Source organism: Neorhizobium sp. SHOUNA12A (genome assembly GCF_023006505.1).
Classification (GTDB): domain Bacteria; phylum Pseudomonadota; class Alphaproteobacteria; order Rhizobiales; family Rhizobiaceae; genus Neorhizobium.
The window spans coordinates 1-56,656 of the sequence record NZ_JALBGV010000019.1 but is presented as its reverse complement, the minus strand read 5'-3'; the positions used below and the strand labels follow the sequence as shown (position 1 = coordinate 56,656).

The window sequence follows — 56,656 nt, the reverse complement described above, 5'->3', positions numbered from 1 at the left end:
GCGCGCTCCGGCGTCGCCTCGCCGATGAACGGCACGCTGACGGTGGCGACCAAGCGACTTGCTGAATCGAATATGGGAGCGGCGAAAGCTCGCAGGCCTAGATTGGATTCCTGATTGTCTTCCGCACTTCCGCTGCGGCGAATTTCAGCGAGCGCTTCCTTCAACGTCTCAGGATCGGTGATCGTATACGGCGTCCGGGCCTCCAGCCCGCCGGCGCAGTAGACCTCGATCTCGTTGTAGTCGGAATAGGCCAGAGCAAGCTTGCCGGCTGCACCGACATGCTTGCGCGAACGCCCGCCGACCTTGATGAACAGGGCGTAGTCGCCAGGGCTGGAAGCCGCAAATATCGTCATCATTTCATTACCTTCGGGTGCCGCCAGCCTGAAGGATTCGTAGATCCCGTCGGCCGCGGCCGCCAGGATCGGCCTCGCCGCCTCGATCAGCGTCACCCTATCCGCGCCGGGCGAAATACGCCGCGCGAGCTGCACGAATTTCGGCCCCAGCTCGTAGGAAGCTCCGCCATTCACCCGAGCCACAAGCCCATGTGCGGTCAGTGAATTGAGGATGCGGTATACGGTCGAACGAGGCACTCCGAGCTGATCGACCAATGCGCCGAGCGAAATCCCGGTCCTCGCATCGGCGACCGCCTCCAGTAGATGCGCCGTCTTTTCCACCACCGGAGACCCATGCTTTGGTTCAATCATGAACTTCAAATTCCATATGCGGATTGCTTGCCTTGACTTCTTGAGATCGAACGAGCATGTTGGGGTCGCAAGTGTCATATTTGACACTACGCACTTGCAGGAGGAAGTAAAGCCATTTGAGCGCGGCTGTCCCCGCGGACCCGGATGACTTTGAGGAAGAGATCACCGAAGCGCCGTATGCGGTTCGATTGGATTTGGAGGAGGGCTTTTATGAAGAAGATCATGGGTATCCATGCGTTGAGCATGGGGCTTGCAATGTCGTTGGCGGCAAGCGTCGCAATTCCCGCTCGCGCGGCCCCGGACAAACTGACGGTCGTGGTGACGGACGAGCCGAAATCGCTCGATCCCTGCGATACGGACCTCTCGGGCAATTCACGCATTCTGCACAACAACATCACCGAAGCGCTCGTCAATCTCAGCCCCAAGGATGGTTCTGTCGTCCCGAGCCTCGCCACCAGCTGGCGGCAGGTCGATAGCCTGACCTGGGAGTTCAAGCTGCGCCAAGGCGTGACCTTCCACGACGGCAAGGCGTTCGATGCCAATGCGGTTATCGCGGCTCTGAAGCGGGCTCAGGATCCGGCGCTCGCCTGCGAAGTGGGACAAGCCACGCTAAAGGGCATCAAACTCAATGCAGAAGCCGTGAACCCAACGACCATCCTCATAAAGACGGACATTGTCGAGCCAATCCTCCCGAACAAGCTGTCCGCCCTGGACATCGGTTCGCCGGCAACCCCGAGCGACGCCAAGACGCGCAACCCAGCTGGAACCGGACCTTACAAGCTGGTCGCGTGGACGCCCGGCCAGTCCGTCGGTCTCGTGGCCTATGAAGGCTATTGGGGCGACAAGCCTGCAATTCCCAAAGCGACGATCATCTGGCGCTCCGAGTCCGCGGTGCGGGCGGCGATGGTCGACACCGGCGAAGCGCAGATCGCCTATGAAATCGCACCCCAGGACGGCACCACCGGACAGGATCACGCCTTCCCAAACGCCGAAACCTCGCTGTTGAGGATCGACGCGCAGATCGCGCCCCTCAACGACAAGCGCGTTCGCGAAGCACTCAACCTTGCGATCGACAGGGATGGCCTCATCGGAACGATCTTCCACAAGGACGCTCAAAAGGCGATGCAGGTCGTGCCACCATCGGTCTTCGGCTTCAATCCTGACATTCCCGTTTGGAACTACGATCCGGAAAAGGCGAAGTCCTTGCTTGCGGCCGCCAAGGCGGATGGCGTGCCGGTCGACAAGGAGATCGTCATCTACGGCCGTATCGGCATCTATCCGAACTCGTCCGAAAGCCTGGAGGCTATTCAAGCCATGTTGGCGGATGCCGGTTTCAACGCTCGGCTTGAAATGCTCGAGACAAGCCCGTGGCTAAAGCGGCTGCTGAAGCCGTGGAACAAGGATCGCCCGCCCTCGATCCTGCAGACGCAGATCGACAATGCCGAGGGCGATGCCGTGTTCACGCTGCCGAACCGCTTTACCACGGATGGCAACCAGTCGACCATCACGGACGCCGGTCTCGACAAGCTGATCGCCGATGCTTCGAAGGCGACCGGTGAGGAGCGCAAGAAGCTGTTCCAGCAAGCCTTCAAGTACATCGCCGTCGATACGGTCAACATCGCACCGCTCTTTCACATGGTCACGATCGCCCGTGTCGCCAAGAACGTGAACTATACGCCTGATGTGCAGGCCGGCAACGAGATCAAGCTGAAGTCGATCAGCTACCGCTGATCTGCCCGGCCGACGGCTTGTATGTCGCTTGAGGAGAGCGGATGTCCTTCACCTATTTCCTGAAACGTGCGGCCTTCGCGGCGCTCGCGCTCGCGGCGCTGATGACATCCGCCTTCTTCCTGGTGCGGTTGACGGGCGATCCCGTCAATCTCTACCTGCCCGTCGACGCTTCGGATGCGGCGCGCGAAGCCATGCGCATCCGTCTTGGGCTCGATCGCTCGCTCCTGGCCCAGTTCTTCGATTGGGCTTGGGATATCCTCAGCCTCGATTTCGGAATGTCCCTCTGGCACAATCGCCCGGCCATGGACGTGGTGCTGGAGGCGCTGCCGAACACGCTGGCACTTGGCGCCATCGCCTTGGCTCTGGCCTTCACCGCCGCGATCGTCATGGGATCCATTGCTGCCGTGAATGCCGGTGGCTGGATCGACCGGGGCGTCAATGTCCTGTCGCAGGCAGCCGCAAGCGTGCCGGATTTCTGGCTCGGCCTGATGGGCGTGCTTCTTTTTGCGGTTACCTTCCGCATTCTGCCGACGTCAGGCTTCGGCGGCCCGATTTACTGGGTGCTGCCCGTCGCGTGTCTGTTTGCCCGACCTTTCGGAACTCTGGTGCAGATCGTCCGCGGCTCGATGATTGAAGCGCTGAATGCGACATTCGTCCGGACGGCGCGGGCCAAGGGCGCGCGTGACGGACGGGTCACCTTCGTGCACGCGCTCCGCAATGCTCTCCTGCCGGCGGTCACGGTGACCGGCGACCTTGCCGCCCAGTTCGCCGGCGGCGGCGGCGTCGTCGAGGTGGTCTTCGGGTTTCCCGGCATCGGCAAACTCCTGATCGACGGCATTCTGAAACGCGACTTCGCGATCGTCCAGGCATCGATCTTTGCCGTCGCGGTCGTGATCTTCGTCATCAATATCCTGGTCGACATGCTTTATGCCTCGATCGATCCGCGCGTGAGGGTCGAATGACAGACACGTCTGCCGAATTCCTCCCGGCCCGCGAGCGCCGCAGCCGCCGCATCCTCTGGCTCCTGCGTGCGCTCGCGGGTGACCCGATGGCCGTCGCCGCGGCGATCTGGCTGCTGATCGTCGTGCTCGCCATCCTCACCGATTCTCTGTCGCTCCTGGGCGACAACCGCATTTCGCTGAAGGCTCGCAACCTGCCGCCGTTCGACTTCGGCCAGTCCTGGACCTTGTGGCTGGGTGCCGACGCACTCGGACGGCCGCTCCTCGTCCGCCTCATCCAGGCGGCTTCGACGACCATCGGCATCGCCGTGGTGACCGTGCTGACAAGCCTGATTGGCGGAACGCTTCTGGGCGTGATCGCGGGGTATTTCGGCGGCATCGTCGGAAACGTCATCATGCGGATCTGCGATATCATCCTCGGTTTCCCGACCCTGCTGGTGGCACTCTTCGGTCTCTACCTGTTCGGTCCGAGCGTCAGCAACCTCGTGATCGTGCTCGCCATCACCCGCATGCCGGCCTATATCCGCGTCGCAAGAGCCGAAACGCTAGAGGTCCGCGAACGACTTTTCGTCGATGCGGCGCGCGTCTTCGGTGGCGGACCGACCTGGATCCTGCGCACCCACATCCTCCCCAGCGTCGCACCCACCATGCTGACGCTCGCCTCGGTCAATCTCGCCATGGTTATGTTGTTCGAATCCGGCCTGAGCTATCTCGGCCTCGGCATCCAGCCGCCTTCAGTGAGTTGGGGCCTGATGGTCGCCCAGGGCCAGGGCTATCTGTCGTCCGCCTGGTGGCTCGGCTTTTTCCCCGGCCTCGCCGTCATGCTCACCACCATGTCCTTCAACCTGCTCGCCAACTGGTTCCGGATCGTCAACGATCCGTCGCAGCACTGGCGCCTTGTAAGCCGGAGGCGCTGATGGCCCTTCTCGAAGTCGAGGATCTGCAAGTCAGTTTTGATACGGCGTCCGGCCGCATATTCGCACTCAATGGCGTCTCCTTCTCGCTGGAACGCGGTGAAGTCCTGGCCCTTCTTGGCGAAAGCGGCTCCGGCAAGTCTGTGACGGCATCTGCCATCATGGACCTCGTTCCCAATCCTCCGGGCGCGATCGACCGGGGGTCGATCCGCTTCGACGGGGCGGAACTGTTGAAGCTTTCGCGCAACGAGCGGCGAGATCTGTGCGGCAACCGCATCGCCCTCATCTTTCAGGATGCGCTTGCGGCACTCAATCCCGTCTATCCCGTCGGCTGGCAGATCGCGGAGATGTACCGTATCCACGGCCGCAATCCCGAAGGCGGCGTCGAGAAGGCCGTGATCGACCTCCTGACGGCAATCGGCATTCCCGATCCTGAACGTCGGGCGCGCCAATATCCGCACGAATTTTCCGGTGGCATGCGCCAGCGCATCATGATCGCCATGGCCGTAGCACTCGAACCGGATGTCATCATCGCCGACGAGCCAACGACGGCGCTCGACGTCACGATCCAGGCGCAGGTGGTTGATCTTCTGGCCACAATCCGTAAACGCAGCGATGCCGGAATGATCTTCATCACCCACGATCTGGGTGTGGTAGCCGAACTCGCGGACCGCGTGGCCGTCATGTATGCCGGCCGGATCGTCGAGACCGCAAATGTCTTCGAACTTTTCGAGGATGCACGACATCCCTACAGCGTCGGCCTGCTCGCCTCGCAGCCGCGCGTGGATACCGATGAGGACGAACTGGTGCCGATCCCCGGCTCGGCGCCCAATCCCGTCGCCCTTCCTTCAGGCTGTGCGTTCAGGACACGCTGTCCGCGCGCCGAAAGGCTCTGCGCCGAGGTCATCCCTCCTCTTGAAACCGTGGGGCCCGGCCGGCAGGCCGCCTGCCATTTCCCGGTGTTGACAGCATGAACCAGCCTCTTCTCAAAGTCGAAAACCTTTCCCGGCACTTCGGCAGCGGCGCGACGCCCGTGCGCGCAGTCGATGACGTCAGCTTCGAGATCGCCCGCGGAGAGACGCTCGGCCTTGTCGGCGAAAGCGGTTGCGGCAAGACTTCCCTGGTCAGGACGCTCCTGAAGCTCGGGCCGGCGACCAGCGGCAGCGCCGTTCTCGATGGCGTGGAAATCACCAAAGCGAGCGGAAGGGAGCTGCATGAATTGCGCCGCAAGATGCAGGTCGTGTTCCAGGACCCATACCAGTCACTTAATCCGCGCATGCGGGTCGACCGGCTGATCTCCGAACCGTGGGCGTTGCATCCGGGCGCCGTACCAAAAGCCCGCTGGCAGGAAGAAACGGTCAAGTTGCTTGAATCCGTGGGGCTGCGTGCGGAACATGCGGACCGCTATCCTTCGGAATTTTCAGGCGGACAGCGGCAGCGGCTTGGAATCGCGCGCGCCCTGACACTCAACCCGACGCTCCTCGTCTGCGACGAACCGGTCTCCGCCCTCGACGTCTCGGTTCAGGCACAGGTCGTCAATCTGCTCGCCAGGCTGAGGCGCGAGCGCAATCTGGCGATGCTTTTCGTCGCGCACGACCTTGCCGTCGTGCGGCACGTCGCGGACCGTGTGATGGTCATGTATCTCGGCAAGATCATCGAGACCGGGCCGAAACAATCGATCTTCAGCGCGCCGGCACATCCCTATACGCAGGCGCTGATGTCGGCCGTTCCGACGCCGGACCCAAGGCTTCGCGGGCATCGCAAGCGCATCGTGCTGCAAGGTGATCTTCCAAGCCCTGCCAATCCCCCGAGCGGATGCCGATTTCGGACGCGCTGCTGGAAGGCCACTTCGATCTGCGCGGAACAGGAGCCCGGACTGACGGCAAGGACGGCTGCCCCGGGATTGCTGACCGCCTGCCACCATGCAGAGGCCGCCTCGAATGCCATGCCGGCGTCTTCGAAGGGATAGGTTCCGGTGAGCAGCGGCTTCAGGTCGACCCTCTTGTTTCCAATCAGGTCGACCGCCAGGCCGAATTCATCGTGGAAGCGGAAAGTGCCCTTCGCCTGGCCGCCTAACCAGCCATCCCAGCGGTGCACACTCGCGCTCTCTGGCCCGGAACGTCCAGGCCAGGTTACCCGTTTAACCTGAGACGGGGCTGCCGGCGGGATTCATATTGCCGCAGCCCAAGGAGGTGGTAAGCTTACCGCCAGGGAGGACGTATCATCCGCGGCGAAACCGATCACGTGAACAGGGTTGCAAAGGTTATCGCGTCCGCATCGGACGCGGCGCGGAGTCCGCTTGCTGCTTCCTGGCGACGATCAATGGAACATCACCGGCTGGATCCGGCGGCGCGCCGACCGAACGATCGGGTCGAGGAGGCGGAACTCGACCACCGACGAGCTTGCCTGGATCGCTTCATGAGGGTTGCAACAGCAAGGCTTGACCATCTCTTTGGCCTGGTGGGTGCCTCAGGGTGCGGTGTTCTTCTGACCGATTGCGACGGTGTGATCCTGGATCAGCGCTGCAAGGATTCCGATCTGACAGTCTTCCGGGAATGGGGCCTGTGGCCCGGCGCGGACTGGAGCGAGGCCAGCGAAGGCACCAACGGAATAGGCACCTGCCTGACTGAGAAAAGAAGCGTCACTATCCACCGCGACGAACACTTCTTCGCCCGCAACACTGGGATGAGTTGCATGGATGCTCCGGTCTTCGGGGCCGATGGCGGCATCATCGCCGCGCTCGATGTGTCTTCTGCCCGGGTCGACCAGACGGAAGGATTCAATCGGCTCATTTCGGCGATGGTGGCGCAGACCGCGCGGTCCATCGAGGCCGATTACTTCCGCGCTACATTTCCAAATTCCCGCATCGTGGTGGCACATACGGACGACAGCGAGATGTCGGTGCTTTTGGCTGTGGATGCCGACGACCTTGTCGTCGGGGCAACACGGGGCGCACGTCGGGTATTCAGATTGGAGCCCACGGGTTTGCTTAAACCCCGCCCTGCGTCGGACCTCTTCGGCGGGGGAGACGAGTGCCTGGGGTTCGACGCTGCGGAACGAGCCGCCGTGATGCGTGCCCTTGCTCGCGCCGAGGGCAACGTGTCGGAGGCCGCTCGGCGGTTGGGGATCGGCCGCGCGACCCTTTACCGGCGCATGAGACGGCTGCATATCGGCGAATAGCGCGCCCACCTGTCTCAGATTTGGGACGTTTTGGACCCCTGACCCTCTCCCCCAGGCTGACCAGCCGACCTTTCTGGCGCATCTAGATGTGATCGGGTGGAGGATCCGATCACACGGAGGAGTATTTCCATGAACATCATGACCAAGCCGGCGAGCATCTATGTCTCGCCCTTCAAGGACCGCTATGACAATTTCATCGGCGGCAAGTTCGTTCCCCCAGTCCACGGCCGATATTTCGACAACATCACCCCGATCACCGGCGCAAAGGTCTGCGAAGTTGCTCGATCGGACGGGGCCGACGTTGAGCTGGCGCTGGATGCGGCCCACGATGCCAAGGAGGCCTGGGGCCGGACCTCAGCAGGCGAACGCGCCAACATCCTCTTGAAGATCGCCGACCGGTTGGAAGACAATCTCCAGCTTCTGGCGCAGGCTGAGACGTGGGACAACGGCAAGCCGATCCGCGAAACCACCGCGGCAGATATCCCGCTTTCAGTCGACCACTTCCGCTATTTCGCTTCTGTGTTGCGTGCCCAGGAAGGCACCATGTCCGAAATCGACGCCGACACGGTCGCCTATCACTATCACGAGCCGCTGGGCGTCGTCGGGCAGATCATCCCGTGGAACTTTTCAATCCTGATGGCCGCCTGGAAGCTGGCCCCCGCACTTGCCGCCGGCAACTGCGTTGTACTGAAGCCTGCCGAACAGACACCAGCGGCCATCATGGTGCTGATGGAACTGATCGCCGACCTCCTGCCGGACGGCGTCCTGAACATCGTCAACGGGATGGGACCCGAGGTGGGAGGCCCGCTGGCCAGATCCCCCCGCATTGCAAAGATCGCCTTCACCGGCTCCACCGAGACCGGGCGCATCATCATGCAGGCGGCAACCGAAAACCTGATCCCGGTAACCCTGGAATTGGGCGGCAAGTCCCCGAACATCTTCTTCTCCGATGTGATGGCAGAGGATGACGCGTTCCTTGACAAGGCCGTCGAAGGGTTCGTCCTATTTGCCTTCAACCAGGGCGAAGTCTGCACTTGCCCCAGTCGTGCGCTTATCCAGGAAGACATCTACGAGGCGTTCATCGCACGCTGCATCGAGCGGGTGCGCGCGATCAAACAAGGTGACCCTCGCGACATGCAGACGATGGTGGGAGCACAGGCGAGCCAGGAACAGCAGAACAAGATCCTGTCCTATCTGACGATCGGCGTGGAAGAAGGGGCAGAAGTACTGATCGGAGGGGATGCCGCGCGCCTTGACGGGGACCTTTCCAGCGGCTTTTACGTTCAACCAACGATCCTGAAGGGCCACAACAAGATGCGGGTCTTCCAGGAAGAGATCTTCGGTCCAGTGGTTTCTGTCACGACGTTCAAGAATGAGGCGGAGGCGCTGCAAATCGCTAATGACACCATATACGGCCTTGGGGCCGGCGTGTGGAGCCGTGACGCCAACCGCTGCTACCGCTTCGGTCGCTCAATCCAGGCCGGCCGCGTCTGGATCAACAATTATCACGCCTACCCGGCCCACGCCGCGTTCGGTGGATACAAGCAGTCGGGCTTTGGGCGCGAGACGCACAAGATGATGCTCGACCACTATCAGCAGACCAAGAACATGCTGGTCAGCTACAACCCAAACAAACTTGGGTTCTTCTGAGCTGAGGATTGTCAAGGGGTGGGTCTTTACGAGCCCACCCCTGACGTTTTCATCCGCTCTTTTCGCCCATATGCCGAGCTAGCTGGATGCAGTATGCCATGCTCAGCCAATTTGCGATCAACGAGTGGGCCATAGACGTGCTGGAGGTAATCCATACCGCCTCCATCGGCACCGGCTCGGCCAACGTTGCCATCCGCCGCCCCGGCCGGCAGGTCTGGCCGACGTCATCGATCGCAAAGACGATGGCCAACTCAGCCTGGGTCGCCCCGGTTGCTATCACCTCGGTCACGAGTGTCCGGTCGACTGGGTCGAGTACGGCGACGACGTCTTCCGAAGTCATTGTGATGATCTCTCCTTTCCATGCTTTCGCCCATTTATGTGGGGCGAGAAGGCAAAATTCCATTTTTGCCTGAGGGATTCGCGGAATCTTGAAACCTCACCCCACTGAATTGAGAAAACCTTTTCTCACTTGACAATTTCCCTGGTAAAAGGTTTTCTCACCACAACAGGAGGACAAGAGGCTGGATACGGGGAGGAATAAGAAACGCATTACGATTCATGACGTTGCAGCCGCAGCGGCGGTCAGCATTTCGACTGCGTCGAAAGCTCTGAACAACACCGGCCGCATGGGAGACGAGACACGGGAACGGGTCAAACGGGTGGCCACCGATATCGGTTTTCGTCCGAACGCCCTTGCGCGCGGCCTGCTCAGCAAGCGCAGCTTCACGATCGGGCTTCTCACCAACGACACCTACGGACGATTCACCTTGCCGGTAATGGCTGGCGTATCGGAGGCACTGGTCGATCACGGCGTTTCGGTTTTCCTCTGCGCCATCGAAGACGACCCGGCGCTTGGGCAGATCCATGTCGAGGCAATGCTCGACAAGCAGGTGGACGGCATCATCGCCACCGGCAAGCGGATGGACAGGAGTTTGCCGGTCGATCTCTCGAACCTGTCGGTTCCGGTCGTCTATGCCTTCACCGAAGGGACGCCGAACAGCGTCATCTTCCGGTCGGACGATGCACATGGCGCAACCCTTGCGGTCGAGTGGCTGCAGTCGATCGGGCGGCGCCGGATCGTCCATGTCACCGGCCCGAAGGACTTTTTCTCGGTGCGCGAACGCGCCGATGCCTACAGCATCGCAGCGGGCGAATGCCAACAGGTTCTTTATGGCGTCTGGTCGGAAAGCTGGGGCCATGAGGCGGTCGGCCTGCTCTGGGAGCGCGCCGGCGACAAGCCGGATGCCTTGTTCTGCGGCAACGACCAGATCGCCCGCGGCACGGTGGATGCCCTGCGCGAACGCGGCATCAAGGTGCCGGAAGATGTTTCGGTGATCGGCTTCGACAATTGGGAGATTGTCGCGGCCCAGACCCGGCCACCGCTGACGACGGTGGACATGGAACTGAAGGAACTGGGGCGGCAGGCGGGATTAACCGTCCTGGCGCTCGCCGAAGGACGGTCCGTCGAGCCGGGCGTGCGGAAACTGCCATGCCGGCTGGTCGTCCGGCAATCGTGCGGGGGTGAAACCCCAAGGGAATGAACAAAGCGCCAGGGAGAATGGCGTCAAATTGGGAGGAGTATCATGATTAAGCGTTTATTGGCTGCGACCAGCGTCGCAACCCTATGCCTGGTAGCCAGCGCATCGGCGGCCGAAAAGGTCGAAATGTGGGTTCGCACCGGTGTCGGCGATGCCTTCAAGAAAACCGTAGAAGCCTATAATTCCAGCCACGAGAGCCAGGTCGCGATGACCGAGGTGCCGTTCTCGGAACTGGTACAGAAATATGCGACGGCGATTGCAGGCGGACAGGCGCCTGACGCGCTGTCGATGGACCTGATCTACAATCCCGCCTTTGCGGCGGCAGGCCAGCTCGAAGACCTGACGGACTGGGCGAAGTCCCTGCCCTATTTCAACTCGCTGTCGCCGTCCCATGTCAAGCTCGGCAGCTACCATGGTCGCATCTACGGGCTGCCATTGTCGGTCGAGACCTCGGTCTTCGCCTGGAACAAGGACCTCTACAAGAAGGCCGGTCTCAATCCGGAAAAGGCGCCGGCAAGCTGGGACGAAATCACCGCCAATGCCGAAAAAATCCGCGCCTTGGGTGACGATACCTATGGCTTCTACTTTTCCGGCGGCGGTTGCGGCGGCTGCATGATCTTCACCTTCACCCCGCTTGTCTGGGGCTCGGGGGCCGACATCCTGTCAGCCGATGGCAAGGCGGCGACACTCGATACGCCGGAAATGCGCCAGGCCATCAATATCTACCGCAACATGGTCAAGAAGGATCTCGTGCCGGCGGGCGCTGCCAGCGACAATGGGGTGAACTTCCTCTCCTTCACCAACGGCAAGATCGGCCAGCAGAGCCTTGGTGCCTTTGCCATCGGCTCGCTGGTGACCGAGCATCCGGACATCAATTTCGGCGTAACGCTGATCCCCGGCGCGACAGGCGGTACGTCGTCCTTTGCCGGCGGCGACAATTTTGTCGTCACCAAGGGGACGCCGAAGATCGCCGCCGTCAAGAAATTTCTCGAATACATCTATTCCGAGGACGGCCAGAAGATCATGGCCAAATACGGAAGCCTGCCGACACGGGGCGATATTGCCGAAAAGGTCCTGCAAGGTCTCGATCCACGCCTGCAGGTTGGCATAGACGCGATCGCGGTCGCAAAGACCCCCTACACGCTGCAATTCAACGACCTGATCAACAGCGCGAACGGCCCCTGGGCGAGCTTCACCAACGCCGCCATTTTCGGTGACGACGTCGATGGCGCCTTTGCCAATGCGCAAAGCGAAATGCAGTCGATCATCGACAGCGGCCAGTAACCTCCCCAAGGATGCCGCGACCGGAAGGCGAAAGCCCACCTTCCGGTCACCTTTCCACCGTCTCTGCGGAGCACCTGGATGACTGTTTCCGGCTCAAAGACCCTGTTGCCCAGACGCCGGCGCGCCCGCAGAACCGGCTTGCGCGGGCTGGTCTACATCGCGCCGGCGATGGCACTCGTCATCGCCTTCTTCATCATCCCGGTGATCTTCACCGGCTGGATGAGCCTGCACAACTGGCCGCTGATGGGTGGCACGCGCTGGATCGGGTTCAGGAACTACGTCCGCATGTTCCACGACGCCCGCTTCATGTCTGCGCTGCAGTTCACCGCCTACTATACCGTCATCGTCACCATCGCGATCTTCGCCGTCGCCTTTCCGCTGGCGATCTTCGTCGAGAAGCAGCGGCGCTTCGTCAGCGCCTACCGCACCATCATCTTCCTGCCGGTTGTCGTTGGTCTTGCCACGGCTTCGCTGCTCTGGGTGTGGCTTGCCAATGTCGACAGCGGCTTCATCGGTCCGGCGCTGAAAGCACTCGGATGGGTGGACAAGAGCCCGAACCTGCTCGCCACCTTCGACAGCGCCTTCCTCACTATTATCGTCATGGTCGTCTGGAAGATCGCCGGCTTTACGATGATCATTCTGCTCACGGGTCTTCAGGCCATTCCGGCCGAACTGACGGAGGCGGCCCGGATCGATGGCGCAAGCCGCTGGCAGCGTTTCCGGCACCTGACGCTGCCCTTGATGCGCAAAACCATCGCCCTGGCGCTGATCATCTCGGTGACCGGCTCGATCCTCGCCTTCGACCAGTTCTACATCATGACGTCGGGTGGGCCGCAGAACCGGATGATCTCGGTGGTCTACTACATCTTCAACCAATCCTTCGTGTCCTTCAATCTCGGCTATGGCGCAGCTTTGTCGATAGCACTTCTCGCCATTCTGGTTGCCATCAGCATCATCCAACTCTGGCTGCTTCGCGTCCGGGAGGAAAAACCGTGACACCTGTAAATACGACACCCGCCAAGCAGCGCCGTGCGCGCAAGGCCGTCCGATCAAACGGCGCCTATCATGCCACCGGGATCGCCATTTCGCTGTTCTTCTTGGCGCCCTTCGCCATTGCGTTTCTGGCCTCGTTTCGCCATGGCGCGGAAGCCCGCCTGCCGCCTCTGCCGCCATGGCCGACCAATGGTTTCAGCCTCGATGCCTATGGATCGCTGGACGGTTTCGGCGCCGGAATCTGGCAGCACACGATCAATTCGCTGCTGGTGTCGCTCGCAACCGTTGTGCTGACCGTAGCGGTCAGCCTACTTGCTGGTTACGGCTTCTCCCGCTACCGGTTTCCGCTAAAGAACGTGCTGTTCGTTTTGATCATTGCCACGCTGATGATCCCGTTCCAATCGATCCTGACCCCGCTGTTCATCATTCTTGCTAAGCTCGGGCTGAACAATTCGCTGTTCGGGCTGACGCTTATCTACGTCACGCTGCAGCTGCCCTTCTCGGTCTTCATGATGCGAAACGCCTTCGACGCCGTGCCGAAGGAGATCGAGGAGGCGGCGCGCATCGACGGCGCGCGGGACCTGCGATTGCTGGTGCGCGTCCTGCTGCCACTGGTGCTGCCGGGCGTCGCAACGGTGGCGATCTTCGCCTTCCTCAATGCCTGGAACGAATTTCTCGCAGCGCTGATCCTCCTCGCCAGCAACGAGAAATACACCCTGCCCGTCCTGATGATGGCAGTGCGCGCCGGCCGTCTCGGCGCGGTCAACTGGGGCGCGGTACAGGCCGGCGTCGCGGTCATGACGATCCCCTGCCTGATCGTCTTCCTGCTTTTGCAACGCTATTACATGCGCGGGCTGATGGCCGGTGCGGTGAAATGATCTGAAGAAACGGATGACGCGATGAACACCATGAAAAGAGACCGCCAGTTCCGCCCGCTGCCCGTACCCAGCGTCGATATCCACGGCCTATTCGGCGATCGCCAGGAAGCGATCTGCGACACCACGGCCGAAATGCTGCTCGACCGCTGCGTCGAGGCTGGCATGCTTGATGCCATCGACACCAGCAAGCCGAGCCCCGGCATCGTCATCCCGATCCAACCCTGGGGCGGCACCACGCAGATGTTCTGGGACTCGGATCTCGGCAAGTCGATCGAGACGGTGGCCTATTCGCTCTATCGGCGGAAGAACCCGAAGCTCGAAGCCCGTGTCGACGAGATCATCGACATGTACGGAAAGATGCAGGACAAGGACGGTTACCTGAACGCCTGGTTCCAGCGCATCCAGCCGGATCGCCGATGGACCAACCTGCGCGACCATCATGAACTCTATTGCGCCGGGCATTTGATTGAAGGAGCGGTCGCTTATTTTCAGGCAACCGGCAAGCGCAAGCTTCTCGATATCATGTGCCGTTATGCCGATTACCTGATCAAGACCTTCGGCCGTGGCGAGGGCCAACTGCGCGGCTATTGCGGCCATGAGGAAATCGAGCTGGCACTAGTGAAGCTGGCGCGTGTGACGGGACAAAAGAAATATCTCCACCTCTGCAAATTCTTCATCGACGAGCGCGGCACCGAACCGCATTATTTCACAGAGGAAGCGATCCGCGACGGGCGCGATCCCGCCAATTTCATCCAGAAAACCTATGAATACAGCCAGTCGCATCAGCCGGTGCGCGAACAGACAAAGGTCGTCGGTCATGCCGTGCGCGCCATGTATCTTTATTGCGGCATGGCCGATATCGCCACCGAATACAATGATGACAGCCTGACGGCGGCGCTCGATACGCTTTGGGACGATCTGATCACCAAGCAGATGTATCTCACCGGCGGCATCGGGCCTGCCGTCTCCAATGAAGGGTTCACCGACTATTACGACCTGCCGAACGAAAGCGCCTATGCCGAAACCTGCGCTTCAGTCGGTCTCGTCTTCTGGGCGAGCCGCATGCTTGGGCGCGGTCCGAACCGGCGCTATGCCGACATCATGGAACAGGCGCTCTACAATGGCGCCATGTCCGGCCTGTCGCTCGACGGCAAAACCTTCTTCTATGAAAACCCTCTGGAAAGCGCCGGGAAGCATCACCGCTGGATCTGGCATCCCTGCCCCTGCTGCCCACCCAATATCGCCCGTCTGCTCGCGTCAATCGGCTCGTATATGTATGCGGTGTCGGACGACGAGATCGCCGTCCATCTTTACGGCGAAAGCCAGGCCCGATTCGATATCGGTGGGGCCAAGGTGCGGCTGGCCGAAAAGACGCATTATCCCTGGGACGGCGCGATCGGATTCGATGTGACGACGGACAGGACGACACGCTTTGCGATCTCACTGCGCATCCCCGAATGGGCGGATGGCGTAACGCTGAAGGTCAATGGCGAAACGATCGATCTTGCCTCGGTCACGATCGACGGCTATGCCCGCATCGATCGGGACTGGACGAGCGGCGATCATATCGATCTCGATATTCCCTTGGCGCCGCGCGCGCTGTTTGCCAATCCGCTGGTGCGGCACGATGCCGGCCGCACGGCGCTGATGCGCGGGCCGATGGTCTATTGCGTCGAGGCGACCGACAATGGCGACGGCTTGAACGGCATCAGGCTGACAAGCGGCGTTTCGCAGGCAACGACGGCTGACTTAAAAGATCTCGGCGGCGCCGTGGCGCTCGATGTTCCCGCAAGCCGCGACAAGGCTGATTGGGGTGACGCGCTCTATCGCACCCGGCCGCCTGAGACGGAGGAAACGATGGTACGGTTCGTACCCTATCCTTTCTGGGACAACAGGTCGCCAGGTGAAATGCTGGTCTGGGTCAGAGCGGGCGAACGCAACGATGCGTGATGAGATAGCCAGAACCGGGGTCGTGCTTACCGATATCCGCAAGAGTTTCGGCAACCTGGAGGTCATTCATGGCATCAACCTCCAGATCACCGAAGGATCCTTTGTCGTCTTCGTCGGTCCGTCCGGCTGCGGAAAATCGACGCTGCTGCGGATGATTGCCGGGCTCGAGGAGGTCACTGACGGCGAAATCGAGATCAAGGGGCGCGATGTCACCGATCTCGATCCGTCCGAGCGCGGCATCGCCATGGTGTTCCAGTCCTATGCGCTGTACCCGCATATGAGCGTGCGCGACAATCTGGCGTTTGGTCTGAAAATGGCGCGGACGCCAGAGGCGGAAATCGAAGCGCGGGTCAGGGCCGCCTCTGCGATCCTGAAAATCGATCCGCTGCTGGATCGCCGCCCCGGCCAGTTGTCCGGCGGCCAACGCCAGCGGGTGGCGATCGGCCGCGCAATCGTGCGCAAACCCGAGGTGTTTCTCTTCGACGAGCCGTTGTCCAATCTCGATGCCGAATTGCGGGTATCGATGCGCATCGAGATCGCAAGGCTGCACCGCGAACTGCGCAATACGATGATCTACGTCACCCACGACCAGACGGAAGCGATGACGCTGGCCGACATGATAGTGGTCCTTCGCGACGGGCGGATAGAGCAGACCGGCAGCCCGCGCGAGGTCTACGAAAAACCGGCCAACATTTTCGTTGCCGGATTCATCGGCTCGCCGCGCATGAACTTTCTGGAAGCGAAATGGTCGGAAGATGGATCGGTATTGCTCGGCAGCAGCCGAATTCCGGTATCACTGGACGCACAGGTATTGTCGCCGGGCGAAAAGATCACGCTGGGCATTCGCCCCGAACATCTGTTCGTGTCGACCGCCGGCGAAGCGATGCTGCAGGCCAGGGTGGATTTCTCGGAATATCTAGGCGGGACCCAATTTCTATACTGCCAGACGGACGAAGGGCAGGCCATCATCGCAGAACACCGGTCACCGGTTCCTGTTGACGCCGGCGATACCGTCCATTTTTCGTGGGACGGCCCGCACCTGCGCTTTTTCGATAGCGCTGGGATGCGAATCGAACAAACCGCACTGACGGATACGCTGGCTCCTAATGACAATTTAACGGTTTAAGGATGCCAAAGTAAGGATTGAGGGCTGATTTTGAAGATCTGCGGTGGCGTCGCGATGCTTCGGGACAATCAATGAAAACGGATGAATAGCTTTGACCCGCGAAATGTCTGCCGGCAAGGCACCAAAAGTCTCTCGCAGGCCTCGAGAAGATTAAGAGAAAAGAAGGCCCGGCAGCGAAATCACCGGAAAGCCGACATACATCATGTCCACCCAGAAAACTGTCCACGCCGACCATATCCGGCGAGGCAGTGTCTTATGCCGATTTCCGAATGGTCACGTTCCTTCCCTTCAACGACGTCGCTCTCCTCCCGCTGTCGTGGCAACATATCGCCCTCGTCAGGGATCGCGTTGCGCGTCGGTAATCCGTTCGCGGGCGCGCACCAGATGGTAGCGCATATAGAGCGCCGCGTGCTCCCCGTTTCTCGCCCGGATCGCTTCGACGATCTGCTGGTGCTCGCGCAGCACGGCGATGCGTCGCTCGTCCGAGCCTAGTTTCGTCAGGTTGAGCGCCACGCCCATGGAGCCGCTGATCTCTCCGCGCAGGTGCTCGAAGAGCGATACGAACAGGTCGTTGCCGCTCGCGACGGCGACCTCGCGATGAAAATTGAAATCCGCCTCGCTGGGAGACTGGCCGTTCATGATTTTTTCGCGCAGCAGCTCGTTGGCTTCGTCGAGATTGTGAAGGTTCTGGCTGGAGCGGCGCTCCGCCGCCAGCGACGCTGCCGCAGCCTCCAGCGCGAAACGAACCTCGAAGGACTTCAGATAACCCGCGACATTGGACGGCAGCACGAAGCGGGTAATGGCCGAGGGCGGCACGGCGCGCACGAATGTGCCGGAACCGCGCCGCGAATAGACAAGTCCATCAGCCTGCAACCGGATCAAGGCCTGGCGAACCACCGGGCGCGATACGGAGAAAGCAGAGCAGATATCGTTCTCCGCCGGCAGCCGATCGCCTTCCTTGAAGGCGCCGTTCAGAATCTGCTCCAGGATCTGGCCGTATAGTTTGTCCGCCAGCCTCTCCTTGCGCGGCGGCGTCAATTGCAGTTCCGCCATTCAACATCTCCCCCTAGCTCCCAAAACTCTCGTCCCGGCGGCCCTCCCGGCGCGCGATATGGCAGTCCCGACCATGGCGCGGGCCTGCCTATCTATCGATAGGCGCAATTTCAAAGATGTCATCAAAAATTACTTCTTTTGCGGCTTTTTTTACAAAATTTGAAATGAGAGTTGACAACTTAGGTGACCGTGTTAGCGTATTCGAAATTGTCGAAGTGCATTCGGCGTCTCAGGGAGGAGATATTCAGATGCAGCACACGGCGCGAATCGGCCATCATCGCTGCCGCGAGAAACGCAGCTGAGGTCGCAAAGCCAAACTTCAACGTCATTTCTGTCGCACCCTGGGCCGTAAGCCACGAAGCTTCGGCAACAGGGAGTTTTTGCCCGCTTCAGGCATCGGTCGACAGTACATTTCTTCAAGCCCGGCACGCCAGCGCGTCGGCTCGCTCATTCATGCCTTTTCCGACAGAGGAACATTGCCGCACATCCTCGAATATTTCTACGAACAGATCAAAGGCGAGGACCCGCGACGGATCGAATTCCTGATGCTGAACACGACAAGCAGAACGAACTGAAGAGCTCGAAGATTTCAATTGGGAGGTTGAACATGATGAAACATCTTATGGCGGCGACATTTCTGGTCGCTGCAGCGCTGACGGTCCCGCAGGGCGCAGCGCTCGCCGCATCGCCGCCGAACATGCTGGTGATCGGCACGAACCTGACCGGCATCCGTACTCTGGACCCGGCAGACAACAATGCCCGCACGGTTTCGGAGCTGATTTCCAATATCTACGACAACCTCGTCCAGCTGCCGCAGAACGACCTGCAGAAGCTGCAGCCGATGCTCGCGACCAAGTGGAGCGCCTCGGCCGACGGCAAGCTGATCACCATCACGCTGCGCAGCGACGCCACGTTCCAGAGCGGCAATCCGGTGACCGCCGAAGATGCCGCCTGGTCGATCCAGCGCGTCATCAAGCGTGGTCAGGTCGGCTCGACCGATATCGCGCTCTGGGGCTTTACAGCCGACAATGTCGAAAAGCTGGTGCGCGCCAAGGATGCGCAGACGCTGGAAATCGAGCTGCCGATCCAGGTCAGCACCGATCTCGTGCTTTATTCGCTCGCCAGCTCCTCGCTTGGCATCGTCGACAAGAAGACCGCCATGTCGCATGAGGCGAACGGCGATTTCGGCGCCGCCTGGCTTGCCGCCAACTCCGCCGGCAGCGGTCCTTTCACGCTTTCGCAATGGCGTCCGAACGACATCGCCGTCTTCGAAGCCAACAAGAAATACTGGGGCGGTGTCCCGGCCATGGTCCGCGTCATCACCCGGCATATCCCCGAATCCGGTAACCTGCGCCTTCAGCTGCAGGCCGGCGACGTGGATGTCGGCCAGTATCTCGCAAGCGGCGACCTGGATGCGCTGGCGAACGACAAGAAGATGGTGATCGACAATGTTCCGGGTCTCGGCTTCTATTATATCGCGCTGAACCAGAAAGACCCCGATCTGCAGAAGCCTCTGGTCCGCGAAGCATTCCAGCATGCTTTCGACTGGAAGGCGATCTCCGGCAATATCATGCGCTATACCGGCTTCCCGTGGCAGTCCGTCGTGCCGAAGGGCATGATCGGCGCACCGACCGACACTACATCCCGTTACGACTACGACCCGGCCAAGGCCAAGGCCTTGCTGGCGCAGGCCGGTTATCCGAATGGCCTCAAGAAGGTGCTGAACCCGTCGGGTGCCGCAACATTGCCGTTCACCGAAGCCCTGCAGGCAAGCGCCCGTGCTGCCGGCTTCGACCTTAACCTCGTGCCCGGCGAATACACACCAGCCTTCCGCGAGCGCAAATACGAAATCCTGCTCGGCAATTCCGGTGCCCGCCTGCCCGATCCGTTCGCGGTCGCCACCCAATATGCCTACAACCCGGACAATCGCGACGAGGCACGTCTCGGCAGCTATTACCTGTGGCGCACCGCCATGCAGGTTCCAGAGCTGAACACCCTTGTCGATCAGTCGATGAAGGAACACGATACGACCAAGCGCACGGAAATATTCAAGAAGATCGATGCGATCTACAAGGGCATGAACCCGCCGCTGATCGTCTTCTTCCAGCGCACCGACCCCTATGTCATTCGCGCCAATGTCAAGGGTTATCAGGGGCATACGACCTGGTCGACCCGTTGGCACGACGTGACGAAAACCAAGGAGTAGGATTGACGTGGCCAGCGTGGACATGACGACACGAGACAACTCGCCCGTACCGACCACGACTGGTCCCACCACCAATGGCCCGGTCGATGACATGCCGGATGATGGCATCAAGCTTGCCGTCCGTCACTTCATCGGTCGCGTCGTCGCTGTGGTGACGACGCTGCTGGGGCTGCTCTTCCTGACCTTCTCGATGGGACGCCTGCTGCCGGCCGATCCGGTTCTGGCGATCACCGGACCCGAGGTCAGCAAGGAAGTCTACGACCGGGTTTTCAAGCAACTCGGGCTCGACCAGCCCGTCTACATCCAGTTCCTCAGCTATGTGAAAAGAGTGCTGACCGGCGATCTCGGCGTCTCCGCGATCACCGGCCAGCCCATCGTCACCGATCTGCTGTCGATCTTTCCGGCGACGATCGAACTGACCCTGGTGGCGATGATCGTCGGCACTATCGTTGGCGTGCCACTCGGCATCACGGCTGCGGTTCATCGCGGCAAGCCGATCGACCATGTCGCCCGTATCGTCGGTCTTGCAGGCCATTCGATCCCGACCTTCTGGATGGGTCTGATGGCGCTCTTCATCTTCTATGCCAAGCTGCAATGGGTCGGCGCATCGGGGCGCGTCGATGTCTATTACGAAGGCATCGTCACGCCGGTGACCGGCTTCCTGCTGCTCGACTCCGCCATGGAAGGCAATTGGGACGTCTTCCAGAATGCGCTCGGCCACATCATCCTGCCCGGCTCGATCCTCGGTTATTATTCCGTCGCCTATATCAGCCGCATGTCGCGCAGCTTCATGCTGGAGCAGCTCAGCCAGGAATACATCATCACGGCGCGCGCCAAGGGGCTGGCCTCCCGCCAGGTGATCTGGCGCCATGCCTTCCGCAACATCCGCGTCCAACTCCTGACCATCATAGCGCTGACGCTCGGCGGCCTGCTTGAGGGCGCGGTGCTGATCGAGACCGTCTTCGCCTGGCCGGGGCTCGGCCAGTATCTCACCCGCGGCCTGCAGATGAACGACATGAATGTCGTCATGGGCGCGGTTCTCACCATCGGGATCGTCTTCCTGATCATCAACATCACGTCGGATGTGCTCTACCGCATCCTCGACCCGAGAACACGGTGACAGATATGGCGATACCCGTTTCCCAATCTCGCCCCACGCCTCCGGGCATTCGCGGCTGGCTTCTCGCCCCTGAACCCAAGGGCACGCTGCATGCGTCTCTGCAGCAATTCTACCAGGGCTGGCTGAAATTCCGTGAACATCCGCTCGGCGTCGTCGGCCTGGTGGTTATCCTGATCCTGATCTTCACCGCCGCCGGCGCACCGCTTCTGACGCAATACGATCCGATCGCCCAGAACATGGCGATCCGCCTGTCGCCCCCCTCCTGGGACCACATTCTCGGAACCGACAATTTCGGTCGCGACGTCTTCGCCCGCATCATTTACGGCGCACGCACGACGCTCGACATCATCATCCTCGTGACGATCATCGTCGCACCGATCGGGCTCTTGATCGGCACCTGCTCCGGTTATTTCGGCGGCATTGTCGATGAGGTGCTGATGCGCATCACGGATATCTTCCTCTCCTTCCCCGGTCTCGTATTGGCGCTCGGCTTTGCGGCAGCTCTCGGTCCCGGCATCACCAATGCGATCATCGCGATCTCGCTGACCGCCTGGCCGCCGATCGCCCGCCTCGCCCGCGCCGAAACGCTGAGCCTCAGGCAAATGGACTATATCGCCGCGGTGCGGCTGCAAGGCGCATCCTCGGCCGCCGTGATCACGCGCCATATCCTGCCGATGTGCGTACCCTCGGTCATCGTCCGCGTGACGCTCAACATGGCCGGCATCATCCTGACCGCCGCCGGCCTCGGCTTCCTCGGCCTTGGCGCCCAGCCGCCATGGCCGGAATGGGGCGCGATGGCCGCCACCGGCCGCGAGTTCATGCTCGACAGCCCCTGGGTTATCGCCGCACCCGGCATTGCAATCGCGGTCGTCAGCCTTGCCTTCAATCTCGTCGGCGATGCCCTGCGCGACGTACTCGACCCCAGAGGTGGCGAATGACCGAACCGCTCATCGATGTCAGAAATATGGAAATCTCCTTCGCCCACGGCTTCGTGAAAGCCGTGCGCGGCGTGAGCTTCCAACTCGGCCGCGAAAAGCTCGGCATCGTCGGCGAATCCGGCTCCGGCAAATCGACCGTCGGCCGGGCCATCATGCGGCTCCTGCCGCCGACCGCAACGGTCACCGCCGACCGGATGACGTTCAAAGGCACCGATATTCTGGCCGCCAGTGAAAAGCAGATGATGGATATCCGCGGCAAGCAGATCGGCCTCATCCTGCAGGACCCGAAATATTCGCTAAACCCGGTCATGCGCGTCGGCGAGCAGATCGCCGAGACCTATCGGCTGCATTATCCGAAAGCCGGCAGGAAGGCCGCTGAGAAGAAGGTGCTGGAAATGCTGGAAGCGGTAAAGATCCGCGATCCGCAACGCGTCTTCCGGCTCTATCCGCACGAAGTTTCCGGCGGCATGGGCCAGCGCATCATGATCGCCATGATGCTGATCGCCGAGCCGGAAGTGCTGATCGCCGACGAACCCACGTCGGCGCTCGACGTGACCGTGCGGCTCGACGTTCTGGCGCTGCTCGACGAACTGATCGCCCGGCGCAACCTCGGCCTGATCTTCATCAGCCACGATTTGAACCTGATCCGTAAATTCTGCGACCGGGTGCTGATCATGTATGCGGGACGCGTCGTCGAAGTGCTGAAGGCGTCCGAACTCGACAATGCCCAGCACCCCTATACCCAAGGGCTGCTCGCCTCGCTGCCGTCCATCGAAAACCCGCCGGCACGCCTGCCGACGCTGACGCGCGATCCGTCCTGGCTGACGCAACCCACGATCGGAGTGCCGTCATGATCGACGTCGAAAACCTCACTGTCCGGTTTGGCCCGCGCACGCCGCTCGTTGTGAAGGGCATCAGCTTCACCGTCGAACGCGGGAAATCCTTCGGCCTCGTCGGCGAATCCGGCTGCGGCAAATCCACCGTGCTCCGGGCGATTTCCGGCCTCAACCGCAATTACGGCGGACGGATTTCGCTGGATGGCAAGCCGCTGGAGCCGGAACGGAGCAAAGCCTTCTTCCGCGACGTCCAGATGGTCTTCCAGGACCCCTACGGCTCGCTGCATCCGCGCAAGACAGTTCGCTCGCAGTTGATCGAACCACTGCGCAATCAGAACCTGCCGATCAAGGAAAACGCTGTTTCCGACGTGCTGAAAGCAGTCGGTCTCGATCCCGGCCTCGGCTATCGGTTCCCGCATCAGCTTTCCGGCGGCCAGCGCCAGCGCGTCGCGATCGCCCGCGCATTGATCCTCGACCCGCCTGTTCTGCTGCTCGACGAGCCGACCTCGGCACTCGACGTTTCCGTGCAGGCGGAAATCCTCAACCTGCTCGCCGACCTGCAGAAGGAACGCGGGTTGACCTACCTGCTGGTGAGCCACGACATGGCCGTCATCGCGCATCTCTGCAGCCGCGTCGCGATCATGAACGGCGGCGAGATCGTCGAGGAAACCGGCATCGAGCAGATCCGCTCGGGCCATGTCCAGCACCCCTATTCCCAACGGCTTCTTTCCGCCAGCCGCGCTTACGGCAAGCAGGAAATGCGCCCGGTCGAGGTCATGAGCTCGGCCTGATTCCAGCGAGCGCCCAGCGCCTGGACGCTGGGCAAGACCGTTCCTCAATGCTTTTCCACTCACCCCTGAACCGGGAGCCTGAAGCCATGCCCAATTTTTCCGTGACACCAGAAATGCTTGCGAAATCGGTCCTCTCCGTGCCGCCCCTGGCACGCAAGGCCGACTACACGCTCGACCGCGAAGGCAACCGCCAGATTCTGGCGCATCTGGCGCAAGGCGGCGTGACGACAGCGCTTTATGGCGGCAACGCCAACCTCTACAACATCTCCGTCCGCGAATTCGCGGAGATGGTCGACATGCTGAAGGAGATCGCCCCCTCCGGCACCTGGCTTATCCCTTCGGTCGGTCCGGACTACGGCAAGTCGCTGGACCAGATCGCAATTCTCAAGGGCCACGACCTGCCGACAGCGATGGTCCTGCCCCTGAATTTCCCGGTGACTTCGGCTGGCGTCGCAACCGGCCTTCGCCGTATCGCCGACGCCTACGGGCGGCCGATCATCGCCTATGTGAAATCGCTCGACTATATTTCGGCGGCCGATCTCGCGGCCGTCGTTGCGGATGGGGCGATCTGCACGATCAAATACGCAGTCGTCCGGCAGAACCCGAAGGAAGATACCTACCTCTCCGAACTCGTCCAGAAGGTCGATCGCAAGATCATCATCTCCGGCATCGGCGAACGGCCGGCGATCAGCCACCTGATGGATTTCGGTCTGCAGGGCTTCACGTCCGGCTCCGTCTGCGTCGCACCCGCCATGTCCACCGGTATCCTGAAAGCACTGAAGGCCGGCAACGTCGCCGAGGCGGAACGGCTGCGGGCCTTCTTCATGGGGCTGGAAGACCTGCGCGACGGCGTATCGCCGCTCCGCGTCCTGCATGAAGCGGTCGCGACCGCCGGCATTGCGGATACCGGCCCGATGCTGCCGTTCCTGGAGAATATCACCGACGCCAAGGTGCTCTCCGCCATAACGGCAGCTTCGCAGAAACTGCTGGCGGCGGACCGGGCATATCAATCCGGTCAGGTCGAGAAGCAGGTTGAGCGGGCCTAGGAAGTGCATCCCTGCCCATTAAATAAACCGCCTGAGCACGCCGCCACCGACCTGGAACCGATCATCATAGCTTGGCGGAACGGTTTCAAAGTGCCTTATCAGGCCTGACCTTATGCGACCTGTACGAAGTGGCCTTCGCCGGCCTGGCTGTAGGACCGCTTCGGCGGCACGTAATCCGCAGCACGGAACGGGCTCTTGATCTCGTCGTTCGATATCCGGCGCGTCTGACGACGCGACGGATCTGCGATCGGGACCGCCGCCATCAGCCGTTTCGTATATTCATGCTGCGGGTTTTCGAACACGGCCTGGCGCGGGCCGATCTCGACGATCTCGCCCAGATACATGACCGCGACGCGGTGACTGATCCGCTCCACCACCGCCATGTCGTGGCTGATGAACAGGTAGCCGAGACCGTATTTCTCCTGCAGGTCGAGCATCAGGTTGATCACCTGCGCCTTGACTGAAACGTCGAGTGCAGAAACGGATTCGTCCGCGATGATCAGCTTCGGCTCCAGAGCAAGGGCGCGGGCGATGCAGACGCGCTGACGCTGGCCGCCGGAGAATTCATGCGGGAAGCGGTCTGCCATCGATGCTGAAAGGCCGACGCGTTCAAGCAGCTCGGCCACCCGTTCCTTCGCTTCAGCCGCACCGGCCAGCCCATGGGTGACGATCGGCTCGGCGATCGCATTGCCGATGCGGATGCGCGGATTGAGGCTTTCGAACGGATCCTGGAAGATCATCTGCGCTTCCCGGCGGATGTCCGCCAGTTGGGATTTTCCGGCTCCCAGGACGTTCTGGCCGTCGATCTCTATTGTGCCGGACTTCGCATCCGTCAGCCGGATGATCGAACGGCCGGTTGTGGACTTGCCGCAGCCGGATTCGCCGACGAGCGAAAGCGTCTCGCCCTGCTGCAACTGCAGTGAAACACCTTCGACGGCGTGAATGCGGCCGACTGTCTTGCGCAGGAAGCCCTTCTTGATGTCGAACCGGGTCACCAGGTCGTTGACCTTCAGGATCGGCGTGGCATCGCGCCTCACCGTATCCGCTGTGGGTTCGGGGGGCTGGATATCGCCGGTCACCATATCGACCTGGGGAAAACGCAGCGGCCGGTCAATCCCGGTCATGGAACCGAGCTGCGGCACGGCGGAGAGAAGCGCCCGCGTATAAGGATGCTTTGCCCCGGCGAAAATCTCGCGCGTCGTGCCGGTCTCGACAGCATCGCCGCGATACATGACCACGGTGCGGTCGGAGATTTCCGCCACCACGCCCATGTCATGGGTGATGAAGAGGACGGACATGCCTTCCTCTTCCTGTAGGGCCTTGAGGAATTCCAGGATCTGCGCCTGGATGGTGACGTCCAGCGCCGTCGTCGGCTCGTCGGCGATCAGGAGTTTCGGATCGCAGGCAAGAGCAATGGCGATGACGACGCGCTGCCGCATGCCACCGGAGAAGTTCATGGGATATTCGTTGAGGCGTGACCTCGCCGACGGGATACGCACCTTATCCAGGAGCCTGACGGCCTCCGCCTCGGCCTGCGCATGCGACATGCCGCGATGATGGACGAGGACTTCGGTGATCTGCTGACCGATTTTCAGCACCGGATTGAGGCTGGTCATCGGCTCCTGAAAGATCATGCCGATGCGGTTGCCGCGGATGGACTGCATTTCGTCGAGTGGCAGGTCGAGCAGGTTCCTGCCCTCGAAATCGATGCGACCGGTGACGCGCGAATTGCCGGGCGACAGAAGCCGCATGATCGACATGGCCGTGACGCTCTTGCCGGAGCCGGATTCGCCGACCACGGCGACGGTCTCCTTCGCGCCTATGTCGAAGCTGACGTCGTTCACGACATTGCGCCATTCGCCGCCGACACGGAATGCAGTGTTGAGGTTTGAAATCGAAAGGATCGGATGGGTCATGTCTCAGCCTTCCCGCCGGGGATTGAGAATGTCGCGCAGGCTGTCGCCGATCAGGTTGATGCCGACGATGAGCAACAGAAGGACCAGACCGGGGAAGAAGCTGATCCAGTAGTCGCCTGAGAGCAGGTATTCGAACCCGTTCGAGATCAGCAGGCCAAGCGACGGCTCGGTCACCGGCAGGCCGATGCCAAGGAAGGAAAGCGTCGCCTCCAGCATGATCGCATAAGCGACGCGCATGGTCGCGACGACGATCAGTGGCGGCAGGCAGTTCGGCAGGATGTGCCTGAAGAGGATGTGCCTGCCGGGAAGTGCCATGGACCGGGCCGCATCCACGTAGGCGCGTTTGCGCTCCACCAGTGCCGAGCCTCGAATCGTGCGGGCGTAATAGGCCCATTGGGTGACGATCAGCGCCAGGATGATTTTGTCGACCCCCTGCCCCAGGACCGCGAGAAAGATCAGCGCGATCAGGATCGCCGGGAAGCTGAGCTGGATGTCGACGACGCGCATCAGGAACGAATCCAGCCGGCCCCCGGCATAGGCGCTGACGAGACCGAGGGAGGCGCCGATCACCAATGCGATCGCCGCACTCGATATGCCGACGAGGATACTGGTCCTCAGCCCGTAAAGAACGGCGCTCAGGAGATCACGGCCCTGGTCGTCGGTGCCGATCAGGTACACCATCCCGTTCATGCTCTGCGAGCCCGGAGGCAGCCGACCGTCGAGGATATCAAGCTGCGACAGATCATACGGGTTCTGCGGCGCGATCAGGGGCGCAAGAACGGCAGCCAGAATGAAGACCAGCACCAGAAAGATCCCGACAAGCGCCAGCTTGTCGTGCAGGAGGGCGACAATCATCTGACGGAACGGCGAGCGCGAGCGGCGTGCCTGACCGTCGGCGTTGCCGACATGGACCGAACCGGCAGTATTGGTGTCCCGGCTCATCACGAATTCCCTTCAAGACGAACGCGCGGGTCGACGATCGAATAGAGGATGTCGACGAGGAGGTTGATGATGCTGAACATCACGACGGTGATCATCAGGTAGGCGAGGATCACCGGACGATCGAGAACGGCGATGGCGTCGATGATGAGCTTGCCCATGCCCGGCCAGGCGAAGATCGTTTCGGTGACGACCGCGAACGCGATCAGCGAACCGAGTTCGAGCCCGATGACCGTGATCAGCGGAATGAGCGTGTTCTTCAGCACATGCACGGTGACGATCCGGCGTTCCGGCAGGCCCTTGGCGCGCGCGAAACGAACGAAATCGAGCTGCATTGTTTCGAGCACGCCGGCGCGCGTGAGACGGATGATGAGGGAAATCTTGAACAGCGCCAGGTTCAGCGCCGGCAGAAGAAGATGAGACAGGCCATCCAGCGTGAAGAGGCTGATGGGAACGCCGAACACCGGCACCGTCTCGCCTCGCCCGGATGCCGGCAGCCACCCCAGCTGGACGCTGAACAGCATGACCATCACCAGGCCGATCCAGAAGGTCGGCAGGCTGAAGCCGAGGATCGAGAAGGTCATCACCGATTTGGAGATCAGGCTCTTCGGCTTCAGGCCCGCGTAGACGCCGAGCGGAATTCCGAAGACGAGACCGAGGACGAGCGCCACGAACGCGAGTTCAAGCGTCGCCGGCATGCGTTTGAGGATCAGCGTCAGCGCCGGCTGGTTGAAGACGAAGGAATTGCCCAGGTCACCGGACAACGCACGTGTGAGGAACAACCAATATTGCTCCCATACCGGCTTATCGAGCCCGAAGGCCTGGATGACCTGCAGGCGTTCCGTCGGCGTCGCCGTGGAACTCAGGAGCACGTCAACCGGATTGCCGACGAGATAAAGGCCCACGAAAACCAGAACCGACATCACAAATAGCGTCAGAACCGTCTGGATCGACCGGCTTAAGAGATAACCGCTCATAGATTTCAGCCTCCCGGCGTTTTGGGACCGGGCGCGGCGCTTCCATAAAGCGAGATGCGCTCGATCAATAGATTGATGAACCCCGCCTCGTCCACGTCGGTCACCACGGTGGCGTTTGGGGTGCGGTCCATCTTGTGGTAGAAGTCGGCATAGGTATAACCCATCGTGAGCCCGGTGACCTGCGTGCCGACGGTTGCTTTGCGGCTGGTGAAAAGCTCCGGCCTGATCAGCCACGCGATCGTCGTCGCGTCGTGGATCGGCCCGCCCGGCCGTCCGAAGCGCGCTATGTCACTGCGGTCGAAGGTCGAGAAGAGATTGTAGAGCGCGCACCCCGCGGCCCCGCCGCGAGCGCTAAAGCTCTTGAAGTGTTCCGCCGTGAACAGCGCCTGGAAGGTCATGTCGAGCGGCATCACCACGATCGGGACGCCGGAACGATAGACGATCTCTGCCGCGTGCGGGTCCGCAAGCACGTTGAACTCGGCCCAGGGGGTGCGATGGCCGAGCGCGGTGAAGGCGCCGCCCATCGACACGATCTGCCGGATGCCGAGCGCCACATCAGGGTGCTGGATGAGGGCAAGCGCAAGATTGGTCATCGGCCCGATGGCGCAGATGGTGATTGGCTCACCGGCCCTGGCCGCTTCGCGCGCCGACCTGACGATGAACCGTACCGCATGTTCTTCCGACGGCGTGATGTCGCTGCGTGCAACGAGGTCATCGCTGAAAGCGCCGATCCTCGCATATTTTCCAAACACCTGCTCCCGGACCAGCGGACCGGCCGCGCCAGCGTAAACGGGCACATCGGTGCGGCCGGAAACGCCGACGATCTTGCAGGCGTTCGCTACCGTATCCTGCAAAGGGACATTGCCAGCGACGATCGACAGGCCGAGCACGTCGATCTCCGGCGATGCCAGCGCCATGAGGATGGCCGCCGCGTCATCCAGGCCAGGGTCCGCGTCGATGATGACCGGTTGGCGGCTCATGCGACGGCCTTTTCGGCGTAACGCGAAAGGCGATCGAGGAACAAGGCGATGATGCCCTCCGCATCCACCTTGGTCACGATATCCGCATTGGGTTCGAGGCCGCTCTTGCCGTACCAATCGGCGATGGTCTGGCCCATGCAAAGCTCACTCTCGTGCTCGACGAACACCCGGGCGCGCTCGGTCGTAAAGAGATGCGGCGCCAGAAGGTAAGCGATCACCAGCGGATCATGGAGGGGCCCGCCGCGCGAGCCGTAGCGGCGCACGTCGTTACGGTCCCAGAAGGCCATGAGTTCGGCAAGCGTCTGTGAAATGCGGCCGCTGACATTCGAAAACTCTGCGACGTGCTCCGGCTTCAGCATGACCTGATGCGTCGCATCGAGTGCCAGCGCGACGATCGGGATGCCGCTCGAAAACACGACATGCGCGGCATGTGGATCGGCCAGCACGTTGAATTCCGCGGTCATCGTCCGGTTGCCGGGCTCGCGATAGGCACCGCCCATCATCACGATACGCTCGATGCCCTCGGCGACCTGCGGGTTCATCCGCAGCGCCACGGCGAGATTGGTCATCGGACCGAGGCAACAGATGGTGATCCGCTTTTTTAGAGCTGCGGCGGTCAGGATGTCGATCAGGAAATCGACTGCTGACTTGGGCTCGACCGTCTTCACCGGTTCCGGCAGCACCGTATTGCCTAGCCCGGTCTTGCCATGGAACTGGCCGAAGATCGGCTCGCGCAGCATCGGCCGGAAACAGCCGGCATAGACCGGAATATCCGTTCTCCGGCCCAGTTCGCAGACCTGCAGGGCATTGCGCACCGTGCGTTCGAGCGGCTGGTTACCGCAGACGGGCGTGATGCCGAGGATTTCGAGTTCCGGCGAAACGAAAGCCGTCAGAAGCGCGATCGTGTCGTCTATCCCCGGATCGCAATCCACGATGATCGGAATTGGAGTCATTTCGAATTTGCCCTTGAATTGTCGGTTGAATGCCGGCGCTCAGAGCGCGCCGACATCACGCAGAACCGCACCGATCTCGGCACGAGCCGCGTCTGCGAGCGGCGCCTGCGGCGCCATCGACGCGCCGACCGGAAAGCCCTGAAGCTCGAGCGCCGTCTTGATGCAGGCGGCGATCGAATATTTCGCGAAGATCTCGTTGACGCGCCAAAGCGGACGCTGCAGTTCCATCGCCTTTGCCCAGTCGCCCGCCTTCGCCGCTTCGTAAAGGGCAATGCTCTGGCGCGGCACGATGCAGGCCGGGCCTGCCATCCAGCCAACCCCGCCGATCATCATCACGCAGACCGGAATATGCGCGGAGGCGGCAAACACCTCCATCCGGCCACGGGTCCGCTCGATGATGGAGAGCAGGCGCCCGGTATTGGTCGAGGCATCCTTGATGTAGCGGATGTTCTCGACATGGCTCAGACGCTCGATCGCGGGGAGAGTGAGATCGGAACGCTGGAACTGCGGATTGGTGTAGAGAACGACCGGTCGCCCCCTGGCCGCCCTGGCGATCGCCGTGAAATAGGCTTCGACGCCCTCATCGCTGACCGGGAAATAGGCTTCAAGAATAGCCAATATGCCGTCGGCTCCCGCCTCGACCATGTATTCCGTCTGAGCAACGGCATCGCTGGTCGACGTAGACGCCACGCCGGCGACAACGGGCACCCGGCCGCGATTGGCCGAGATTACGGTGTCGACGACGTGACGCCGCTGCTCTGGGGAGAGATAGGCAAATTCACCGGTGCTGCCGAGCGGCGTCAATCCATGGACGCCAGCGTCGATCAGATGATCCACGAGATCCGTCAGCACGCCTTCCATGACCGCGCCCGACTGGTCGATCGGCGAAACAAGGTAGGGAAAAACACCGCTGAAAGACATGACGGATCACCGCTTTCCGGATCAGTTCGGCTTCACATAATAGGGAAGCGTGTAGGCATCCGACCGGCCTTCATAGGAAAGGCCGTTCTTCAGAGCCCAGGTGTTGGCGAGGTAAAAGACCGGGATGACACCGAGATCGGTCATGGCGATCTCGGTCGCCTTCTTCAGGAGCGCCTCACGCTTGGCGTCATCGAGCGTACCACGGGCTTCGCTCAGCGCCTTGTCGAACTCCGGATTGGAGTAGCGGCCGCGATTGCCCTGCCCTGCCTTCTCGCCATAGGTCTCGAGGATGGGGCCGAGCACGCCGGAGGCTTCGCCGGTTTCGACAGCGGCACCGCCCATGATGAAGCTGAACTCCAGATTGGAAGCGCGGGTGAAGTAGACGCTGCCCGGCAGCGTCACGACCTCCGTTTTGATGCCGATGCGGCTGAAGAACTGGCCAATCGCCTGCGCCACCTTGGAGTCGTTCGGATAACGGTCGTTCGATGCGTGGAAGGTCAACGAGAAACCGTCTGAATAACCCGCCTTGGCCAGCATTTCCTTAGCCTTGTTCGGGTCGTAGGCATCGACCTTGATGGCCGGGTCATAACCGAAATAACCTTCCGGAACGACCTGCCCGGCCGGCACGCCCTGGCCGTCCATGATGCGGTCGACGAGCGCCTCACGGTTGATCGAGAGAGAAAGCGCGCGACGTACTTCCGGCTTCAGCAGCGGGTTCTTGCCGTCCGGACCCTTGGCGAAGGGCGATTCCTCGCGGCCCTGATCCATGTGCAGATACATGATGCGGTTGCCCGCAACGTTGACGACCTTCAGCTTGTCGGACGCCTGGAGCTTGCGCGTGTCGGCAGTCGGAATGCTCTCGATCATGTCGACATCGCCGGAAAGCATGGCGGCGACACGGGCGCTGCTGTTCTTGAACACCCGGAACGTCACCTTGTCTCAGGCAGCCTTCTCGCCCCAGTAGCCGTCGTTGCGCGCGACGACAACGTTGTCGTCCGGCGTCCAGGAGACGAACTTGAACGGACCGGTGCCGATGACGCCCTTGCCCGAGTTCATGTCTTCGGTGGTCGTCTTTTCCATCTCAGCCGGCAGGATGGCAATGCGGCTGAGGTTGTTCAGAAGGAGCGGCGTCGGACCGTCCGTCTTGATGCGCACCGTGAGCGGATCGACGGCGGTGACATCGGTGATCGCCTTCACATAGGCTGCGAACGAGCTTGGACTGTTCTTCGAGGCGAGCGGCACGCGTTTGATGCTGGCGACGACGTCGTCAGCCGTGAAGTCGCTGCCGTCGTGAAACTTGACGTTCGGTCGCAGCTTGAACTCCCAGGTCGTATCGTCGATCGTCTTCCAAGATGCGGCGAGTGCCGGCTGGATCTGCTGCTTGGCATCCTGATTGACGAGACCGTCGAAGATGTTGCGCGCCATGGCGCTGTTCGGGCCGACGACATAGAACTGCGGATCCATGGATGTGGTCGAGGCGGCCAGACCAACGGTGAGATCCTTCGCATGGGCTGCGAGCGGTGCGGCAAAAACTGACGCTGCCAGTGCGGCTGCGATCGTAAGGAATTTCATGATGGAGCTCCTCCGGGGTTTCCGAAATCCGCGCTCTCCCAGCGGATTAGAGATGGCATTAAAGCCTCGGGCCAGAAAAGAAAAATTGCATTTGGTATTCCGTTCATGTCCTAATGTTATGGGAGAGCCAAGCGCATGCGATTGAAACCACGGCAGGTCGAAGCCTTCAGAAGCGTGATGATGACGGGCGGCATTACCGCCGCCGCCGAGGCGATGAACGTCACTCAGCCTGCCGTCAGCCGCCTCATCCGCGACTTGGAGGAAATCGTCGAGATCAGGCTGTTCGAACGGGTCGGAACCCGGTTGATGCCGACAGCCGAGGCGACGCAGCTCTTCCGGGAGGTCGAGCGGCTTTATCTCGGCCTCGACCAGATCGCCCAGGCCGCCGACGATATCCGCCGGCACAAGAACATCGTGCTGAGGATAGCCAGCGTCACCTCACTGGTCCGGCCCTACCTGCATCAGGCGATCATCGATGTTGTCGGCAAACGTTTGGACATCCCACTGGTGATCGATGTCGAAAACAGCCGCCATATCTGGGACATGGTCGAGAAAAACCGCTATGATCTCGGCTTCGTCTTCAGCTCGCCGCGCATGGCCGACAAGAATGCCGTCCTGCTGCACGGTTCGCATGCGGTCGCCGCCATGGCGCCCGGCCACCGGCTGGCGTCTCGCAAGGTTATCACGCCCGCCGACCTTCTGGACGAGCGCGTCCTGATCCCGGGCCGCAATTCGCCGCTCAGGCTGGCGCTGGACCGCGCCTTTTCGAATGAAGACCATCAACCGATCAGCACGATGGAAACCTCGATGCTGAACTGCTGCTATTTCGCGGCATCGGGAATGGGTGTCGGCATCGTCGATCACACCAGCCTTCGGTCCGCCAGCGCCGACATCATCGCCATTCCGTTCGAGCCGAAGATCGAAGTCTCCTATTTCGCCATCCGTCCGTCAGGCGGGCAGCGCATTGCAGTGCTGGACGACATCGTAAGGCGGATGCAGGATATGATGTGTGCTATCAACAATACCAGATGAAGTATGCTTGGGGCGGTCGATCAGTGGAAGTCGGTGCTATTGAGTGGACATGAACTCTCGACACCATATTTGTCTTCGCCACTTTCGAATTAAATCAACTGCTTGGCTTTCGAGGTGGAAGACAGCCTACTCTCCCAACGGAAGTTCAATTTCTTCGCGGTTCTTTTTCGCGCCCTCGATCAGGACGGTGCGGAGCCGCTCGGCATCTTGTGGAGGCAGCATTCCCGCCCCGGTTCGAATACCTTCTTGCCACGCAGGCCCGCGCTCCCATGCTTCGTTGTAGACGAGCGCCAAGTCGGCAGATCGCCTTGTCTGCTGCAGGGCCTCAAGGAGCAGCGCAGCTTGACGAACGTCCTTCTCTCGCTTCGCCGGGCCCTGCCCATCAGTGTGTCGGCGACTAGCGACTATGAGCTTGTGGACCGCATACCGGGACGGATCGGGGACGACGACTGGGACGCCGCTTCGGTGGAGCAGCATTGTCCTGACGGGTTCCCTTATGAGGAAGTCGAGAAAGCGTAATGGATCCGCGCTGGCGCCACCAAGGGCGGGCATCTTCGCCGGCTGGTCGACGTAGTCATCCGAACCACGGTTCGACGTCAGGAATTCAACCCTGTAGCCGTCGGCATTCTGAAACGCCGACGAGGCCGCGGATCCCGATCGATGTGGAATTGGCCGGAAGCTGGCGTCGACGCCCTGCAACAGCTCAACGATCGGAGGCAGACTGTCTTCAAGCTCCTGACTGATGGCATAGTCCTGGGCGATGTCCGCATCGCCGGTCAGAATCGCAGCCATAGGAAGGCGGACGCCCAGCAGTCCTGAATAGCACTGAAAGGCCACCGTGCCGATGAGAATACCCCGGAGCCGGAAGAGACCGCCATCGGCAAGAGCCTCGACTATGTCGCCCGACATGGCGTCAGGGGCGACCATCCCGCCTTCGCGGGTCAGGGTATTTACCAAGCGCCTGCGAGCACGTAGATCGTCCTTGTCCCGCTTATGATCAGCTACGCGCTGCGCGATATCCGGATCATCAGCAGAACCGACGTAACGACGTTTCGTACCACCATGTCCATCTGGAATGTCGAAGTACCAGTATTTGCGCCCCTTGATGTTCGCCGGGGTGAACCGACCCTCCGGAGGGAAATCGGCCGTCCAAGCGGCGTCGAGCGAGCGCTGACCTAGCTCGGCGAGCATCGTCTGATACACGAGGTCGATAGACTTCATAAGCTCGACTCCGATGTTATACTGTTTTTCAAAAGCAGTATAACGGTCGAGAGGATAGGTCGCAAGATAGGATGCCACGAACGGTAAGATCTTCCGAGACCGTCGCAGAACCGGGATAGCACGATCGCGATTCTGAACGTCGGCCGGTTGAGGATCAAGCACGAGAGCACGTCCGTCCATATCGGCCGCCCCGGGACATCATCGAGAAGAGGCATCAACTGGCCTTGGCTTGGGATGCGTCACGTCGCCCGAAGAGAGTTCAAAACCTTCTGGAGCCGTGCCGCGAAAAAGAACAGCAACTCCGCTACACGCAGCGCAATTCTGAAAGGTCATGGGTTTTCCCAATTGGGTAGAACCTCTCTCGTGGATGCATCAAACACGGAGAAAATCATGATCGGAAACTCTTTCCCAGACTCATCGAATACAAGCGAACATCTTCTCGCGCCACCGCAAGCGTTCCGGCGCAACGTGCTGATTGCCGGTCTTTCCGCTTCGGTTCTGGCGGCAATGCCCGCCAGCGCCGCAGCCAAGAGCACCGCCTCCAAAAGCCGTCAGACCAACAAGGAAAGCAGTGACGTGAACTACGTAACCACTCCCGATGGCGCCGAGATCTTCTACAAGGACTGGGGGCCAAAGACCGCTCAGCCGCTCGTCTTTCATCATGGCTGGCCGCTTTCCGCCGACGACTGGGACACCCAGATGCTTTTTTTCCTCGGCAAGGGATATCGTGTGATCGCCCACGACCGGCGGGGCCACGGCCGCTCGAGCCAGGTCAGCGACGGCCACGATATGGATCATTATGCGGCCGATTTTGCTGCAGTCGCCAAGCACCTCGATCTTCGCAACGCCATTCATATCGGGCACTCGACCGGCGGCGGTGAGGCCACGCACTATGTCGCCAGGCACGGCCAGCCTGACGGACGCGTCGCAAAACTGGTACTGATCGGCGCCGTGCCGCCGATCATGGTCAAGACCAAGGCAAATCCCGGCGGATTGCCGATCGAAGTCTTCGACGGCCTGCGTTCACAGCTTGCCGCAAATCGCGGACAATTTTACCATGATCTCGCAAGCGGTCCCTTCTATGGCTTCAATCGGGAAGGCACCAAAAAGATCGAAACGATCGTCCAGAACTGGTGGCGCCAGTCGATGATGGGTGGTGCCAACGCGCAATATCTCGGCATCAGGGCGTTTTCGGAAACGGATTTCACCGAAGATCTCAAAAAGATCACCGTGCCGACGCTTGTGATGCATGGCGATGACGACCAGATCGTGCCGATCGCCGACTCCGCGCTGCTCTCGGCCAAGCTTCTAAAGGACTCCACCCTTAAGATCTATCACAACCTGCCGCACGGGATGTGCACGACGCATGCCGAAATCATCAACGCCGACCTGCTCGCCTTTATCGAGCGGTAGTCGGCTGGGAAGCGGCGCTATCCGCCGCCAGCGCCGCTTCCCGTTCTTTCTATGAAATTTTCAAAAGTAGCGGTCAGCCACTCCATTCGAAAGAATGGCATTACGACTTCCAAGCTAAAGCGAGGGGCCAATGCCGAGGTTGGTGCCAGCAAGTGCTTTGGTTGCCAAAGCTATCCCTAAGCACAGGATGTTTCCTCAGATAGTCGGCGTTGAACACGGCATTTGCTAAGAACGCTCCATTCGCCGGAACAGATCGGCATACTCGAGCGGGCAATATCGTCAGTGGTCACAGCATCCTATCGTCCTTTCACGTTCTCGACGACGAGTTCGCTGGAGGGATTGAAGCATGGCTCCTCTCAAATTTCAGTCGCTTCCTCCTGATGTGATGGCAAATGCCAGACCGCAGGAGGGACATGTGTCACCGGACCGCGAAATGGAGCGTGTCCTGCGCACTGCCCCGGTGGAATCCTTTCGTATCGACGATCCCTTTGATACCCGGCTCGCCCGATGGAAACACAACCCGTTCCACGACGTCGTGCACCCCATGTCGGATCACGTGATCATGACCTATCTCGGCGCTATGCAGCGGCTGGAGCGCCGGTCCGGGAAGGCATATGCGACAGGTATGGGACGCCAAGGCAGCATAACCTTCATCCCGGCAGGATCGACGTCACGTTGGGATATTCACGGCCCGATGGACATCGTGCAGCTCTATCTCTCCCCGGATCTCCTGGACCGGGTTGCCCGGGAATGCCCCGGGGAAGGTCGATCGTTGGTCGAGAGTACTGCGCAGCAGGACAACGTGATGGCGACCCTGCTTACGATGGCGCATCAGTCGTCCAATGGTATCAGCAGCTTGGACGGGCTCTATCGCCAGCAGCTTGCAAGCCTGATCGCCATCCATCTCGTGAAAACCCATGCCGGCGTCTGTGAGGCGTTAGAAAAAGCCTCGGGCGGCCTGGCGCCGGGGATTTTGCGGATGTCCCTCGAGCGGCTGTCGTCTGAAAAGGAGGAGGATCTTTCGCTCGGCGCGCTCGCCGAAGCGGCCAACCTTTCCCGCTTTCACTTCTGCCGCGCGTTTAAGAAAAGCACCGGCATGACACCCTACGAATGGTTGCGCCAGAGGCGGATGGAACAGGCCATGGCCATGCTGCGGGACCCCATGATGCAGATCACGGATATCGCAGGCGTGCTGGGCTATGGGACCCTCACCGCCTTCTGTGTGGCCTTCAAGCGCCATACGGGCCTGACCCCCGGCGAATGGCGGCGGGCGGCCCTATAGACCGCAATCCCTCAACATTCCGAGCAACTCTGAAATGTCTTCAGCGTCTCCTTTGCGATATTCTTTGAAAATCGACAGTCAAAGTTAAGGAGAAGCAATGATCAAGAAACGTTAGTGACCCAGTAGCGATTGTTTAAGTCAATGACATACCTTTCGTGAAGGCGTCTATGCTATTTATTTCAGAAAGTGATCAGACGTTACTTCTATTAATGTAACATCATGATCAGGAATGGACCCCGTCACTGGAATACGAATGTAAACCCATAAGGAGAATGACATGCTGAGAGAAGCCACTCTCTACGCTCTGTCCGGACTGCTTGTTTCGTCGGCTCTCGTCGGAACGCCGGTCGATTTCGGAAAGGAGCATCGTGAACCTTCTGGACGGTCGGCGCTCACGACCGCTGCAGTAGCTTATAACTCTGGAAAACCGGACGTAATTCGTCCTCGCACGTCTCGCGACAACCGAAAACCGGGCGACGAAGACATCAACTAACTCCGTCCCGCAGTTCATGCAATCCACCGAAACATTCCGCAGGTGAGGTCGCAACCCAGCACCTCGGACAACTCTGAAGGAGATCAACCATGACAAACATCAAGACCGCTTTCGCTCTCGTACTGATTGCCGCAGCAGGCTCTGCCAGCGTTACCTATGCAGAGGGAGATTATTACGAAGGTGCCCAGAAGAATACCGTCAGGCAACAGTCCCGCCCGCCGGTTAGCCGGGACTATACCGGTTCGGTGTCGCACACAGCTCCCGCGTACGGCCGTCTCCTGGATGAGAAGGCCATCGATAGCGGCGATTATTATGAAGGAATCCAGCGTCCAAACTGACGAAGCATATTCGTCCGAAGCAGCCAACCCGTGGGGGTTGGCTGCTTCGATCCTTTAGGCCAGCGTCATGCCGCCATCGACATGCAATTCGACACCGTTGACGAAGCTTCCCGCTGCCGAAGCAAGAAACAGGGCCGCGCGGGCGACTTCCTCCGGACGTCCCATCCGCCCAGCAGGGATAAGGGATGCCATGTAGTCCTCGAACGCCGGGCGATCGGCCTCCGAAACGCCCAGCTTGCCGAGGATGGCGGTTTCCACCGGTCCGGGGCTGAGGATATTGACGCGGATCTTCCGCGGCTTGAACTCGATCGCCCAGTTCTTCGCGAACGCGGCAACAGCCGCTTTGGAGCCGGCATAAACGATGTGATTTGGCAGGACCTTGGTGGCGGCGAGCGAGCTCGTAACGATGATGTTGCCGCCGACCCGGATCAGCGGGGCGATCGCCTGCACGCCAAGGAAAACACCGCGGGTATTGGTGGCAAAGTGCCGGTCGTAGTCCTCCAGTGTAACGGTGTCAGAGGCGGTAAGGTTGATGACGCCGGCATTAGCCACATAGATGTCCAGCCCGCCAAAGCGCGTCTTCACCACGTCCGCAAGCTTTTGATGATGCTCCGGATCGGCGACGTCGCCGACGAGGCCAAGTGCGCCATGGCCGATCTCGCCAACCGCCCGATCAACGATGTCCTGACGCCGGCCGGTGATAACGACTTGAGCGCCTTCCTCTGCGAACAGTCGGGCGGTTGCCTTGCCGATACCGCTATTGCCGCCTGTGATTACGGCGACCTTGTCTGCAAGATGCTGCATTTTGTTTATCTCCTTTTCTTTCGAGGATGAGATAAATGCTAGCGGTGCGAGCTATTAGCCCCCTATCGGGCACATGATCTGTGCCACGGAGATGTAAATGCCGAACCTGCTGGATGAGACGTCAGGTTTGACGGCGTTCGTGAGGACCGTGGAAGCGGGATCGTTCACGGCGGCGGCGCGCGATCTCAGCACGACACCATCGGCGGTTTCGAAAAGCGTGGCACGGCTGGAGAAGAAGATCGGTACGCGGCTTTTCCTGCGCTCGACTCGAGCGCTGACCCTGACGCAGGATGGGCAGGCATTTTTCGAGCGCGTCGCTCCGCTGCTGCGCGAACTCGATGCGAGCGATGAAGCCATCCGGCCACAAGCGGCTCCCTCCGGCAGGCTGCGGATCAGCATGCCCGGCGAGCTTGCACCGCTGCTACTCCCCCGCCTGTTCGGTACGTTTGCGAAGGATTATCCGGACCTCCAGCTCGATATCGGGCTGACCGATCGTTTCGTCAATCTAGTTCGTGAGGACTATGACGTCGTGCTGCGCGCCGGCTCGCTAATGCAGGAGGACCTGATCGTCCGCCGCCTGGCGGATCTACCGATGGCGATCGTCGCCTCCCCGGCTCTTCTTGAATTAACCGGACGTCTAAGATCGGTGGATGACCTCCCAGGTTTACCTTTTGCGCGCTACACCATGGATGGTGCCGTACAACCTGTCAGGCTTGCGGACGGCACGACGTTCATTCCGAGGGGACGGGTCGATTGCGACACGGGCTCGGCCCTGATCCAGGCTGCATTGAGCGGGCTTGGCGCGGCCTTTCTTCTGCGATGCCTCGTCGCAGACGACGTGCGAGCCGGCACGCTCGTCGATCTCGCGCCGGAAATCGCACTTCCGAAGCTCCCCCTTAATATACTGCATGCTTATGGGCGGACTGTTCCGGCACGTGTAAGACTATTTTGCGATTACATGGCCGGCGAGGCCAGAACCCTCGCCGACCTGTAACTTGGGTGGGTGATAACCAATATCCTGCCTGGTTCTTCGTCGCCGTCCCAGATGGGCGAGGTACCGTTCTGCACCGGGCCGTAAAGTATGCCCATCACTCGTCGAAGGGAGCGGCGGCAACGAGATCGACCGAGGAAGGAACCGTATAGCCCGGAACGAAACGCTCGCCGAAGTCCCGCACGAAATTGTCATAGGTGGTTTCCGGCTGCGTTTTCGCGATATGGCAGAAACACGAGGTCATTTTTCGCTTCATTCCGAGCCGCGGGAATTCGGCAACGATCGCCCGCACGTCAGATGATGGGATGAAGCTATATTTCAGACCGACCACATCAAAACAAATGCCGGTAGTACAAAGGGCCACTTCAGCCTCCTTGTAGAGCCCAATCGACGGTGTCGAATTGAGCGCAACGCTGTCCCAGATCAACTGGGCGCGCCGTCCGTTGAGCCCCGCTTCCGTCGCGAAATCTCGGGCAAGGTCGGCTGTTTCCACTTCGAAGCGGCGGGGCCCCGCAAATCGATCGTTGAGGGTTATGTCATGCAGCAGCGCGCCGATGGCAAGCACTTCGGCGTCATGGGCTATGTTCTGCAGCTCAGCGAGCTTTACCGCAAAAAGCCAGGAACGCATGACATGATTGAAGAGATAGGGCTCGTAGGCATGGTGCGCGTGCTCTATCGCGCGGTCTATGAGCCGGTTGTGAGGAACTGAAATACCGGCGACTATGCGCATTTCCATCGCAGTCATGTCATCACCTTTTCTGGCGCTTTAGTGCTAGTATTGACGATCGCGCGAGCAGAAATCCGCTGACGCGAAATTGCCGCGAAAAAACTGCATGCGATCTTCTGAATGTCAGACCGCATGCAGTCGCCTATAGGCCGTCAGTAATCCCAGAAAACCGGAACCCAACGGAAGGCGTCGCCGTCGACTGCGACATGCCCGACCGAAGGGAACGGCATGTGGGTGGCGACCAGCAGTTCGCCTGTCGCCGCCAGCTCCCGCAAAAGCCGAACCCGAACGCGGGCAGCTTCCTCGGGATCATGCTCAAAACCATTGAACCAGTCGGGGTGCTCGAAGCCGACCGCAAAGACAGCGTCGCCTGCAAACATCAGCCGGTCTTTTCCGGAAGCGACGCGGACCACGCTATGTCCGGGCGTATGGCCACCGGTGCGGGAGACGACGACGCCCGGAGCCACCTCTTGTTCCTCGTCGAAAAGGCGCAGCTGGTTGTGGTATTCCTCGGCGAACCGTTTGGCCGCCGCCCGAAGCGCATCCGGGAAACCGGGAGGCATGTTTACACGCGTGAAATCAGGCGCTTCCCAGAATTTAACCTCGGCTGCGGCAACGTGAATCCGCAGGTCGGGACGTAGCCGCTCCTTCACGCCATCGACGATCAGCCCGCCGACGTGGTCCATGTGCATATGGGTCAGCACCACGTCGGTCACCGATCCGAGATCGATGCCGGCGCTCTCCAATCGCTTGACCAGCTGGCCGGCCCGCGGGAGGTTCAATTCCGGATCCAGCCCCAGACCGGCGTCGATGAGGATGACCTGCGCGCCGCTACGCACAACAACCGCATTCAGCGCCCAGTCGAAAGCTTCCTGCGGCAGGAACATACTGTCCAGCCAGGTGGCACGTTCTGCCGCATCGGCATTGTGGCCCAGCATCTTGGTCGGAAGGGGCAGCACGCCATCGCTGATTACCAACACTTCGATCTCGCCAATGTTCACCGCATAACGCGACGGAACCAGTTCTTCAGTTGCCGGCCTGCCGGAGCGTGAAGTGTTCTCGATATTCATTTTTGTCTCCTGCTGACCCATCATGGGGGGATTTGCTTCTGCCTGCGTCATAACGCGCTCCTGTTCTGCGGGATTGGAACGTGCGGGGCACGAACCATGCGACGGAGTGTATTGGCGCGCTTTTTGGCGGTCGATTGGGCCGAGGGAGAGGGAGGGCTACACCCAAGAACAGGTAGGTTCTCCCGTTCGTTTACGAAAACGAGGATTAAGTTATGGCCCCGCCATTATTGAGGATGGAGACGCTGATATCTTGAGGATAGGTCCTGGACGAGCGGTGAATCGCTGGTTCATCAATACAGGCGCTCCAAGCCGATGCTTGGCCAATCGAACCGGCCACGTCTGCGATGAAACAGCCGTGATCTCGTGACCAGGAAAAGCGATGGAAACTCAGGGGCGCTCAGTCTTGCCGCTTGCCTAGCGCATCACGAACGGCCGCAAGCAGAGCATGTCCGTCAAAGGGTTTTCGCAGAAAACCGCCGGCGCCGCGGGCTCGGTCCTGATCGGCTATCTCATGCCGCCCGGTGATCAGGAATACGGGAAGTTGCGGGTTCTCCCGCCTGGCAAGGTCGCGAAGCTCAAACCCATCGACCCCAGGCATGCCGATATCGGTGATCAACACATCGACGCCCGCAAGCCCGCGGGCGAGCAGCAATTCTGCGGAAGAGAAGCTGCGGATCAAATATCCGGCCGACTCCAGCAATTCTTCCAGTGATGCAAGAACCCTTGGATCGTCATCGACAACCGCCACCACGGGCTTGCTCATGTTATGCTTCCTCCTGGCCGGTGCGAGTTAGTTTCCGACATATCCGACAACCCGCGATCATGAACCTGCACCTCCATCCGCCGGTAGCGTGAATATGAACTTGGTGCCTCTCGGTTCGTTCCCTTCCGCCCAAAGCTGCCCCCCATGTGCCTCGACGATCGAGCGCGAGATCGCGAGCCCCATGCCCATTCCCTGATCTTTTGTCGTGAAGAAAGGCTCGAATATCTTGTCGGGGAACTGGATGCCGCGTCCCCGGTCGCTAACCTCGATGCGAGCCATGTCGCCCATTCGATGGGCCCGAACCTGAAGGATCCTGTCTTTCGGAACGGAAGCCATGGCGTCCATGCCATTGCGCATGAGATTGACCAGGACCTGCTGGATCTGGACCCGATCGAACGGGACGAGCCTAATGCCGCTTTCGCCCTCGACATCGATGCGGATGCGGCGCCGCGATGCCTCTTCGGCAAGCAGATCGCGGGCCTCGAACACGACGCCGCCAAGCGCCACGCAATCCCTCTTGGCAGGGGTTTGCTTGAACAGGGCACGGATGCGGCCGACGACGTCGGCAGCAGAGTTCGCGCTATGGACGATACGATCCAGCGTTTTCTGCGCCCTTTCGATATTCGGCGGTTCAGCATTGAGCCAGCGCTGGCAGGCACTCGAATAGTTCATCACCGCCGACAGAGGTTGATTGACCTCGTGGGCAATGGATGCCGAAAGCTCGGCAAGACTGGCAGCCTGGCTTGCGCGCGCAAGGTTCTCCTGGGCCAGGCGCAGTTCCTCCTGCGCACGCACTTGATCCTCGATATCGAAGCAAATGCCATTCCACTGCACGATCGTGCCCTCACCGTTGCGCATCGCCGCTGCGCGCGTTTCCACCCAGCGATACACGCCGTCGAACCGCCTCAGGCGATGCCTCTGTGCATAGGGTTCGCCGGTCGATAGCGACTGGCCATATCGTTCTTTGATGGTCGGCAGGTCATCGGGGTGGATTACGGCTTCGAGTGTGCCATCCAGCCGAGGCTTTCCTGCCTCATCCTTGTCTTCGAGATTGAATCCGAGGTATTCGCGAAGTTTTTGACTGCGATATATCGGTTTGCCATCCGGCATGGCGCAATAAATCAATGCGGGCAGCGTTTCGACGAGCTGTTGAAGATGCCGTTCGCTCACGCGCACCGCCTCCTCGGCCATCACCAGATCGTGGATGTCGGAACTCACGCCGTACCATTGGAGGATGATGCCGGTCTCGTCCCGTAAGGGTTCCGCCCGGGTCTCCGTCCAGCGATAACTGCCATCGGCACGGCGCTGACGATATCTCTGGATATACGGAGCGCCCGTGGCGAATGAATGCCGGACGGCCTGGCGCACCACTTCCCGACTATCCGGGTGTACGACGCTCAGTGAAGGCGACCCATCCGGTGCTGTGATATCCTTGAGAGTGGCGCCCGTCACTTCGGTAAAAGGTTTGTTGACATAAGTCGGCGTTCCGTCGGCCGTTGTGCTCCAGATCAGCGCGGGCACGGTGTCAATAAGTTGTTGCAGTTGCCTTTCACGCTCGCGTAGGGCCGCTTCCGTTCTTTTGTAGACGTCGATATCCAGTGTCGCACCGTACCATCCTGTGATGCGTTCCTGACTGTCGCGTGTCGGCCGGGCCGCGGCGCGATGCCAGACATAGGCTCCATTGGCGCGCAGTACCCGATATTCGACATTCCAGTGTTCACCCGTCCTCAAGGCCTGGCGCAACGACTCGCCGACCCGTTTGCGATCCTCCGGATGCGTACCTCGCTGCCAACCCTGCTCGCCGCCTTCCAGGAATGGTTTGCCCTCCAGCAGCTCGTTCAGGTCCTCGAGCGTCATCGCTATAGAGGTCTGCGCAGTCGGCGTTGCGTAGGTGAACTGCCCGGACGCGTCCATCGCCCATGCGCCGCCATAGAGGTTCTCGATGGCAAGCGCAGCCCGCACCGCTTCACCGGTCTCACCGAAAGAGCTCGCGGTCGTCCACCGCTTATCCTGCCTTGCCACCGCCGGGTCCACATCGACGCTGATGCCGTATTCGGGTTCCACCCGAAACTCGACCCAGCGGTAGTTCCCATCGGCTTGAAGCTGCCGGTAGCTGCTGACCTGAGGAACGCCGTGAAAGAACGCCCGCGCAGTTGCCTGCTCCACGGTGGGCCGGTCGTGCGGGTGAACGGCGTCCATCGACAAGAACGCTTCGGGTGTGGTGTTGTTGAGCGCGCGGGCGACGCCGACAATACGGTCGCGCCGCGGCGACGGGGTATCGGTATCGATCACCGTACCATACCACCCGGTAATGGTACCGTCGTCGTTGCGTACCGGATGCCCGGTGCTGCGCGTCCAGCCCCACATACCGTCCGCACGCAGCATGCGATGCTCCACGTTGTAATGTTCGCCAGTCTGCAGGCAACGCTGCCACATGGCGGCCGCGCCTTCGTAGTCCTCCGGATGGACGACCCGGCTCCAGCCCAAAGTATTGTCGTCCAGTGGCGAGTTGAGGTCTTCCAAAGCGAGACCGAAAAAGGCAAGTGCAGCCGGCGTCACATAGATAAAATTGCCGCCGGCATCGGTTGCCCAGCCATTGCCGGTGATCCGCTCGACGACCTTTGCCGCCTGTACGGCATCAATATCGGGTGACCTTACCGATCCCCCACCACTACCCATCCCCGAAGCTCCGGCGGACTTCGACATGCCTCAACCCGATCCCATTTCATTTGAGATCGCCATGGTGCGCTTAAATCGAAACTACGCCACGGCCTCTCCACAAAAGACGGTATACGGGAGCTTGCGACAAAAACACCTGTTCCGAAGGATAGGGCGAAGATTCGCGAGGCAATTCAGCTTTCGATCGTAGCAAGTGCCAGCAGATATCCGATCCAAGCCAAGCGCGGCGCAAAGAGGCAATGCCGGGATCGCGCGGCCCGCTTTGCCCTCCATATTCAGCTGCTGAAGATCGTCCGGATCGACTTCAGAAAAGCGGTGGCAGTCCGCTCGTGTTTCTCTTCTGCAAGTCGTAGATCGCGGATGCCGCCAGGGCCCGAGGACAGCATTGCCGCGATCTCCTCGGCTATTGCCGGTCGTTCGGCGATCAGCTGCGCAAAACTCTTCTGGTCGATCTCGTAAGCAGTGACTCGCGTCAGGGCTTGCAGCGTGTAGGCTTCCTCCGTTCCCGCCAGAAGGCCGGTTCCCCCAAAGAAGTCGCCCGAGGAAAGGCGTCTTTTTTCCTGTTCGTCGTGCTGCATCGATACGACGCCGGTGCGGATGATCATCATCCAAGGTAGCGCCTGCCCCTGGGCGACGATGACGTCACCCTTGCGATATTCGCGCTCGATGCCAGACTGAGCCAATTTTTCTCTTTCGGATTGCGTCAGCCCGGAGAGGATCGGGTTCTCATCGATAACCTCCTGCAGCATCGCTTCAGGCGGTCGAGGTGTTTCTTTCAAGTAAGTTCCGTCCGCGATGGCGATCGCCGAGGGCGGCATCGCAAGGTGCAGCCCGGACGATCGGCAATGACGGTAGAATCGATCGATCACCTCGTTCTGAGCCGTTATTCTCAGCAGTGGATTGCTCACGCGGAAAAACAGACGGATTTCCAGCGCGGTGGCGTCGAGGCCGCTGAACGAGACCAGTGGCGGTGGCTCGCGCATGATCGAATTGCAGCCGGCCAGAACCGTCAACATGGCCTCCTCGACAATCGAGGGTGCGTGCGTCGGGACCAGCCGTACCGTCATCTTTAGGAGATGCGTTTCGTCGGGCCGGCTGACATTGGTCAGCTTCAGCTTGGCAAGGACACTGTTAGGCAGCACGACGATATTGTTGGCGCCGGTCAGAATTTGCGTCGAACGCCAGGTGCTTGCGGTAACTCGTCCTTCCGTGCCGTCCTCAAGGAGAATCCAGTCGCCTAGCGCATAAGTATGCCCGAGATTGAGGGCGACACCGGAGAAGACGTCGCCGAGTGTATTCTGAAGGGCTAGACCAAGTGCAATGGCGATGACGCCGGACGTCGCGATCAGCGTTCCGACAGGAGCGCCGAAAACGAAAGCCAGGGCGGCGAGCGTGACGCACATATAGACGACGCCGACGACAATATCCTGCAACAGGCGGGCCTCGCGAGGCCTACCTTCCAAAACCAGATAGATACGCACGAACCCGATGACGGCCCAGGAGAGATGGAGCCACCACAACAATTGGCCGAAGACGATGAATACGGCACGCTCGTCGCCGATCCGCAGGCCTTGGGATTGACCGAGCGGAATATCTTCGAAAACGAGGACGGAGGTCATGGCCGTGAAAAAGACGATCTGCACCACGAGCCGCAGATTGGAGCGCAATGGGCCGATGAGCTTCCAAACGGCCATCCCGGTCAAACCTAGAATGATCAGCCATGCGAGGGGCTCGGCGGCGATTTCACCCAGATATGCCTGAAGCATGATGATCGTCCCGGTGTTCGGAGGTCAGTAGCCGATGCCGGCGACGTAGTTCGCCAGCATATGTTCCTGCAACTGCTCCTGCTCGAAGAGAACCTTTAGGGCGTCGCGGATATCGAGAACGCCGAGAGGCTTTGCATCCGCGCCGAGGACCGGCATGTTCTGGATGCGGTTTTCCACCATGACCTGCCATGTCGCCTGTAGTTCATCTGCCGGGCTGCAGGAAATGATGTTGCGGCTCATCAGCGCCTCGACGCTTGCATTCGCCTCGCGGTCAGCCAGATGGCGAATAAGATCGGATTTGCTGAGTACCCCGGCTGCCTTTCCGTGTCGCTCGCTGACGACGACAAGTCCAATGCCCGGATTGGAAAATGTTAGGGCGGCGGCCTGCAGTGTAGCGGCGACATCGATCACCATCAGGCGGGCCGATGTCATGGGATAGAGTTTTTCGATGCGCATGGTTTTCCTCCTGACGGCGATCGCGGGCACGGCCGGGCATGTCGGTATTGATTGCAATCGGAACCGGAATGGCGCCGGCCAGAGGGCGCCATTCCGTCATTGATGTCAGGCGAGAACCGCCTTTCCCGTTCGAGCTTACTTTTCGTAGGTCGTCAGATTGGTTTCATTCGTGTCGACCACGAACACGGCAAGGAGGCGAGCACGCTCCGTCTTGCTTGCATTTTCGCTCACGGCGTGATGGTCGCCGGGAAACTCGGAAAAGTTCTCGCCGGCATGGTAGACGGTCACCAGCCCGCCATTGACCTTGCTGGTTATCGCTCCTTCCAGAACCGTCGCATAAATGAAGGCGGATTTGGGATGCGTGTGAGCGGACGAGGTGCCGCCGGGCGCATATTCGACGAGCACGCCCTTCATGCTCTTCCCGGGCACGTTGGGCAGTGGCTGGTCGTAGACCACCGTTACCTTTTCATCGCTGTGGTCATCATCCGCCGAAACCGCAGCCGCGGAGGCAAATACGAGAGCCGCCGCGCAAAGAAATATCCTGATCATCTTCGTCTCCTGGTAAATAAGGCTTGCCAACCCGAAAGACCGGTGAAGCCGGGAGGAATTTGCGAGGGAGTCGCTTACTTTTTCTGGGCGGCAGGGGACTGGAGCCAGTCCTCGAAGCGAATCGCGCCAAGGCGGGCGCCGGCATCCGGAACCAGTGTCCGGTCGTCGATCTCGACCTCGAAATAACGGGCATGCGGATCGGCGAGGATGGTACGCGGATCGTGGGTGGCCTTGAGGTAACGCCCGATGAATTCATTCATCGGTGCGCGCTCCGGGCCGGCGATCTCGATCATACCGTTCGCCGGTTCGGCTAGAGCGGCATCAGCCATGGCGTCGGCAACGTTGTCTGCTGCGATCGGCTGAAAAGCGCCCGTCGGAACGCGAACATTCGTTCCTTCGGTTGCCGACTGGGCGATGGCACCCACGAACTCGAAGAACTGGGTGGCATGGACGATTGTGTAGGGCACTCCTGAGCTGCGGATATGCTCTTCCTGACGCAGCTTGGCGCGGAAATATCCCATCGCCTGCATACGGTCCGTGCCGACGACCGACAGCGCGACATGATGACGAACGCCTGCGGCCTTTTCCGCTGCAAAGAGGTTGCGACCAGCTGCATCGAAAAATTCCATGGCGGCTTTCTCGTCGAAGGACGGCGAGTTCGCCAGGTCGATAACCACCTCGGCACCGGTCAGAGCTCCAGCAAGACCTTCTCCAGTCACTGTGTTCACGCCCGAATTTGGAGATGCAGCAAGCACCTCATGTCCCTTCTTGCGAAGCCGTTCGACGGTTTTCGAACCAATGAGGCCCGTGCCTCCAATAACGACGATCTTCATGTCCTATCTCCTGGTTTCAAGTTTGATATTGAGTTGCGGGTCTGCTGCGGCGTTATTCCGCCGAGGCTGCTTCCTCGATCAGAGAGGCTATTTCCTTGGGATGCGAGACCGTCAGGGCATGCGAACCGCCCTCGATGACGATGGTCTTCACCGCATGCGCTCGCTTCGCCATGAAGCTCATCACGGCTGGCGGGATGTTGCGATCGGCGGAACCGTAAATCGCGTAGGAAGGCAGCGTCTTCCAGGAGGCGGCGCCCGACGGTTCGGCCAATGCGGCCTGCGCGATTGGGCGCTGGGTGGCCGCCATCAGCCGCGCCGCGTCTTCGGGCACGTCGGCGGCAAACTGATCGTGGAACCGGTCCGGCCGGATGTAAAGATCTTGGCCGCCGCCCGGCAGCGCAGTCGTCGTCAACGCGTCCCCCAGCGTGCTGCCGGGAAATTTTCCCGAAAGGCTCGCGCTGGATTCACCGGTCTCCGGAGCAAAGGCGGCGACGTAGACCAAGGCCTTCACATTCGAATTTCCGTTGGCCGCTTCGGTGATGACCGGCCCACCGTAGGAATGACCGACCAGCACGACCGGTCCCGAAATCGAGCGGAGGACGCTTGCGACAGTCGCGGCATCGCTGGCAACGCTGCGGAGCGGATTGGCAGCGGCGATCGCCGTATAGCCGTCCTTGGCGAGCGCACCGATCACGCCGTTCCAGCTCGACGAGTCGGCGAATGCGCCGTGCACCAGCACGATCGTCGGCTTGGCTCGCGGTTCCGCGGCCTGTGCGAATGCCGCAACTGCCGTGCCCACCGTTGCGGCGAGCGTCAGAGTTTTGATGATATCGCGCATCTTATGTCTCCTGTTAGAGCCTCTTCGACCGGTCAGGAGAATGCGTCACGGCGGGCCGCCAGCCTATCGAACAGAGGCATCGACCATCTAGTCCCAGAGTACAGGTAGGATAGATCGGGTGATTAGATTATCCTGCCTGAACTCAGGGCAATCGCTCCCGCAGCAAGCGAGGGGCTCATGCTTCGCCGATGATCGGCGGCTAAAGCTCGAAGACATTCCCCAGCCTTCAGGGCCCTGTGGCGAAGGAAGAGGCGTCCGGCGCTTATGCGCCAAGACTAGTCGCTTCGGGGGGCAGCTTTTGGTTGTGAGGATAGTATTGCGCAGACTCAAGCCTGCGGCGTCTCGCGAAGACTGGAGGGCAATGAATCCCAGGCGCGAATGAGTTCGCCGATGGAAATAGCCCGCATCTTGCGCATTACATTGCTGCGGTGGAGTTTAACGGTGATCTCGCTGATCCCGAGTTCGAAAGCGATCTGTTTGTTGAGGCGGCCGCGCGCAACTTCACGAAGTACCTGACGTTCGCGCGGCGTCAGCGTCGCGAACCGGCTGGAATGCTGATGGATGTTCTCCGCCTGCGCCCTCTGCTCCACGTCCCGCTGAATGCCTGCAATCACGGCGTCCAACAACGTCTGGTCGCGCACCGGTTTCGTCAGGAAATCGACGGCGCCGGCCTTCATGGCTTGCACCGTCATCGGAATGTCGCCGTATCCCGTGAGAAAGACTATGGGTTTCGTGATTCCGCGCGCCGAGAGTTGATGCTGTAAGTCAAGACCACTCGCGCCGGGCATTCGGACATCCAGCACCAGGCAGCCGGGCCGATCGGGGAGACCGGCGCTCAACAGTTCCCGGGGCGACGGGAAACAGGCGACATCAAGCCCGACAGATTCCATGAGTTCCTGAAGAGAGTTACGAACGTCCTCGTCGTCGTCGACGACAAGGACCAGCGGATTATCTGCAACGACAGCTGAGGTTGCCATCTGATCATCTCCCGAGAAGGCAGATTATAGGTGCTACCATGCGCAGCGCGCTCGCCTTACCGCCCTGCGACCGAACGCACCCCGACAAGTGAAGGGCGCCGTTGCCGGCCAAGATAAATATATCCTTCATCAATCTGGGTCCCCTATCTACCGGAGCGGCAGCATCTCAACTCCGCCTGGCTGCAATTGCCAGCCGCAATCCATGTCACGCGTCCCCAGCCCGTCAGGACAACGCTCTGTCTTCTGTTGCACCGCTTCGGGTCCGGCCCTTTGTTCTATCCGCAAGCCATTTGCGGACGTCGTCGGAGAATTCCGGCGGCGCCTTTCCACCGAGGTCGCCGGCAATATCGGCCAGCGTCTGGCTCGCAAGCGAATCCCGCATCGCCTTCTCCGCGCGCAGCATCACCGCGTGGATTGCGCATACGCCTTTCGTTGCCCATGACGGCGGCCGCTCCCGATATACGGCGCAGCGGCCGCGGATCTCCTGGCAGTCGAACAAGGGTTTCTTACCTTCGATCGCATCGATAACCTCCAGAACCGTGATATCTCCGGGCTGCCTTGCGAGCAGATATCCCCCGTTGATGCCCTCGGAGGCGGACACGATCCCCGCCTTTTCCAGCTTCGGAAATACCTTCGCCAGAAAACTCCGGGAAATTCCCTGAAAATCCGCCAGATCGCGGCTGCTGAGCGGCGTTCCGGGCGAACTCGCCAACCACAGGAGACAATGCAGCCCGTATTCCACACCTGCCGTCATATGCGCCATAACTCGGACTATAATTGTCTGAGTTATGGCTGGCAAGCACTAATTTGAACTGCCCAGCGAAGCGCAACATTCGCTGCACGGAAATCAGCCGCCGCCGGAGACGGTAACGTCTTTCACTTCCGCTTAAGCCGTCATCGGCGTTCGGCAATTGGCAGATACAGGGTGACTTGCGTGCCGGCATTGAGTTTGCTTTCGACGGCGATATGTCCTCCCACGTCCTCGACGAACCGCTTGACCACCGGCAAGCCGAAGCCGCCAAGCCCCGTCGCTCTTGTTGTGAAGAAGGGCTCGAAGGCACGCTGCAGCGTATCCGGGCTCATGCCGAGGCCGTTGTCCACGATCTCTATCTCGACGGCCGCCGCATATCCGCCTTTTCCCGCGCTTCGCGCGGCAAGTGCGATAGTCCCTCCATCCGGCATGGCATCGCGCGCATTCGTCAGCAGGTTCATGATGGCGCCCTGCAAGTTGATCCGACTGCAGGTCAGGGGCGGCAGATTCGGCTCCACCTGCAGGTCGAGCCGGATTTCGGGCTGCCAGATGGTTTCGACCAACTCCCGAAGCTCCGTCAGGCAGCCAGCGACGCTGACGGCTTCCACCGAGGTCTCTCCCTCGCGTGCCCGGCGGAGGGTCTGCTCCACAAGCGTTCCGGCGCGTCCGAGAGACATTCTCGCACTGGCAACGATGGGCGGCAGACTCGGATCCGCTGCCAGATGAGCGTTGCGGGAGAGGATGTTCAATGCGGATACCGCAACCTGTATGAGATTGCCCAGATCATGAACCGTGCCAGGCATGGAATCCGGCAGGCGACCCGTAGCCGCGGCACCGGCAACAGAAGGTGGAAAGCCTTTTTGGGCTTGTAGGCCTATTTCGGTATGCGACATGAGATCCTCCATGGGCGCGGAACAAGCCCAAAATCGGTCAGCAATGCAGCACAACCTAAGGGATGGCAGGGTTGGGATCGATCAAGCCAAGGATGGGACATGCCCATACCGAAGGATAGGTTTCACGCGGGTGGTTTTGTCCCGCGCAGGAGGACGACGGCAAAATCAAGCATGAGCACAGTGCGAGACCCTGGGCGCGACCACATAGAAAAATGGCGAGCAAAGCATCGGATTGTCGCCTTCTATGAGGGCGAGGAGCCGTTCCTAATACTGCCCCTCCGTTGCAAATCCGAGCATAGGCAAAGGGGGTAACGGCGAATTCCACAACCTCCTCGCCCAGCGGAATGACCAGCTTTCGGCCGACGAGGACGTCTCGGATATCTGACGGATATCCGCTTTACGAAATGCGGATTCGATGAGCCTTTCGTAACCATCGGGCGGACGAGCCTGAAGCGCATTGTTACAGGCCTTTGTTACAAGGCAGCCAATGCGCAATAGTTTGGAAAGGCGTTAAGTACTTGATCTTGGTAGGGATCAAATCGGAATGGTGCCCAGAAGAGGACTCGAACCTCCACACCCTTTCGGGTACCAGCACCTGAAGCTGGCGCGTCTACCAATTCCGCCATCTGGGCGACGGAGAGCCATGTACGGGTGTGACCTTCCCCTGTCAACTGGCTTTTTGAAGTTTCCGCGCCCGTCGCTAAAAAACCTTCACGGATCTGTCACGGGCGGCCTCAGCTCCCGCCGTCTTCGGTCGCCTTGCGGTCCACGTGGCCGAGGTCGCGGTCCGGGTCGATCATGTCGCGCACCCGCTGCTTCAATTCCTTGGGGCCAGGAAACCCGCCGTCGCGCTTGCGCTCCCAGATGAGCGTCCCGTTCACCTGGATCTCGAAATTGCCGCCGGTGCCGGGGATCAGCGCCACCTCGCCGAGCGCATCGCCAAAGGTCTGCAAAAGCTCCTGCGCCATCCAGCCGGCCCGCAGCAGCCAGTTGCACTGGGTGCAATAAAGAATCGTAATGCGCGGTTTTTCCATGATGTTTCGCCTTCTACCCAAGTCAATTCGGTCTCACGATATTGTCAACCGGAACGGTCAAGTTTTTGAACGCACGCATCTCGACAGAGAGGACGCGAACGTCAATTTGGAGCTCCTGCGACGACGGTCGCGTCGTTTTCAAAGAAAGAGGTCCCATGGCTCTTCAATCCACCACCCGCTCCCGGCTGATCATTCCGGCACTCGCCCCTGTCTATACCTCCGGCCATGAGATCGTCGAGACGATCCTGCGCGTCGCAGCCGGCGCGCTGCTGGTCACCCACGGTTTCGGCAAGATCACCAACCCGTTCGGCGCGGTCGGCATGGTCGAAAGCCTCGGTTTCTATCCGGGCGTCTTCTGGTCACCGCTGCTTTCCGCCACCGAATTCTTCGGCGGCATTCTCGTCACCATCGGCCTCTTCACCCGTCCCGCCTCCTTCGCGGCGATGATCGTGCTTCTGGTCACCGTCTATTTCCACGGCATTGCCCAGAACCAGGGTCTCGCCGGCGCGGAAAAGTCTATCCTCTGGGCAGCGATCTTCCTGTTCTTCGCCCTGCGCGGCGGCAATAGCCACTCGGTCGACGCCCGCCTCGGCCGGACGCTCTGAACTTCAGGAAAGGCTGGGCCGCTCCCGGGCTCAGCCTTTGCCTTCGAGTGCCAGCCGCACCACGGTGGCGAGATCGGCTTCGCCATATCCGAGCGCCGCGGCTTTCTCGAAACTGGCGCGCGCTGCCTCGATGGCCGGTGTCGCGACGCCAAGACCGCGGGCAAGATCAAGAACCACGCCCATATCCTTCAGCACGCCGGAGACCGGAAACCCGACCGCCTCGGTCTCGCCGAGAATGACCGGAAGCCGCGACCGCATGGCCGGGCTTGCAGCCGGACTGCCGGACAGGATCTCGATCATCTTGCCGCGCCCGAGCCCAGCCTTGCCGCCGAGCTCGACGGCTTCCTTCATGATCTGCCACAGCCCCATCAGCATCATGTTGTTGACGAGTTTCGCCGATGCCCCGTCGCCCAACCCGCCGACGTGATGGATACGGTTCGAAAGCACGTCGGCCACCGGCAGGAAACGCTGAAAGTCCTTTTCCGCCCCTCCGATATAAAGACCGGCCGTGCCTGCCAGGAGCATTTCCGGCCCGCCGGAAATCGGTGCGTCGAGAAGTGCCGCACCCGCCTTGCCCATCGCATCTTGATGGACACGCAGCGTCTCGGGGCTGACGGTGCTGGTATCGACGACCAGCTTGCCAGCCGGCGCGGCGGCGGCCAGTTCATCGAGCACGGCGTGCACGGCGGCATCGTCGAGCAGGGCAAGGATGACGATATCCGAAGCGTCGAAAAGCGCCGCCAGGCCGGCCGAGGCAGCAATCCCAAGCGCCGAGGCCTTTTCTCCGGAAAGCCCGCTGCGTGTCCAGCCCGTCACCGAAAAGCCCTGCGTTGCAAGGCGCTCGGCCATGGCACTGCCCATCCGGCCGAGGCCGACGATACCAACCCGCTCTTTCGTCATGCGTTGATCCTGCTCATGTCGTTGCTGCCGGAGTTAAAGCAGAACATGCCGGTCTCGTCTTCTTCATTTTGCATTGCGGGAGGGTTGAGGAATATTTCATATTCGACATGCGTAATCTGAGGGAGCCCGGACGGAAGATGAGCGAAATATTCAAGGGCGGCTGCTTCTGCGGCAACGTGCGTTATCGCATGCATGGGCGGCCGATGTTCATCCATTGCTGCCATTGCACCGACTGTCAGCAGCAGACGGGCGGCGCCTTTGCGATCAATGCCCTCATCGAAGCCGATCGGGTGGAGGTGACGAGTACGGAGCCGGTCGCGATCGCCATGAAGACCGACAGCGGCCTGCCCCACGACATCTACCGCTGTCCAGAGTGCCAGACAGCCGTCTGGAGCGATTACGGCCGGCGCAGATGGATGCTGTTCATCCGGGTCCAGACGCTCGAAAGGCGTGGCGAATTCTCACCGGACGTGCATATCTTCACGCGTTCGAAAGTCGCCTGGGTGGGCCTGCCGGAAGGCGCCAATGTATTCGAGAACTATTACAGCTCCAAGGCGATGTGGCCGGCGGAAAGCGTCGCGCGGCGTGAGACGGCCCGGATCAAGGCCGGGGCGGAACGCTGAAACACGGGAAGGCGGGCGGGAGGAGACGACATGGCGAGCGAACGCGAAAAGATGGCGGCCGGCGAATGGTATTGCTGCCTGGATCCGGAACTCGACAGTTTGAGGAACAAGGCGCGTATTGCCGTCCATGCGCACAACACCATGCCGCCCACTGAACGCGGCGTGATGGCGCCTGCCCTGCGGACGCTGTTCGGGGCAGCCCCGGACGCCTTTCTGGAAGCCCCCTTCCACTGCGCCTACGGCTTCAACGTCTTTCTTGGGCAAGGCGTCTATCTGAATGCCGGCTGCACGATCCTCGATACCGCACCGGTCAGGATCGGTGCCCGCTCGATGCTGGGGCCTGGCGTGCAGATCTATTGCGCCGATCACCACCGCGACCCCGTCCTGCGCGCCGAGGGCCACGAGATTGCCCGCCCGATCGACATCGGCGCCGACGTCTGGATCGGCGGCGGCGCGATCATCC

General features: G+C 60.7%; 53 protein-coding genes, 1 tRNA gene and 4 pseudogenes (1 of these 58 cut by a window edge). 29 read left to right on the top strand and 29 right to left on the bottom strand.

What is annotated here, in order from left to right; all coding sequences use genetic code 11:
- Positions 1–704 carry the 5' portion of an IclR family transcriptional regulator gene (locus tag MOV63_RS11530; protein WP_247033870.1) on the bottom strand. Its footprint begins 82 nt before the window's first position, so only the first 704 of its 786 coding nucleotides appear in the window; the start codon lies at positions 702–704; its stop codon lies off the left edge, out of view.
- Positions 705–914: 210 nt separating this feature from the next.
- Here MOV63_RS11530 and MOV63_RS11525 point away from each other — a divergent pair, with 210 nt between their 5' ends.
- The 5 genes from MOV63_RS11525 to MOV63_RS11505 are packed head-to-tail and all read left to right on the top strand — an operon-like array spanning position 915 to position 6,277.
- Positions 915–2,435: an ABC transporter substrate-binding protein gene (locus tag MOV63_RS11525; RefSeq protein WP_247033869.1), complete on the top strand. Its 1,521-nt coding sequence runs from the start codon at positions 915–917 to the stop codon at positions 2,433–2,435.
- Between the two features lie 41 nt (positions 2,436–2,476).
- Positions 2,477–3,397: an ABC transporter permease gene (locus tag MOV63_RS11520; protein ID WP_041364102.1), complete on the top strand. Its 921-nt coding sequence runs from the start codon at positions 2,477–2,479 to the stop codon at positions 3,395–3,397.
- Positions 3,394–4,311, top strand: coding sequence for an ABC transporter permease (locus tag MOV63_RS11515; RefSeq protein WP_247033868.1), 918 nt, complete (start codon positions 3,394–3,396; stop codon positions 4,309–4,311). The genes MOV63_RS11520 and MOV63_RS11515 overlap by 4 nt, the downstream gene beginning before the upstream one ends.
- Entirely contained in the window at positions 4,311–5,282 is a 972-nt protein-coding gene (locus MOV63_RS11510) for an ABC transporter ATP-binding protein (protein ID WP_247033867.1), read from the top strand. The genes MOV63_RS11515 and MOV63_RS11510 overlap by 1 nt, the downstream gene beginning before the upstream one ends.
- A complete protein-coding gene (locus tag MOV63_RS11505) occupies positions 5,279–6,277 on the top strand; it encodes an ABC transporter ATP-binding protein (protein WP_247033866.1) in 999 nt (332 codons plus the stop codon). The genes MOV63_RS11510 and MOV63_RS11505 overlap by 4 nt, the downstream gene beginning before the upstream one ends.
- Here MOV63_RS11505 and MOV63_RS11500 read toward each other — a convergent pair.
- A pseudogene (locus MOV63_RS11500) lies at positions 6,235–6,375 on the bottom strand (L-idonate 5-dehydrogenase); the annotation flags it as partial. The gene MOV63_RS11505 and the pseudogene MOV63_RS11500 overlap by 43 nt on opposite strands.
- 255 nt (positions 6,376–6,630) lie before the next feature.
- On the opposite strand from MOV63_RS11500, the gene MOV63_RS11495 reads away from it, so the two are divergent.
- Both MOV63_RS11495 and adh read left to right on the top strand, forming a co-directional pair.
- Positions 6,631–7,488, top strand: coding sequence for a helix-turn-helix domain-containing protein (locus MOV63_RS11495; protein ID WP_247033865.1), 858 nt, complete (start codon positions 6,631–6,633; stop codon positions 7,486–7,488).
- A gap of 138 nt (positions 7,489–7,626) precedes the next feature.
- Positions 7,627–9,138 (top strand): aldehyde dehydrogenase, encoded by a 1,512-nt coding sequence (adh, locus tag MOV63_RS11490; protein ID WP_247033917.1) that lies wholly within the window; start codon positions 7,627–7,629, stop codon positions 9,136–9,138.
- A gap of 49 nt (positions 9,139–9,187) precedes the next feature.
- Here adh and MOV63_RS11485 read toward each other — a convergent pair whose 3' ends face one another.
- Entirely contained in the window at positions 9,188–9,478 is a 291-nt protein-coding gene (locus tag MOV63_RS11485) for a hypothetical protein (protein WP_247033920.1), read from the bottom strand.
- Between the two features lie 181 nt (positions 9,479–9,659).
- On the opposite strand from MOV63_RS11485, the gene MOV63_RS11480 reads away from it, so the two are divergent.
- From MOV63_RS11480 to MOV63_RS11450, 7 genes and pseudogenes are all read left to right on the top strand, one after another.
- The gene (locus tag MOV63_RS11480; protein ID WP_247033916.1) at positions 9,660–10,679 is read left to right on the top strand and encodes a LacI family DNA-binding transcriptional regulator; all 1,020 of its coding nucleotides are present in this window, start codon (positions 9,660–9,662) and stop codon (positions 10,677–10,679) included.
- Positions 10,680–10,721: 42 nt separating this feature from the next.
- The gene (locus MOV63_RS11475) at positions 10,722–11,960 is read left to right on the top strand and encodes a sugar ABC transporter substrate-binding protein (RefSeq protein ID WP_247033864.1); all 1,239 of its coding nucleotides are present in this window, start codon (positions 10,722–10,724) and stop codon (positions 11,958–11,960) included.
- 78 nt (positions 11,961–12,038) lie between these two features.
- A complete protein-coding gene (locus MOV63_RS11470; protein ID WP_247033863.1) occupies positions 12,039–12,956 on the top strand; it encodes a carbohydrate ABC transporter permease in 918 nt (305 codons plus the stop codon).
- A complete protein-coding gene (locus tag MOV63_RS11465) occupies positions 12,953–13,831 on the top strand; it encodes a carbohydrate ABC transporter permease (protein WP_040124165.1) in 879 nt (292 codons plus the stop codon). Before MOV63_RS11470 ends, MOV63_RS11465 begins: the two co-directional genes overlap by 4 nt.
- A 21-nt stretch (positions 13,832–13,852) precedes the next feature.
- Positions 13,853–15,781: a glycoside hydrolase family 127 protein gene (locus tag MOV63_RS11460; RefSeq protein WP_247033861.1), complete on the top strand. Its 1,929-nt coding sequence runs from the start codon at positions 13,853–13,855 to the stop codon at positions 15,779–15,781.
- Entirely contained in the window at positions 15,774–16,907 is a 1,134-nt protein-coding gene (locus tag MOV63_RS11455) for an ABC transporter ATP-binding protein (protein ID WP_247033915.1), read from the top strand. The genes MOV63_RS11460 and MOV63_RS11455 overlap by 8 nt, the downstream gene beginning before the upstream one ends.
- Positions 16,908–17,146: 239 nt before the next feature.
- Positions 17,147–17,257: pseudogene (locus tag MOV63_RS11450) on the top strand (glutathione S-transferase family protein); the annotation flags it as partial.
- Here MOV63_RS11450 and MOV63_RS11445 read toward each other — a convergent pair.
- On the bottom strand, positions 17,244–17,960 hold the full coding sequence (locus MOV63_RS11445; RefSeq protein ID WP_040124163.1) for a FadR/GntR family transcriptional regulator: 717 nt from the start codon (positions 17,958–17,960) through the stop codon (positions 17,244–17,246). The pseudogene MOV63_RS11450 and the gene MOV63_RS11445 overlap by 14 nt on opposite strands.
- Before the next feature lie 622 nt (positions 17,961–18,582).
- Here MOV63_RS11445 and MOV63_RS11440 point away from each other — a divergent pair.
- The 6 genes from MOV63_RS11440 (at position 18,583) to MOV63_RS11415 (ending at position 24,897) form a co-directional block, all read left to right on the top strand.
- Complete coding sequence (locus MOV63_RS11440; RefSeq protein ID WP_247033914.1) at positions 18,583–20,166, top strand: ABC transporter substrate-binding protein; 1,584 nt, start codon at positions 18,583–18,585, stop codon at positions 20,164–20,166.
- A gap of 7 nt (positions 20,167–20,173) precedes the next feature.
- Complete coding sequence (locus MOV63_RS11435; protein ID WP_247033859.1) at positions 20,174–21,286, top strand: ABC transporter permease; 1,113 nt, start codon at positions 20,174–20,176, stop codon at positions 21,284–21,286.
- A 5-nt stretch (positions 21,287–21,291) separates the two neighbouring features.
- Positions 21,292–22,224, top strand: a complete 933-nt coding sequence (locus MOV63_RS11430) for an ABC transporter permease (RefSeq protein ID WP_247033857.1) — start codon at positions 21,292–21,294, stop codon at positions 22,222–22,224.
- Positions 22,221–23,078 (top strand): ABC transporter ATP-binding protein, encoded by an 858-nt coding sequence (locus MOV63_RS11425; RefSeq protein ID WP_040124157.1) that lies wholly within the window; start codon positions 22,221–22,223, stop codon positions 23,076–23,078. The genes MOV63_RS11430 and MOV63_RS11425 overlap by 4 nt, the downstream gene beginning before the upstream one ends.
- The gene (locus tag MOV63_RS11420) at positions 23,075–23,851 is read left to right on the top strand and encodes an ABC transporter ATP-binding protein (protein ID WP_247033855.1); all 777 of its coding nucleotides are present in this window, start codon (positions 23,075–23,077) and stop codon (positions 23,849–23,851) included. Before MOV63_RS11425 ends, MOV63_RS11420 begins: the two co-directional genes overlap by 4 nt.
- A gap of 86 nt (positions 23,852–23,937) precedes the next feature.
- Positions 23,938–24,897: a dihydrodipicolinate synthase family protein gene (locus MOV63_RS11415; RefSeq protein WP_247033854.1), complete on the top strand. Its 960-nt coding sequence runs from the start codon at positions 23,938–23,940 to the stop codon at positions 24,895–24,897.
- Between the two features lie 110 nt (positions 24,898–25,007).
- Here the strand turns inward: MOV63_RS11415 and MOV63_RS11410 are convergent, their stop codons facing one another.
- The 7 genes and pseudogenes from MOV63_RS11410 to MOV63_RS11380 form a co-directional block, all read right to left on the bottom strand.
- Positions 25,008–26,813, bottom strand: a complete 1,806-nt coding sequence (locus MOV63_RS11410) for an ABC transporter ATP-binding protein (RefSeq protein ID WP_247033853.1) — start codon at positions 26,811–26,813, stop codon at positions 25,008–25,010.
- A gap of 3 nt (positions 26,814–26,816) precedes the next feature.
- Entirely contained in the window at positions 26,817–27,755 is a 939-nt protein-coding gene (locus tag MOV63_RS11405) for an ABC transporter permease (protein WP_247033852.1), read from the bottom strand.
- Positions 27,755–28,729, bottom strand: coding sequence for an ABC transporter permease (locus tag MOV63_RS11400; RefSeq protein ID WP_247033851.1), 975 nt, complete (start codon positions 28,727–28,729; stop codon positions 27,755–27,757). Before MOV63_RS11400 ends, MOV63_RS11405 begins: the two co-directional genes overlap by 1 nt.
- Positions 28,730–28,734: 5 nt before the next feature.
- Positions 28,735–29,709 carry a nucleoside hydrolase gene (locus MOV63_RS11395; RefSeq protein ID WP_247033850.1) on the bottom strand — a complete coding sequence of 325 codons (975 nt, stop codon included), beginning with the start codon at positions 29,707–29,709 and terminating at the stop codon, positions 28,735–28,737.
- Positions 29,706–30,662, bottom strand: coding sequence for a nucleoside hydrolase (locus MOV63_RS11390; protein WP_247033849.1), 957 nt, complete (start codon positions 30,660–30,662; stop codon positions 29,706–29,708). The genes MOV63_RS11395 and MOV63_RS11390 overlap by 4 nt, the downstream gene beginning before the upstream one ends.
- A 39-nt stretch (positions 30,663–30,701) precedes the next feature.
- Positions 30,702–31,583: a dihydrodipicolinate synthase family protein gene (locus MOV63_RS11385; protein ID WP_247033848.1), complete on the bottom strand. Its 882-nt coding sequence runs from the start codon at positions 31,581–31,583 to the stop codon at positions 30,702–30,704.
- Between the two features lie 21 nt (positions 31,584–31,604).
- Positions 31,605–33,008: pseudogene (locus tag MOV63_RS11380) on the bottom strand (ABC transporter substrate-binding protein).
- A gap of 282 nt (positions 33,009–33,290) precedes the next feature.
- On the opposite strand from MOV63_RS11380, the gene MOV63_RS11375 reads away from it, so the two are divergent.
- Positions 33,291–34,187 carry a LysR family transcriptional regulator gene (locus MOV63_RS11375; protein WP_040124146.1) on the top strand — a complete coding sequence of 299 codons (897 nt, stop codon included), beginning with the start codon at positions 33,291–33,293 and terminating at the stop codon, positions 34,185–34,187.
- Positions 34,188–34,313: 126 nt separating this feature from the next.
- Here the strand turns inward: MOV63_RS11375 and MOV63_RS11370 are convergent, their stop codons facing one another.
- Entirely contained in the window at positions 34,314–35,408 is a 1,095-nt protein-coding gene (locus MOV63_RS11370) for a GSU2403 family nucleotidyltransferase fold protein (protein WP_247033912.1), read from the bottom strand.
- 60 nt (positions 35,409–35,468) lie between these two features.
- A pseudogene (locus tag MOV63_RS11365) lies at positions 35,469–35,591 on the bottom strand (IS5/IS1182 family transposase); the annotation flags it as partial.
- A 393-nt stretch (positions 35,592–35,984) separates the two neighbouring features.
- Between MOV63_RS11365 and MOV63_RS11360 the strand changes: the two are divergent.
- The 4 genes from MOV63_RS11360 to MOV63_RS11345 all read left to right on the top strand — a co-directional run bounded on the left by MOV63_RS11360 (position 35,985) and on the right by MOV63_RS11345 (position 38,934).
- Positions 35,985–36,821: an alpha/beta fold hydrolase gene (locus MOV63_RS11360; protein WP_247033910.1), complete on the top strand. Its 837-nt coding sequence runs from the start codon at positions 35,985–35,987 to the stop codon at positions 36,819–36,821.
- Between the two features lie 346 nt (positions 36,822–37,167).
- Entirely contained in the window at positions 37,168–38,103 is a 936-nt protein-coding gene (locus tag MOV63_RS11355) for an AraC family transcriptional regulator (RefSeq protein WP_247033846.1), read from the top strand.
- A 277-nt stretch (positions 38,104–38,380) separates the two neighbouring features.
- Complete coding sequence (locus tag MOV63_RS11350; RefSeq protein WP_247033845.1) at positions 38,381–38,596, top strand: hypothetical protein; 216 nt, start codon at positions 38,381–38,383, stop codon at positions 38,594–38,596.
- Between the two features lie 89 nt (positions 38,597–38,685).
- Positions 38,686–38,934: a hypothetical protein gene (locus tag MOV63_RS11345; protein ID WP_040124144.1), complete on the top strand. Its 249-nt coding sequence runs from the start codon at positions 38,686–38,688 to the stop codon at positions 38,932–38,934.
- A gap of 54 nt (positions 38,935–38,988) precedes the next feature.
- On the opposite strand, the gene MOV63_RS11340 is transcribed toward MOV63_RS11345, so the two are convergent.
- Positions 38,989–39,738, bottom strand: a complete 750-nt coding sequence (locus MOV63_RS11340; RefSeq protein ID WP_040124143.1) for an SDR family NAD(P)-dependent oxidoreductase — start codon at positions 39,736–39,738, stop codon at positions 38,989–38,991.
- Positions 39,739–39,835: 97 nt separating this feature from the next.
- Between MOV63_RS11340 and MOV63_RS11335 the strand changes: the two genes are divergently transcribed.
- On the top strand, positions 39,836–40,732 hold the full coding sequence (locus MOV63_RS11335; protein WP_247033844.1) for a LysR family transcriptional regulator: 897 nt from the start codon (positions 39,836–39,838) through the stop codon (positions 40,730–40,732).
- A gap of 94 nt (positions 40,733–40,826) precedes the next feature.
- On the opposite strand, the gene MOV63_RS11330 is transcribed toward MOV63_RS11335, so the two are convergent.
- The 14 genes from MOV63_RS11330 to MOV63_RS11265 all read right to left on the bottom strand — a co-directional run bounded on the left by MOV63_RS11330 (position 40,827) and on the right by MOV63_RS11265 (position 54,068).
- Positions 40,827–41,474 carry a hypothetical protein gene (locus MOV63_RS11330; RefSeq protein ID WP_247033843.1) on the bottom strand — a complete coding sequence of 216 codons (648 nt, stop codon included), beginning with the start codon at positions 41,472–41,474 and terminating at the stop codon, positions 40,827–40,829.
- A 134-nt stretch (positions 41,475–41,608) separates the two neighbouring features.
- On the bottom strand, positions 41,609–42,526 hold the full coding sequence (locus tag MOV63_RS11325) for an MBL fold metallo-hydrolase (protein WP_405029323.1): 918 nt from the start codon (positions 42,524–42,526) through the stop codon (positions 41,609–41,611).
- A gap of 397 nt (positions 42,527–42,923) precedes the next feature.
- The gene (locus MOV63_RS11320) at positions 42,924–43,289 is read right to left on the bottom strand and encodes a response regulator transcription factor (RefSeq protein ID WP_040124136.1); all 366 of its coding nucleotides are present in this window, start codon (positions 43,287–43,289) and stop codon (positions 42,924–42,926) included.
- A 57-nt stretch (positions 43,290–43,346) separates the two neighbouring features.
- Positions 43,347–45,995, bottom strand: a complete 2,649-nt coding sequence (locus MOV63_RS11315; RefSeq protein ID WP_247033841.1) for a PAS domain-containing protein — start codon at positions 45,993–45,995, stop codon at positions 43,347–43,349.
- Between the two features lie 248 nt (positions 45,996–46,243).
- On the bottom strand, positions 46,244–47,734 hold the full coding sequence (locus MOV63_RS11310; RefSeq protein ID WP_247033839.1) for a mechanosensitive ion channel family protein: 1,491 nt from the start codon (positions 47,732–47,734) through the stop codon (positions 46,244–46,246).
- 24 nt (positions 47,735–47,758) lie between these two features.
- Entirely contained in the window at positions 47,759–48,190 is a 432-nt protein-coding gene (locus tag MOV63_RS11305; RefSeq protein WP_247033837.1) for a CBS domain-containing protein, read from the bottom strand.
- A 135-nt stretch (positions 48,191–48,325) separates the two neighbouring features.
- Entirely contained in the window at positions 48,326–48,739 is a 414-nt protein-coding gene (locus MOV63_RS11300; protein ID WP_247033835.1) for a cupin domain-containing protein, read from the bottom strand.
- A gap of 74 nt (positions 48,740–48,813) precedes the next feature.
- Entirely contained in the window at positions 48,814–49,572 is a 759-nt protein-coding gene (locus tag MOV63_RS11295; RefSeq protein WP_247033833.1) for an SDR family oxidoreductase, read from the bottom strand.
- Between the two features lie 52 nt (positions 49,573–49,624).
- On the bottom strand, positions 49,625–50,410 hold the full coding sequence (locus MOV63_RS11290) for an alpha/beta fold hydrolase (RefSeq protein WP_247033832.1): 786 nt from the start codon (positions 50,408–50,410) through the stop codon (positions 49,625–49,627).
- Positions 50,411–50,736: 326 nt separating this feature from the next.
- Complete coding sequence (locus MOV63_RS11285; RefSeq protein WP_247033831.1) at positions 50,737–51,387, bottom strand: response regulator transcription factor; 651 nt, start codon at positions 51,385–51,387, stop codon at positions 50,737–50,739.
- A gap of 223 nt (positions 51,388–51,610) precedes the next feature.
- Complete coding sequence (locus MOV63_RS11280) at positions 51,611–52,141, bottom strand: Rrf2 family transcriptional regulator (protein WP_309500825.1); 531 nt, start codon at positions 52,139–52,141, stop codon at positions 51,611–51,613.
- 140 nt (positions 52,142–52,281) lie between these two features.
- Positions 52,282–53,031: a sensor histidine kinase gene (locus tag MOV63_RS11275; protein ID WP_247033829.1), complete on the bottom strand. Its 750-nt coding sequence runs from the start codon at positions 53,029–53,031 to the stop codon at positions 52,282–52,284.
- Between the two features lie 545 nt (positions 53,032–53,576).
- Positions 53,577–53,663, bottom strand: a tRNA-Leu gene (locus MOV63_RS11270).
- Positions 53,664–53,765: 102 nt separating this feature from the next.
- Positions 53,766–54,068, bottom strand: coding sequence for a SelT/SelW/SelH family protein (locus MOV63_RS11265; protein WP_041364050.1), 303 nt, complete (start codon positions 54,066–54,068; stop codon positions 53,766–53,768).
- 152 nt (positions 54,069–54,220) lie between these two features.
- Between MOV63_RS11265 and MOV63_RS11260 the strand changes: the two genes are divergently transcribed.
- Positions 54,221–54,670: a DoxX family protein gene (locus MOV63_RS11260; protein WP_247033827.1), complete on the top strand. Its 450-nt coding sequence runs from the start codon at positions 54,221–54,223 to the stop codon at positions 54,668–54,670.
- Positions 54,671–54,700: 30 nt separating this feature from the next.
- Here MOV63_RS11260 and MOV63_RS11255 read toward each other — a convergent pair whose 3' ends face one another.
- Positions 54,701–55,570 carry an NAD(P)-dependent oxidoreductase gene (locus MOV63_RS11255; protein WP_247033825.1) on the bottom strand — a complete coding sequence of 290 codons (870 nt, stop codon included), beginning with the start codon at positions 55,568–55,570 and terminating at the stop codon, positions 54,701–54,703.
- Positions 55,571–55,707: 137 nt separating this feature from the next.
- On the opposite strand from MOV63_RS11255, the gene MOV63_RS11250 reads away from it, so the two are divergent.
- Both MOV63_RS11250 and MOV63_RS11245 read left to right on the top strand, forming a co-directional pair.
- Entirely contained in the window at positions 55,708–56,193 is a 486-nt protein-coding gene (locus MOV63_RS11250) for a GFA family protein (protein WP_247033824.1), read from the top strand.
- Positions 56,194–56,223: 30 nt separating this feature from the next.
- Positions 56,224–56,656: sugar O-acetyltransferase (locus tag MOV63_RS11245; RefSeq protein ID WP_247033822.1), on the top strand; the 433-nt coding region annotated here is incomplete at its 3' end.

Excerpts from the sequence above, each read along its gene's own strand:
- MOV63_RS11290 (WP_247033832.1), bottom strand. The coding sequence starts at position 50,410 with ATGCGCGATATCATCAAAACTCTGACGCTCGCCGCAACGGTGGGCACG.
- MOV63_RS11310 (WP_247033839.1), bottom strand. The coding sequence starts at position 47,734 with ATGCTTCAGGCATATCTGGGTGAAATCGCCGCCGAGCCCCTCGCATGG.
- MOV63_RS11285 (WP_247033831.1), bottom strand. The coding sequence starts at position 51,387 with ATGGCAACCTCAGCTGTCGTTGCAGATAATCCGCTGGTCCTTGTCGTC.
- adh (WP_247033917.1), top strand. The coding sequence starts at position 7,627 with ATGACCAAGCCGGCGAGCATCTATGTCTCGCCCTTCAAGGACCGCTAT.
- MOV63_RS11525 (WP_247033869.1), top strand. The coding sequence starts at position 915 with ATGAAGAAGATCATGGGTATCCATGCGTTGAGCATGGGGCTTGCAATG.
- MOV63_RS11460 (WP_247033861.1), top strand. The coding sequence starts at position 13,853 with ATGAACACCATGAAAAGAGACCGCCAGTTCCGCCCGCTGCCCGTACCC.
- MOV63_RS11475 (WP_247033864.1), top strand. The coding sequence starts at position 10,722 with ATGATTAAGCGTTTATTGGCTGCGACCAGCGTCGCAACCCTATGCCTG.
- MOV63_RS11280 (WP_309500825.1), bottom strand. The coding sequence starts at position 52,141 with ATGACGGCAGGTGTGGAATACGGGCTGCATTGTCTCCTGTGGTTGGCG.
- MOV63_RS11350 (WP_247033845.1), top strand. The coding sequence starts at position 38,381 with ATGCTGAGAGAAGCCACTCTCTACGCTCTGTCCGGACTGCTTGTTTCG.
- MOV63_RS11335 (WP_247033844.1), top strand. The coding sequence starts at position 39,836 with ATGCCGAACCTGCTGGATGAGACGTCAGGTTTGACGGCGTTCGTGAGG.
- MOV63_RS11275 (WP_247033829.1), bottom strand. The coding sequence starts at position 53,031 with ATGTCGCATACCGAAATAGGCCTACAAGCCCAAAAAGGCTTTCCACCT.
- MOV63_RS11405 (WP_247033852.1), bottom strand. The coding sequence starts at position 27,755 with ATGAGCCGGGACACCAATACTGCCGGTTCGGTCCATGTCGGCAACGCC.
- MOV63_RS11410 (WP_247033853.1), bottom strand. The coding sequence starts at position 26,813 with ATGACCCATCCGATCCTTTCGATTTCAAACCTCAACACTGCATTCCGT.
- MOV63_RS11340 (WP_040124143.1), bottom strand. The coding sequence starts at position 39,738 with ATGCAGCATCTTGCAGACAAGGTCGCCGTAATCACAGGCGGCAATAGC.
- MOV63_RS11320 (WP_040124136.1), bottom strand. The coding sequence starts at position 43,289 with ATGAGCAAGCCCGTGGTGGCGGTTGTCGATGACGATCCAAGGGTTCTT.
- MOV63_RS11510 (WP_247033867.1), top strand. The coding sequence starts at position 4,311 with ATGGCCCTTCTCGAAGTCGAGGATCTGCAAGTCAGTTTTGATACGGCG.
- MOV63_RS11325 (WP_405029323.1), bottom strand. The coding sequence starts at position 42,526 with ATGAATATCGAGAACACTTCACGCTCCGGCAGGCCGGCAACTGAAGAA.
- MOV63_RS11415 (WP_247033854.1), top strand. The coding sequence starts at position 23,938 with ATGCCCAATTTTTCCGTGACACCAGAAATGCTTGCGAAATCGGTCCTC.
- MOV63_RS11400 (WP_247033851.1), bottom strand. The coding sequence starts at position 28,729 with ATGAGCGGTTATCTCTTAAGCCGGTCGATCCAGACGGTTCTGACGCTA.
- MOV63_RS11390 (WP_247033849.1), bottom strand. The coding sequence starts at position 30,662 with ATGACTCCAATTCCGATCATCGTGGATTGCGATCCGGGGATAGACGAC.
- MOV63_RS11420 (WP_247033855.1), top strand. The coding sequence starts at position 23,075 with ATGATCGACGTCGAAAACCTCACTGTCCGGTTTGGCCCGCGCACGCCG.
- MOV63_RS11430 (WP_247033857.1), top strand. The coding sequence starts at position 21,292 with ATGGCGATACCCGTTTCCCAATCTCGCCCCACGCCTCCGGGCATTCGC.
- MOV63_RS11385 (WP_247033848.1), bottom strand. The coding sequence starts at position 31,583 with ATGTCTTTCAGCGGTGTTTTTCCCTACCTTGTTTCGCCGATCGACCAG.
- MOV63_RS11485 (WP_247033920.1), bottom strand. The coding sequence starts at position 9,478 with ATGACTTCGGAAGACGTCGTCGCCGTACTCGACCCAGTCGACCGGACA.
- MOV63_RS11250 (WP_247033824.1), top strand. The coding sequence starts at position 55,708 with ATGAGCGAAATATTCAAGGGCGGCTGCTTCTGCGGCAACGTGCGTTAT.
- MOV63_RS11395 (WP_247033850.1), bottom strand. The coding sequence starts at position 29,709 with ATGAGCCGCCAACCGGTCATCATCGACGCGGACCCTGGCCTGGATGAC.
- MOV63_RS11295 (WP_247033833.1), bottom strand. The coding sequence starts at position 49,572 with ATGAAGATCGTCGTTATTGGAGGCACGGGCCTCATTGGTTCGAAAACC.
- MOV63_RS11300 (WP_247033835.1), bottom strand. The coding sequence starts at position 48,739 with ATGATCAGGATATTTCTTTGCGCGGCGGCTCTCGTATTTGCCTCCGCG.
- MOV63_RS11255 (WP_247033825.1), bottom strand. The coding sequence starts at position 55,570 with ATGACGAAAGAGCGGGTTGGTATCGTCGGCCTCGGCCGGATGGGCAGT.
- MOV63_RS11515 (WP_247033868.1), top strand. The coding sequence starts at position 3,394 with ATGACAGACACGTCTGCCGAATTCCTCCCGGCCCGCGAGCGCCGCAGC.
- MOV63_RS11470 (WP_247033863.1), top strand. The coding sequence starts at position 12,039 with ATGACTGTTTCCGGCTCAAAGACCCTGTTGCCCAGACGCCGGCGCGCC.
- MOV63_RS11355 (WP_247033846.1), top strand. The coding sequence starts at position 37,168 with ATGGCTCCTCTCAAATTTCAGTCGCTTCCTCCTGATGTGATGGCAAAT.
- MOV63_RS11505 (WP_247033866.1), top strand. The coding sequence starts at position 5,279 with ATGAACCAGCCTCTTCTCAAAGTCGAAAACCTTTCCCGGCACTTCGGC.
- MOV63_RS11370 (WP_247033912.1), bottom strand. The coding sequence starts at position 35,408 with ATGAAGTCTATCGACCTCGTGTATCAGACGATGCTCGCCGAGCTAGGT.
- MOV63_RS11440 (WP_247033914.1), top strand. The coding sequence starts at position 18,583 with ATGGCGGCGACATTTCTGGTCGCTGCAGCGCTGACGGTCCCGCAGGGC.
- MOV63_RS11495 (WP_247033865.1), top strand. The coding sequence starts at position 6,631 with ATGGAACATCACCGGCTGGATCCGGCGGCGCGCCGACCGAACGATCGG.
- MOV63_RS11330 (WP_247033843.1), bottom strand. The coding sequence starts at position 41,474 with ATGACTGCGATGGAAATGCGCATAGTCGCCGGTATTTCAGTTCCTCAC.
- MOV63_RS11315 (WP_247033841.1), bottom strand. The coding sequence starts at position 45,995 with ATGTCGAAGTCCGCCGGAGCTTCGGGGATGGGTAGTGGTGGGGGATCG.
- MOV63_RS11455 (WP_247033915.1), top strand. The coding sequence starts at position 15,774 with ATGCGTGATGAGATAGCCAGAACCGGGGTCGTGCTTACCGATATCCGC.
- MOV63_RS11520 (WP_041364102.1), top strand. The coding sequence starts at position 2,477 with ATGTCCTTCACCTATTTCCTGAAACGTGCGGCCTTCGCGGCGCTCGCG.
- MOV63_RS11260 (WP_247033827.1), top strand. The coding sequence starts at position 54,221 with ATGGCTCTTCAATCCACCACCCGCTCCCGGCTGATCATTCCGGCACTC.
- MOV63_RS11305 (WP_247033837.1), bottom strand. The coding sequence starts at position 48,190 with ATGCGCATCGAAAAACTCTATCCCATGACATCGGCCCGCCTGATGGTG.
- MOV63_RS11425 (WP_040124157.1), top strand. The coding sequence starts at position 22,221 with ATGACCGAACCGCTCATCGATGTCAGAAATATGGAAATCTCCTTCGCC.
- MOV63_RS11345 (WP_040124144.1), top strand. The coding sequence starts at position 38,686 with ATGACAAACATCAAGACCGCTTTCGCTCTCGTACTGATTGCCGCAGCA.
- MOV63_RS11445 (WP_040124163.1), bottom strand. The coding sequence starts at position 17,960 with ATGGCGGAACTGCAATTGACGCCGCCGCGCAAGGAGAGGCTGGCGGAC.
- MOV63_RS11375 (WP_040124146.1), top strand. The coding sequence starts at position 33,291 with ATGCGATTGAAACCACGGCAGGTCGAAGCCTTCAGAAGCGTGATGATG.